This window comes from Ruminococcus sp. AM42-11 (assembly GCF_003480145.1).
In the GTDB taxonomy this organism is placed as follows: Bacteria; Bacillota; Clostridia; order Lachnospirales; family Lachnospiraceae; genus Blautia_A; species Blautia_A faecis.
This window is the reverse complement of record NZ_QUIO01000003.1, coordinates 115,343-173,013: the sequence shown is the minus strand read 5'-3', so window position 1 is coordinate 173,013 and position 57,671 is coordinate 115,343. Positions and strand designations below refer to the sequence as shown.

Genomic DNA, 57,671 nt, shown 5'->3' with positions numbered 1-57,671 from the left:
CAATATGTCTTCCAAATCTTCCAAGTCCAATAAGCAATACATTTTTCATAATTATATTTTCTCCTTCTTATCCAACTGTTATTTTCTCCAGAGGCAGTTTTGCATTTCCCCTGTTTCTTCTTGAAAGCACCGCATAAATCAGAGTCAGACCACCTACACGCCCCAGATACATCAGTATAATCAGCACAATTTGCGAAAACATATGAAGCTCGGTGTAATTCCCAGTGTGAGTCCTACTGTTCCCACAGCTGAAGCAGCTTCATACAGGCAGTCTAAAAGAGGAAGCTCTTCATATACACTGATTGCAAGTCCGCCGCAAAAAAATAACGTAAAATAAAGTATGGCTATTGTCGCCGCATTTTTTATCACATGATATTCCAGCCTCCTGCCAAAAGCCCCTGCATTTTCCTGGCTTCGGAATGTGGCAATTGCATTTAACAAAAGAACTGTAAACGTTGTGGTTTTCATTCCACCAGCTGTAGAACCAGGTGAACCGCCAATCAGCATTAACAATATCATAACAGCTTTTGAGGCTTCACTCATCTTTGAAATGTCAATCGTGTTAAATCCGGCAGTTCTTGTAGTTACCGATTGGAACGCCGCAGCTAATAAGCGATTCCCTGCAGATAGATTTTTCAAATCACAGATGAAGAAAAAAATGATCGGAATTAAAATCAGGCATGCGGTAGTCACAAGGATAATCTTGCTTTGCATGCGATAACGTTTAAACTTCATTTTGTTGGTATAAATATCGTCCCAGGTGAGAAAACCGATTCCCCCTATGATGATCAGAAGCATAATCACTACATTTACAAGAACATTTGCAGAATACCCGGTCAGAGAGGGAAAAGGATTTGCAGATGTCCCCAGAATATCAAATCCTGCATTACAAAAAGCGGAAATAGAATGAAAGAAAGACAGCCAGATTCCCTTTCCTTTGTAATCCCATAAAAAAACCGGTAGCAATAACAATGCCCCTGCAGCTTCAATCAAAAATGTCCCCTTTAAAATAAACCTTGTCAATCTGACGATTCCGCCAACCTTAGGCGCGGAAATCGCATCCTGCATGGTACTTCTCTGCATAAGGGATATTTTTTTACCGGAAAGAAGGGAAACAGATGCAGCCACCGTTACCACTCCCAGACCGCCTATTTGTATGAGTATAAGAATAATCGTCTGTCCTGCCAGAGACCAGTAGCTTCCGGTATCCTTTACTACAAGCCCGGTTACACATACCGCCGAAGTGGCTGTAAAAAGAGCCTCATGAAACGGAGTTGGTATTCTATCTACAGATGAAAATGGAAGCATTAAAAGAATGCTTCCCAAAAGGATCACTCCTGCAAATCCCAGAATTATTAGCTGAAAAGATGTCAGATGTTTTTTCTTATATGATTTTTCCGGCATAAATGATCAAAACTCCTTACGAATGATTACTTTTTTGTTGCACCCATTATATATAATTGCCTTTAAAGATGGTATAAGAGTATCTGATTCTGTATTAAGATTGTATAAAGATGTGTTTCCGCCATATTCAGCCTGAATTCGGTTGCCGTAGCAAAAAAATAAGCCATTCAGTCAGAAACATATCCAACCAAATGGCTTTTATTCTTATCTTCTATCCAGTATTTTATCAAATCGCCTGAAGAAAGTTGAAGTTGTAATGATTGCTGCCAGTATATCGCTGATTGGTTCAGCCAGAAAAACGGCAAATACCTTATTCTGAATGAAAAGCGGCAGAATAAAGATCAGCGGAATCAACAGGATCAGTTTTCTTAAGCATGCAAGCAGCAGACTGACTTTCGCCTGTCCCAGTGCCATAAAGCTCTGCTGACAGGAAACCTGGAATCCCAGTGAAAAAATACCAGCCATATAGATTCTCAGTGCCCATGCGGTATAGGTGATCAGATCCGTATCATTGGAGAAAATACCTGCAAAGAGCCTGGGAAACAGAAGCATGATCAGCCAGAAGCAGCCGGTAAAAACTGTGCAGACTGTAAACTGCGTAAAAAATGCTTTTTTAACACGCTCTTTATTGCCGGCACCGAAATTATAACTCATGATCGGCTGTCCGCCCTGGCATATTCCCTGCAGCGGCAAAGTTGCAAGCTGGCTGACACTTGTGATAATAGTCATGGCTCCAACCGCAAGATCTCCGCCATATCTTGAAAGGCTGGAGGTGAAACTGATGGACAGAATACTTTCTGTAGACAACATGACAAAAGTGGATATTCCAAGCCCCAGGCATGGTAAGATAATATTTTTTTGTAATTTGAAATTCTCTTTCCTAAGATGGAGAATGGTCTTTTTTCCTGACAGAAAACGAAGAATCCAGATGGCACCAACAGCCTGGCTCAAAACAGTAGCAATTGCAGCACCGCTTACGCCCAGGTCAAATACAAAAATAAAAACAGGATCCAGAATAATGTTGATCACCGCACCGATCACAGTGGTCATCATACTGATCTTTGCAAATCCCTGTGTGGTGATAAAGGGATTCATTCCCATTACGATCAGGACAAAAATGCTTCCCAGTATATAGATTCTTGCGTATGACACTCCATAAGGAAGGGTCTTATCACTGGCACCAAATATTGTCAGAAGCTGTGGAGCAAAAGCGAAAAAAATCACCGTAAGAGCCACAGCCATAAGAATAAGAAGCGAGAAACAGTTTCCAAGAATCTTTTCCGCTGTCGCATTGTCCTTTTTCCCCATGGAAATTGCGGCTCGGGGAGCACCTCCTGAACCTGCGAGCATGGCAAAGGCATTGATCAGCATAAGAATTGGCGTAAATAACCCCACACCGGTTAGTGCTGCCGCACCAACACCGGGAATATGTCCAATATAAATACGGTCTACAATGTTGTACAAAAGGTTGATGATCTGTGCCACAACGGCAGGAATTGCAAGCTGCGCCAAAAGACGTGGGATTTTTTCCGTTTCCATTGCCTGTGTATTAGATTTACTACTCATATCTGTTTTCTCCTGACAAATTTTTTGACATAAACCAATAAAATATAAACGAATTATGTCTTCTGATTTTAACTCATATATTTGTCAATATCAAGCTTCTTTTCTGATTTTGCAACGATCAAGGATGCGGCTGGTTACTGTTTACTCCGTTCACAGTAACGCGCTTCGCGATGCACAGAAATCATGCTTTGCATGATTTCGCGCCGCAACTCTCGGGTTTTCTGTGAACTTTGTTCACAAAAAATACCTCGCGGAACGTTACCAGTGAACAGTAACTGCGGCTGTTGCTCATTGCACGCATCCTTCCTCCACTGATCAACAGCCTGTTTACAGCTTATGTTTTCTCCTCCAGATACAATCCTTAAGTACATTTACAAGCCTCGCCGGTTCAAGGGGTTTGGTAAGATGCTCATCCATGCCGGATATCCGGCTGTTTATAATGTCTTCTGCAAATGCATTGGCACTCATGGCAATAACCGGTACACGCTCTGCATCTGATCTTTTCATGGAACGAATTCTCCGGGTAGTATCCCAGCCGTTTAAGTTTGGCATCATGATATCCATTAAAATCACGTCATAATAGCCTGGCTCGGACTTTTCAAATTTTCCAATTGCCTCCAGTCCGTCTTTGGCGCAATCCACAATTATTCCATTATCTTCCAGCATAAAGCTGGCGATTTCCATGTTCAGTTCATTATCCTCAACTACCAGTGCACGCAGACCTTCAAGGGAAATCGTATTCGGATCCTTTACAAAATCCTCCAGCTTCCGGGCTTTTTCTGCTTCTCCGATTTTGAACGGAATTGTCATGACCACAGTTGTGCCGGTTCCCTCTTTACTTTCGATCCGGATTGTGCCGCCCATTCTGTCTGTCAGCTTCTTTGCAATGGAAAGTCCCAGTCCGGTACCTTCATATTTCGACCGGCTGGTCTCCTTCTCCTGGGTAAAAAGATCAAACGCATGTGCCACAAACTCCTGGCTCATACCAGGACCATTATCTGCACAGCCAAATTCATACACTACCTGCTTTTCATCCGCAAATTTCTCCTTACACCATACATGAATCCTTCCGCCTGGTTTCGTAAATTTCACCGCATTATCAGAAATCGCATTCAGAAGCCGTTCCAGATAAACAGGATTTCCGGTTAATAATATATAACTTAGCTTTGATCTTTCCCAATCCACGATGTATTCTATATTTTTCTCAGCTGCCTGAAGCTGCTTTTCTGTGTTGCTCCTGCTCAGGATTTCTGTCAGATCAAAAGTAAGCTCCTGGTCAACAATATCTCCCGACTCCAGTTTATTCATATCCAGTATATCATTTACAAGAGAAACCAGATATCTGGAGGATTCCATGATCTTATCCCTGCATTTCTGCTGCATTTCAGGGTCATTGGGATAACGGTTTGCCAATTCGATCATACCTATGATCCCATTCATGGGAGTTCGGATATCATGGCTCATATTAGACAGAAATCTGGTTTTAACCGCCGCATCCTTCTTCGCTTCTGCAGCCTGGTATATAAGAGTCTGCTCCCTTCTCTTCGCATCACTGATACTTCGGATTGCACAAAGAACATGGGTCAGGCGGCCGTTTTCATCCCTTTTCTTTTCAATAAAGCGCAGACTATGCCAGCTTCCATCCTTCATCCGGTATTCCATAACGACAGATTCTTCGTCTTTCATTCGTTCAGGCAGTGTAGAGATATCTGTAAATCTGTAAAAAGCATCCTGATACTCTTCTGCAACCAGTTCACTGCAAACTTTTCTATTGCTTTCAGACAAAATGCCTGAATGAATATATTTCAAATGCTCCACATCCCTGTTGGAAATTTCCTCAAAATAATCTGCCTGGATATCAATTCTGGAAATATACTGGTATGTTCTGGCAATGGAGGAAATGATCTCATTTCCCAATCTGGCCTCATCCAGAGCTTTTCGCAGTTTCTCCTGGATTTCCTTCTCTTTGTAAAGGATATTGTCTATATTGCGATATCCAAGAAAAGCATCAAAGGTCTCATCATCTGTCTTTCCCTTCACTACATAGGCTTCATAATAGCTATCTTTCCCTTCCTTTGAAACACTGTGGTAATGGTAAGTAAACTTCTCTTCATGTAAAAGCCTTCTTTTCATATTTGCGCAAAGATGCCAGTCTATAAACTCTTCTTTCTCTTCATCCAGAATAAAATTGTCTGCATATCTTCTCACATATTCATCAAAATTTTCAGCCGGATGGGGATCTTTCTCCGCCAGCTGCCTGGCATTGGTATTCGCATCCAGTCTCAGTATTTCATATTTGCCGGAATTAAGATCTATCCGGTATAAAGATACATACTCGGGCAATAATCTGCTTAAAACATATTGTTCTTTCACCGGATAATCATTTACATCCTGCCTTTGATCGTCTGTCTTTGTTTTTTCTCGTGAAAGCATAATACCGTTTTAAATTTATCCTTTCTTTTGCTGTTAACATTTGTTTTTGCATGCCAGGCATAAACCACCACGGACGTTTCTGGTGGAGCCGCATAACTTGCAAATCTCTGTTATTTCCGACTTCCAATCGCTGTCCAGCCTCTTCAGGCCTCCGCTGACCTGATCCAATGCTTCATCATCCAACTCAACAACTGCCTGACTCACAGGCTTCATGCTCTCTTTTTTGTCATTCGCTTCTTTCATAATAGTTTCCTCCTGTATATGATTTTAATATGATTTCACTTTTTACTATAGTCAATTATACAAGTTTTTACCTGTGTCTTCAACTATTTTTTGGCATTTTAGCCAAAACGTTACTAGTCACACGCTTCGAAATAATATCTCTGTTTATTCACGCCTGCTTCGTCTGTACTCCATAGCAGTCATACCGCAAGATTTCCGAAAACTCTGCGCCAGATAGCTCTGAGAAGAAAAGCCTGCAAGATGGGCAATGTCAGAAATATCATGATCTGTATTTTCCAGAAGATTTTTGCAAACCTCAATCCTGCGCCGGTTCAGATAATTAATGGGAGAAATCCCATAATATCGTGTAAACTCGTGGCTTAGATAATATTTGTTCAGATGACTTAATGCCGCCAGCTGATCCAGATTGATATCTTCCCCATAGTTAGAATCCAGATAGCGCTTGACCTGTGCACACTCCTTACTTGGATGAAAAGAAGGCACCAGCTGGAAGCCGGAATCTGTTATCCTGCGAAGCTGGGCAATAAGAATGGAGAGCGTATGTCTGCAAATCTCTTCATAACCCTCTTTTTTCTCATCTAATTCCTGAAAAAGGGAGTGGAAATAAAACAAAAGATCTGTATTAATCTTCCGGCAGTTGAAAATCTGGAATTCCTTCTGATCCCGGAAAGAAAAACTAATTCCATCCACTCCTACAGTATAATAAGAAAGGGGCGCAGCGCTCTGGGAAGTTTCCGTGTGCAGGATATGTGGATTGATAATGACCAGATCGTCCCTTGCAATGGAAAAGCGCTGATTTTCTATAAGAAATTCGCCGTTTCCTCTGGAAACATAAAAAAGCTCCGTAAAAGCATGGGTATGAGGAATGCTGGGCCAGTCCTCTTCGTATCTGGAGGATGAGGCATTCACCAGAACTGCTTCTGTAGAAAGTGGATTATCATTGGAAAAAGAAAAAGAACGTGTACTCATAGATTCTCCTTATGTATCATAAACTATAGTTTGTTGTCTGCGCTGTCGGCTCCCGATATTCCGAATACAGCGTTTTCAAACAACAGGGAATAAACACTCGCACACTTAGAGTACCATAGAACGGAAAATACAGCAATATTTCTAAAAACCTTAGCAACAACTCTGTTGAAAAACATCTGTCAAAAACGTATTCTTATATTACAGAAAAAAACAACTATCAAACAATGTTAACAACCCTTGTAAATAAAAAAAAGAAAAGCGAGGTCGCAAAATGGAACAGAAAAAAGGCAGAGTTACCATTCCTACCAACCTGGATGTGGTAAAGGAAACACTGGATATTATGAATGAGTGGGGCGCAGATGCCATCCGTGACTGTGATGGAACCGAATTTCCACAGGAGCTGAAGGACACCGGTGCGAAAATCTACGCTACCTACTACACCACCCGAAAGGACAATGCCTGGGCAAAGGCTAATCCGGATGAGATCCAGCAAATGTACATTATGAGTTCTTTCCACACCGCAACATCAGACAAACTGGAGATCCACCTTATGGACCACCTGTACCCGGATATGCTGAAGGTGAACACACGCGATGATATCACAAAGTGGTGGGAAGTGATCGACCGTACCACAGGAGAAGTGGTTCCGGCAAGTCAGTGGCATTATGAAGAAGCGAGCGGAAATGTGGTAATTACACCTGTAAAACCGTTCCATGAGTATACCGTCAGCTTCCTGGCTTATATTATGTGGGATCCGGTACATATGTACAATGCAGTGGTAAACGACTGGAAAGATGTAGAGCCGCAGATCACCTTTGATGTGCGCCAGCCAAAAACAAGAGCTCATTCCCTGGAGCGCCTCCGCAGATTCCTTGACACCCACCAGTATGTGGATGTGGTACGCTTCACCACCTTTTTCCATCAGTTCACCCTGATCTTTGATGAGCTGGCAAGGGAGAAATATGTGGACTGGTTCGGTTATTCCGCATCTGTCAGTCCATATGTGCTGGAGCAGTTTGAAAAAGAGGTTGGCTATCCCTTCCGCCCGGAATACATTATCGACCAGGGCTACATGAACAATACCTATCGCATTCCATCTAAGGAATTCAAGGACTTCCAGGCATTCCAGCGCCGCGAGGTCGCGAAGCTTGCAAAGGAAATGGTAGACATTGTCCATGAATATGGCAAAGAAGCCATGATGTTCATGGGTGACCACTGGATCGGCATGGAGCCATTTATGGATGAGTTTGCTTCCATCGGTCTTGATGCTGTGGTTGGAAGTGTAGGAAATGGTGCAACCCTGCGTCTGTTCAGCGATATTAAAAATGTAAAATACACGGAAGGACGATTTCTTCCATACTTTTTCCCGGACACCTTCCACGAAGGTGGAGACCCGGTGAAAGAGGCGAAGGTAAACTGGGTAACTGCAAGGCGTGCCATTCTCAGAAGCCCCATCCAGAGAATTGGTTATGGCGGATATCTGAAGCTGGCTCTTCAGTTCCCGGATTTTGTCCAGTACATTAAAGAGGTCTGCCAGGAATTCCGCACCCTTTATGATAATATCCAGGGTGTGACTCCATACTGCGTGAAACGTGTTGCTGTGTTAAACTGCTGGGGCCGCATGCGCTCCTGGGGCAATCATATGGTACATCACGCAATCTATTACAAACAGAATTACTCTTATTTTGGCATTATTGAGGCATTAAGCGGTGCACCCTTTGATGTATCCTTTATCAGTTTTGATGATATTCTGGCAGATAAGGATCTGCTGAAAAAATTTGATGTTGTGATCAATGTAGGGGATGCGGATACTGCGCAAAGCGGCGGCGAGTACTGGGTAAATGAAACCATTATTACTGCTGTAAAGGAGTTCGTTTACAATGGCGGTGGTTTCATCGGAGTTGGCGAGCCTGCAGCCCATCAGTGGCAGGGAAAATTCTTCCAGCTGGATGATGTACTGGGTGTGGAAGAAGAAAGAGGCTTCAATTTAAATACCGATAAATACAACTGGGAAGAACACAGAGACCACTTTATTCTGGCTGATGCAGAAGGTGATGTGGACTTCGGTGAGGGCAAAAAGAATATTTTTGCACTTCCGGAAACCCGGATCCTGATCCAGAATGACCATGAGGTACAGATGGCAGTAAAAACCTTTGGAAAAGGCCGCGGTGTTTACATCAGCGGACTTCCATACAGCTTCAGAAACAGCCGTGTGCTCTACCGTGCGGTTCTCTGGTCTGCATCTGCCGAGGACGAACTGAACCGATGGTATTCCACCAATTATAATGTAGAGGTCCACGCTTATGTAAAGAATGGCAAGTACTGTGTCGTAAACAATACTTACGAGTCACAGGATACAGTCGTCTATAAAGGAGATGGCAGCAGCTTCCCGCTTCATATGGATGCAAACGAAATTAAATGGTACCAGATTTAATAGTCATAGGTTTATTATAATTAAACCACATCATATTTCAATAATTCTGTCACGAAGTGTTGGAAAATGGCGCGAATGGTATTATAATAAACCTATCACAAAACAAAGGAAACCATTATGAGAATTGCAATTGTTGATGACATTAAAGAAGAGCGTGACAAGCTCGCAGACGTACTGACGAAACAGCTTTCCAGACGTGGGATTCACGTAAATTTATTTGAATTTGAAAATGGAGAAGATTTTCTTATTGCGGCAAAGGAACGTCCTTTCACCGTCGTTTTTCTGGACATCTACATGAGTGGTGCAAATGGGATCGAGACTGCCAGAGAGCTTCGGACATTTGACTCGGATGCACTTTTAATTTTTACTACCACTTCTACGGATCATGCTCTGGATGGGTTCAAGGTCCGTGCCATGCACTACCTTGTGAAGCCATATCCCGAAAATGAAATTTCAGACCTGATCGATGAGGTTCTTTCCAGGATCCCGGATTCCGGAAAATACATAGATATAAAAGTAAACGGAAGCAATGTGCAGGTTCCGTTTCGACATATTATATACGCAGAACATTTTTCCCATATGATCCATATTCACACCACTGGCGGCAAAGAACTGATCACCCGCCAGTCCTTCGAAGCCTTTACTGCATCCCTGAAAATGGATCCAAGATTTTATCTTTGCAGCAGAGGCGTTGTGATCAATCTGGAGCATGCTGTTGATTTTGATGGAGCCCTGTTTATCCTGGACGATGAAACCCGGATTTCCGTCAGCCGGAAGCTGGTCAAAAATGCAAGACAGACTTTTATGGATTTTCTGTTTCAAAGGGGACATTGAATATGAATACTATATTAAGACCTGTTCTGGAGCTTACGGTAATGATTTCTGGTCTGTTCCTTGCTTATCTGCCGGTACAGACATATCTGAAACAACCGCCCGGCAGACTGGCTGCATGGCTTGCACCTCTTCTGGCAGGAATCTGTCTCCTGGAAGGAGGATTTTGTTACTTTCTTAACATCCCTACCAGCTCAGTGCTTTTTCCCACTCTGCTGGTACTGATGCTGATCTATCACAAAAGCCTGACTATCTCTATCTGGAAATCCGGTAGCATTTTTTTGGCAGTATGTGCGGTCTTTGCCTGTGTAAACAGCCTTTCCAGAGCAGTGAATGCCATTGTGGCAGAAAGACTTGGACTTCCGGAAACAGAGATCTGGTTTCACACCAGTGCCGGTATTTTTTACAATGTAATATGTCTGCTGTTCGTTGCTGCCGCCTGGTACCCGGCCTCCCATGCAGCCCGCACTATGATCGATGACGAAAATTTAGCCCAGACCTGGTATGTTTTCTGGATACTGCCACTGATTTTTATAGGTCTGAATCTCTTTATGATTCCCAAATATGAGGGAACTCTGTATACTGGACGTATTTTGCAGGGCTACATTGTGATCAGCCTGATGCTTCTTGTAATTCTCATGCTGTTTTACACAATGTTTCTTATGATGGCCAACAGCCTGAATAAAAATGCAAGGCTTCAGCAGGAAAATCATTTTCTCTCCCTTCAGCAGGCACGATATGAGAACCTTTGCTCTGCCATAGAGGAGGCAAGGCAGGCACGACACGATATCCGCCATCACTTTTTGCAGCTTTCTTCCCTGGCTGAAAAGGGAGATCTGGAAAAAATAAAAGAATATCTTTCCAATGCAAACAGTAAAATCCCAGACTACAACCTGCATTTTTGTGAAAACCAGGCGGCTGACAGCGTGATCAGCCATTATGCCGCTCTGGCAAAACGAGAGAACATTCCTTTCCAGGCAAAGGCAGATCTGCCAGCCACATTTCCATAGACCAGATTGATATGTGCCTGGTTCTCTCCAACCTTCTGGAAAATGCTCTGGAAGCCAGCCTGAAAGCAAAGTCTTCCAACAGGAGAATCCATGCAGAGGTTTACCTTCATCATAAGCACCTTCTCCTGATCCAGGTGGAAAATACCTTTGAAGGGAAAATACAGGAGAAAAATCATATTTTCCAGTCATCCAAGCGTACCGGAAACGGAGTGGGAATCCAGTCTGTCCGCCACATTGCAGAAAAGAATGGAGGAGACAGCAGCTTCACTTATGAGAATGGTGTTTTTACTGCTAAAATTATGCTGCGCATACAGAAAACAGCCGTTTCTCATCCATAGGCAAAGCAGAGAGGTTTCATGCAGACACACTCTGGAGCGTATCTGAAAAATCATTCCCGCAATCTGCACGCCCCACTTTGCGGTATATTTTCCCCGAATCCAACAAAAAAAGAAAGCTGCAGAACAATATCAGAAATGATACTGTCTGAAGCTTTCTTTTTCTGCATCAATAAACTACAAATGCCATGACCACATACACCAGTATGGATACCAGGCAATACAGAGAATTGGTGGTGGAAACATAAGCGCTTCCATCCTCACTCTTCAGGAAGGTCTGCATACTGAATGTGGCTGGAGCGGACATGTAGCTGATCACTGCAAGGTTCAAAAGAAGATGATCCCCTACTATGTAATGTATTGCCAGCAGCACTCCCCCGATCATGACTGCCTGAAGAAGAACACGAAGTACAATGGTCCTGATACATGGGGAAAGAAGTTTCTTATCAAATTCAATGCTGAATCCTACCACCAGCAGAATAACTGAGGTTATGGAAGTGGTGAGAATGTTCTCCACACTTGTATAGGTACCTGCAAACGGTCCGGCAAGAAGCTTCTGCACCACACCGGTAAGTCCGGCAATAATTCCCAGCACACTTGCAATAAACGCCGGTGTGCGTATTGCACTGGAAAACAGTTTTCCCGGATCGATCTTTTCCCCGTTTTCCACCTGTCCGAGCATTCCCATATAGACGCTGAAGCCAAACAAAAGGCCTGCAATATCCAGCACTGCGATCTGGGAAAGGTTCTCCGCTCCGCAAAGGCTGGTATATAAAGGATAGGCCATGGAACCGCCTTCGTATACACTGACCATAAAGGGCAGATATTTCCGGTAACACTCTGCCGGCATAAGCGGACGGAGTAAAAAACCGATGCTAAAGGAAACAACCAGCATTACAAACATGATTCCAACCAGAATTCCGGTTTCTTTATTATATTCTGCCGTAGCAAGGGCATGGAAAATTGCCACAGGAAGCATGATCTGGGTCACCAGAAGCTTCATATTGTTAATTCCATTCTGATCCAGCAGTTTCAGCCGCTTGCAGGCCATGCCCAGAAGGATCATCACCAGTACGGGCAAAATAATTTCCAATACTTTCATTTTATGCACGCTTTCTATGTATTTCTTAATATTGTATTTTGGTATTTCTTAATCCAGACTCTTCCTGATTTCTTACCTTACAGGATATTTCGTATGGCAAACTCTTCTGCCAGAGCGTGTCTGAATAGTTCTTTTATTCATCAAAATCGGTCTCAAATACTCCCTCAGCGTACGCATGGTAAGAACCCCGAGATTAAAATCATCATCCATTACCGTGATATGATACTCAAAGATTACATCATCCTCAAACTTGGACAGAAGAATATAGCTTCCGTTCTCTTTTCCCTCGATCTGGTCGCAGATATCATCATACACATCTGCACCGGAAATCTCACGCGGATAACCGGAAGCTTTGATTTTTTTCTCAATTGCAGCGTATAATTCTTCCATTTTATATTCTGCAGCAGTGCATGCCATCAGGGCTTACCCTCTCAGTTCTTTTTGACTGCCGCATACTCCTTTCCTGAATTTTTTTCGATTAAATATGATTGTATAATATCCGCCCCTGAAATGTCAAACCACATTTTAACCAAATCCTGGTTATCGTAATTTCTTCGTGAGCAAAGAAATCCTGATTTGTATGATTTCGTACCATACTTCTCGTTTTTTGTATAATTTTTTATAAATTATCTGTTATTTTATTCTACTCTCTACATTTTTTCCATGGCTTTTGTGGTTTTTTGTTTTTTCTTTTGTGTATTTCGTTGTGTTTTTCTTTGTTTTTGATATTTTTCATTGTTTTTTTCACCAATTCCTGTTGACATCTGACTATTTTTGTTGTATGCTATTTTCTACAGAGAGGCACTCCATTTGGTACAAGGATGTATCTATGGAATGCCTCAACTCGTATCTAAAGGGAGGTAATACTTATGAAAATGAAACAGGTTTTAGCAACAGGCGCAGCTTTATCAATGGCTCTCTCCATGGCTCCGGTCACCGCATCCGCCGCAGACAAAGTAGACATAAACGTCATTGCTGCACAGTATGGCCAGCAGACTGCTGACTGGTGGGCGAACTTCGTGACAGAATTTAATGAAGCAAACCCGGACATTAACCTGAACGTAGAGGTTGTTTCCTGGAACGATATCTACACCGTAGTAAATACCCGTATCGCCAATGGCGAAGCTCCTGATGTCCTGAATATCGACGTATTCGCAGATTATCAGGCAGATGATCTCCTTCTTCCGATCCAGGACGTTGTTTCTGAAGAGACCTACAGCAAGATGTACGATGCATTCCTTGCACAGTCTGAAGTAGACGGAACTGTATGGGCTATCCCGGATCTTGCATCTGCACGTGCTATGTACTATAACAAAGACATCCTTGATGCAGCAGGCGTAGAAGTTCCTACTACATGGGATGAGCTGAAAGCTGCTTGTGAAGCCCTTAAAGCTTATGATGACAGCATTTATCCATGGGGTATCGATATGACTACTGACGAAGGTCAGGCAGCATTCGCATACTACACCTGGAACAACGGCGGCGGATTTGTTGACGATGAAGGTAACTGGACACTGAACAGTGAGCAGAACGTTGAAGCAATCCAGTACGCAATCGATCTTGTAAATTCCGGTTACACAAACACCGATCCTGCTAACGATACCCGTTACGATCTGCAGGATATGTTCGGCGCAGGTAAGGTTGCTATGCTCATCGCACCGAACAGCTTACCTACCTACATTGCTACAGGCGGAAATGAAGTAAACTACGGCGTTGCTTCCATTCCTTCCAATACAGGCGAGTCTGTATCTGCAGGTGTTATGGACCGCTTCATGTGCTTCGATAACGACTACTCAGATGATGAGAAAGCTGCTATCTCCACATTCTTTGATTATTTCTATGATGATGCCCGTTATACAGAGTGGGTTGACATGGAGGGATTCCTTCCGGCAACCAAGTCCGGCGGCGAGGCTCTCGCAGCAGCTAACGAAGATATGGCAAGCTGGATTGATATCTTAGACAGCTGTAAATTCTATCCAACAGCGAAAGCAGAATGGGCAGATGTAAAACAGGGCGTTATCAACGTAGAGCAGAATGCTCTTCTTGGCGGCGACGTTCAGGAATTACTGGATGACCTTCAGGCAGAAATCGCTGGCTGATCTTAATCCACTGTTTTTCCCATTACGAGGAAGATAATGGGCCGGACTTACGGGTCCGGTCCATTTTTAAGTTTGCGAAGCAAACGCTACTTCTTGTGCCAGGCACAAGAAGGTTCCACCTTTTTGCGAAGCAAACGCTGCTTCTTGTATTTGTCACAAGAAGGTTCTGTTTTTCTGCGTAACAAACGCCGTTTTCTGTGCTTGTCTGCGCAGCGTCAACGCTATTTTTATAAAAAGAGAGGTATCCCTGTGAAGAAAAAATTCAAAAAAGTGGAACCATATGTATGGATCCTGCCAAGTGTCCTTCTCATGGCAATTTTCATCCTGGTTCCTATTATCTTTGTATTCCGTATGGCCTTAAGCGACGTCAGCAAAGCTGGTCTGATCAAAGGCTTCGCCGGATTGGAAAATTTCCGCAAGGTAACAAACAGCCCTGTTTTTGCCATGGTGCTGAAAAACACCCTTGTGTGGACCGTTGCCGTAGTCGGCATCTCCACACTCCTTGGATTTATCCTTGCGATTCTCCTCAACAATGAATTTAAAGGCCGTAAGCTTGCACGTGCCGTTGTTGTTTTCCCATGGGCCACAACCCTGATCGTTCAGGCAAGTATCTGGAAATTCATCATCGACACAGATTACGGTACCTTAAATACACTGTTGATGAAGCTTGGCATTATTGACCACGCTGTGAACTGGACTCCTACTGCCGGTGCTTATTTCGCCTGGGAAATTGCCTGCGGTATTTTTGTTACCATTCCATTTGTAACCTTTACCGTACTTTCCGGTCTGCAGAGTATTGATGCCAGCTACTATGAGGCAGCAGCCGTAGACGGAGCCAGCTACTGGCAGAAAATGTTCCAGATCACCATCCCGCTGGTACGTCCGAATCTTACCATCAGTACCATCCTGAACATTATCTACGTATTTAACTCTTTTCCGATCATATGGACCATCACCAAGGGTGACCCTGCCAACCGTACCGACACCCTGGTTACCTATCTGTACAAACTGGCCTTCTACAACGGCAAACAGGGACAGGCAGCAGCCGTATCTGTTATCGGCTTCCTGATTCTTCTTTTCTGCGCCAGCCTGTACATGGTTTCCGTACTGAAGAAAGGAGACGAATAATATGGCAAACACCAATGCTTCAGTTAAGAAAAAAAATACCAGAAACACAGTTTTGCGTGTATTGCTCTATGTAGTGATCATCGCCATCTGTCTGATAACTTTATACCCATATTTTGTAACTGTATGTACTGCTCTTAAAAGCCGCGCGGAAATCTTTTCCATGAATGGAACTATTTTCCCTGTTGAGGCCATCTGGTCCAACTTCACAGATGTATGGAAGCTGGCTCCCATGAGCAATTACATGATGAACTCCATTGTGATCGCAGGAGGCTCCACTCTTCTGGCTATGGTCTGCGGTATCCCAGCTGCTTATGCCCTGTCCAGAATGAAATTCAAAGGCCAGACTGCTTTTCTGGGATTTGTTATTGTCTCCCAGATGTTCGCACCGGTTGTACTTCTCATCGGTATCTACAAGGTTATGATGGCGTTCCATCTTACCAACAGCATTATCGGCCTGATCTTTATCAACGCAGCATTTAACCAGGCATTTGCTATCTGGCTGCTCCGCGGTACTTTCCTGAGCATCTCCCCTGAGATGGAGCAGGCTGCCACTATTGACGGCTGTAACCGCGTACATGCCCTTTTAAGGATCCTTCTGCCTGTTGCTGCACCTGGTATCGTTACAGCGCTTATTTTCGTATTTATCAACGCCTGGAACGAATATACAGTGGCACTGACACTGATCTCCACTGATACCTTCAAGCCTCTCACCGTTGGTATCAATATTTTCAACGGTTACAATATGATCGAGTGGCAGTATCTGTTTGCTGCTTCCCTCTATGCAATTGTTCCAGTTGTGATTCTGTTCGTCGGAATCGAAAAAAATCTGGTTGGAGGACTCACTTCTGGTGGTGTCAAGGGTTGATTTTTATTTTTTTCCAAGTATAATAGAGGAAGATGCGGACGCGAGAAAGGGTTGCCCAGGGCAGCCCTTTGTTCATGCCCCATAACTATTCAGAAGGCAGTATTCCGCCAGGTGTTTTTGTGAACATTGTTCACAGCTGCGGCGCGAAATCATACAAAGCATGTTACTGGTCATCCAGTAACTGTTTTATTGTGTACGGTAAAATTTCACATACGGAATAACCCCGATGATTCCGCACATTTCAGGAACTCTATACCGGAGATCACCGAATGATTCTTCTGTCCTGCTGACGAAAATTCAGCACATTTCACAGATTTTTAAAATCAATGGTTTTGACCTTGACTTTTCTGTAGAATACTGTAATATTGATAGTGCACAACATCTAGTATGTAATTAAAGATTTAAACACAATATATGGAGGGATTTGAAAGAATGAGTACTGAGGTCAATGCAAACGTCATTAAACGAAATGGCGTGGAAGTTATTTTTGATAAGGCGAAGATCATCAATGCCGTTGAAAAAGCGAATGAGGAGGTTTCCAAGCTTCACAGGCTGAGTCATTACCAGATCACAGCGCTTGCTGATATGATTGCCACCCGTGCCCTTGAATCCTCCCACGCTGTCAATGTGGAAGATATTCAGGATATGGTAGAGACCGGCATTATGGAGATGCGCGGTTATGAGGTTGCACAGAAGTATGTGCGCTATCGCTACAAGAGAGAGCTTACCCGCAAGTCCAATACCACAGACGACAGCATCCTTGCTCTTCTTGACCAGATTAATGAGAATGCCAAGCAGGAGAACTCCAATAAGAACCCTACTATTAACTCTACCCAGCGTGATTACATGGCAGGCGAGGTCAGCAAGGACCTGACCATGCGTGTTCTTCTTCCTGAGGAGATCGTAAAGGCTCACGACGAGGGAATCATTCATTTCCATGATTCCGATTACTACGCACAGCGTGAGCATAACTGTGACCTGATCAATCTGCAGGATATGCTCCAGAACGGCACGGTTATCAGCCAGACACTGATTGAGAAGCCTCACAGCTTCTTTACCGCATGTAACGTTACCACACAGATCGTCGCACAGGTAGCCAGCAATCAGTACGGCGGACAGTCCTTCTCTCTCGCCCATCTGGCTCCTTTTGTAGACATCAGCCGCCAGAAGATCCGTAACAAGGTAATCGAGGAACGTAAGGCTTGCGGTGAGCCTCTTGATGATGAGATCATCCAGAAGGTATCGGAACGCAGACTGAAGGATGAGATCCAGAGTGGTATCCAGACGATCCAGTACCAGCTGATCACTCTTATGACCTGTAACGGACAGGCACCATTTGTAACGATTTTCATGTATCTTGATGAAGTTCCGGAGGGACGCACCCGTGATGACCTTGCACTGATCATCGAGGAAGTTATGAAGCAGCGTATGCAGGGTGTTAAGAACGAGCGCGGTGCGTGGATCACACCTGCATTCCCGAAGCTGATCTATGTGCTGGATGAGGATAACATCCACGAGGATTCCAAATATTGGTACCTCACAGAGCTTGCAGCGAAATGTACTGCCAAGCGTATGGTTCCGGATTACATCTCAGCCAAGATCATGCGCCAGTTAAAAAACGGCAATGTTTACACCTGCATGGGATGCCGTTCCTTCCTTACCGTTGAGGAGAAACAGAAGAACCCGGACGGTTCCTACAAGTTCTACGGTCGTTTTAACCAGGGTGTTGTTACCATTAACCTTGTAGATGTAGCCTGCTCCTCAGACGGCGATTTTGATAAGTTCTGGGAGATTCTGGAGGAGCGCCTGGAGCTTTGCCACAGAGCACTCCGCTGCAGACATGAGCGTCTTCTTGGCACAGTTTCCGATGTTGCCCCGATCCTGTGGCAGTATGGTGCTCTTGCACGGCTTAAGAAGGGTGAGACCATTGACAAGCTTCTTTATGACGGCTATTCTACGATCTCACTTGGATATGCAGGTCTCCATGAGATGTGCATGAGAATGTACGGAAAGCCTCATACAGACCCTGAGGTTCGTCCGTTTGCGCTGAAGGTTATGCAGCGCCTTAATGACAAATGTGCCCAGTGGAAGGCAGCTGAGAACATCAGCTACTCTGTATATGGCACTCCGATGGAATCCACCACATACAAGTTTTCCAAATGTCTCCAGAAGCGTTTTGGCATCATTCCAGGAGTTACGGATAAGAATTATATTACAAACAGCTATCACGTTCACGTTACTGAGGAGATCGACGCATTCTCCAAGCTGAAATTCGAGTCTGAATTCCAGAAGCTTTCTCCAGGAGGAGCCATCAGCTACGTGGAAGTTCCGAATATGAAGCAGAATATTCCGGCAGTTCTCTCTGTTATGAAGTTTATCTATGATAACATCATGTATGCAGAGCTGAATACCAAGAGTGATTTCTGTGATGTCTGCGGATATGACGGAGAGATCCAGATCAAAGAAGACGAGAACGGCAAGCTGATCTGGGAATGCCCGAACTGCGGTAACCGCAATCAGGACAAGATGAGCGTTGCCAGAAGAACCTGCGGATACATCGGTACCCAGTTCTGGAACCAGGGACGTACCCAGGAGATTAAGGATCGTGTATTACATCTATAATAAATCCGGCATTGTATTATAATTTTTTTACATTGCCTTTATAAAAAAATCCGGACAGCTTTCTAATTTTCACAATTTTGATCCCTGTCCGGATTTCTTTTACAGTGTTTCCGGAGTGTGTTTGAAAAAGACCTTCTGCAAGATGTGCGTCACAATTTGTGGGAGATTTTATCTGATTGGAGGAACTCAATTATGAATTATGGAAACATCAAATCATACGATATTGCAGACGGCACAGGCGTGCGTGTAAGCCTGTTCGTATCTGGCTGCAGGCACCACTGTAAGGGCTGTTTTAACGCACCTACGTGGGATTTTAACTACGGTAAGCCATTTACCCGGGAGACTCAGGATAAGCTCCTGGAGCTGCTTGCTCCGTCTTATATAGAGGGCTTCTCCCTACTCGGCGGCGAGCCATTCGAGCCAGAGAATCAGCCTGTTCTGGCAGAGCTTCTGGAAGAGATCAGGCGTACCTTTCCGGATAAATCCATCTGGTGTTACAGTGGATATCTTTTTGACAAAGATATGGTTCCCGGAGGTAAGATCTACACTCCTTTTACAGACCGGATGCTTTCCTGCATCGACGTTCTGGTAGACGGAGAGTTTATTCAGGAATTGAAAAACCTCTCCCTTCAGTTCAGAGGGAGCAGCAATCAGCGAATTCTGCATTTAAAAGATGGTAAGCTTATTAAAGAAGGCCTGTGATACGGGTCTTCTTTTCTTATATCTGCATTCAAATAGTTGCATAAGTTTTTACATCTGGGTAATCGAAAATCCCCCTCCTGTCTAACAGGAGGGGGATTTTATTACACTTTATTTATTTTGCTTTCGCATATTTTGGTGTGCTGTAAGAAGAATAGATTGGAACACCTGCTTCGTTGTTTCCAACGGCGCGTACTTTGTAATAATACTTGGTTCCAGCTTTCTTGGAGCTCTTGTCAACATATTTCACTTTGGAGCCTTTTGTAATAGTTCCTACCAGTTTGTATCCGGAACCTTTCTTAGTGGAACGGTATACCTGATATCCGGTAGCTCCTGTTACTTTCTTCCAGCTGACAGTAATCTTGCCCTTTGTTGCTTTCGCTTTTGGACTGGTTGGCTTCGCGATCTTTGCTGTGGAAACTATAGCACTTGCAGATTTGCTTGCACCACTTGTATATGTTTCATCAGCAGAATCTTTGTACTCATAGGACTTACCATTCTTGTAAGCAATTACATAATAGTAATATTTTACTCCTGCTTTCGGTCCTTTGTACTCTGTGCTTGTTGCACCATTATAGGTGTACTTGATCTCGCGATCTGTAATAGTCGTTTCCTTCAGTTCACTAACGAATTTGTATCCGCTGACTGTTGTGGAATCAGCAACATAATTCGGGACAGTTGCACTGGAACCGTAACTATAGCTGTAAGAATTGCTGTCTTTGTTATATCTGTTCCAGGAAGAGGTGGTTCTGTATACACGATAGTAATCAGCACCTGCTACCGGATTCCATGTTACAGTAATACTTCCATCTGCTTTGTTTGCAACAGCTTTTACATTGCCAGGAGTTGCTAAAACAGGATTAACTGTTGCTCTGATTTCATTGCTGTATTCCTGTCCTCTGTATGCACGTACACGATAGGTTGTTTCCGTATCTGCTGCCGGGAATGTAATGGAAGATGTGGAAGCTTTCAGTGTCTTATAGGTTTCCCATGCACCAGTCTCTTCATTTCTCTTCTCAACCAGATAACCCTTTCCTGCATATACCGGCTGCCAGCTTAACTTCATCTTACCGTTTGCATAAGAAATTCTGTTAACGGTAGTCATCTCGAAGCTAAGATTTGCATATACACCTTCATCAATGTAATACTTGCTGTTTCCTACAGTCTTGTATGCTCTTACAAGATAGTAATAATCCATACCGCTCTGAAGCTTCTTGTCTGTATAACTGGAAGCCTTTGCACTTGTAGTCTTGATCAGTTTATACTTAGCAAAATTGTTGGTCATGCCAGCTGCTACAGTATCTCCAATAGAAGATCCTTCACATCTGTAAATCTCATATCCCTTAGCACCTTTGATCTTGGTCCAGGACAGTTTTACAGAAGTTGTGCTCTTAGGTGTTGCTTTCAGCTTCAGCGCACCGCCCCAGGTAGTAACCTTATTATAAGCCCATGCTCCATAAGTGGTCTTGCCTGTTTCGGAATCATAATAATATGGTCTTACTCTGTAAGTATAGGTAGTATCTGCTTTCAGTTTGGTGTTCTTATAAACGCTGTCTGTAGTTTTGGCAATTGTTTTATATTTCTTGCCATTCTTTCTCTGGATCTGATAGCCGGTAAGCCAGCTTTCTGATCCGCTTTCAGCGCTCATCTTTAAGGTAACGGTCTTAGCTGTGATAACATTTGTTACAGATATATTCGGCATACCAGCGTTAAATGATGCTGTATTTGTGTATGCACTGTATTTCTGTGCAAGTGTAGCTGCCTTATCATTTTTTACACGGGCACGCACATAATAGGTCTTGCCTGGTGTAAGTGATTCAAAGTAAAGTGTTGCCTTATTATTCTCACCAGAAATACAATCTGTAACCTTGTAATCATTTACAAATTCAGGTGATTCGGAATACCAGAATTCTACATCTTCTTCTTTTCTTACAGTTCCGTCATAGGAGAATACATAACCATCCGGTGTTTTCTCAACCAGCTTCAGGTTGCTGATCGCTGAAGTGGCTTTGGAGACATTGACAGCTACTACATTGGAAGGAGTACCGTATTTCTTGTTTCCGCTCTTGTCTTTTACATAAGCGACAACTCTTACATAGGTTGCTCCTTCTTTTAATAAGGATTTTCTCAATGTAAGTGCATCATCATCCTCATAGTACTCATCTTCATCTTCATCATAGTAACCACTGGAAGAAGCTGTTACCCAGTCCTCTTCGGAAGGCTGTGCCTTATCAGTGTACTGGAGCTCATAAGAGTCGCCATCTTCCAGAACAGCATCAAAACGGAATTCGAAGCTGTTTTCAGATTCTTTATACATCTCTAAGCCAGTCACATTCTTAGGTGCCTTTTCTGCATCTGTAGTGAAGGAGACTGCTGCAGGTTTCAGTTTTGCAACCTCTTCCTCTTCCGGTCTGTCTGCACTGCTCACTGCACGAACATAATAGGTTTTTCCTGCTTCCAGATTACTGTTGTTTTTACTGATCTTCAGTTTCGCAGAACCAGCTGAGCCATCATAATAGAAGCTGCTCCAGTCACTTGCCATAGTTGCAGTAGTAAATTCTGTGCCTGTTGCGATCTGATACCATACGCTGTTTAAATCAACCTTTGCACTGTATGTGAAATAATAGTACTCATCGTCAGCTTTTACATACTGAAGATCTGTGATCGGCTGAAGAGCATCTACTGTAAATGCAGCGGACGGTGCTGACCAGTCGCCTTCTACGGTCTTTGTGACTTTCTTTCCGTCTGTATCAACGGTATAAGTGCGTACTGCACGTACCTGGAAGGTATAGGATTCTCCAGGAGCCATTGCCTTGATCGGATCGCCCTTCTCATCTCTTACACGGTCAAATGAAACCTTAGGATCTGTTGTATATGTATACAAATCTTCATCTTTAAGCTCTGACAGGGAAACACTTGGGAAATTACCGCGTCCGACGCTGTAGTAGGTCTTATCAACAGTTCCGTCATCCTTCAGAGAAGCTGAGCTCACGTATTCACGGCCGGCAGAATCTTTTACAAGGATTTCATAGCGGTTTACATTGTCAAGTGCGTTCCAACGCAAGGTTGGCTCACTATCCTCTGTGTTTACATTTACACCGGAAACAGCTGCAGGCTTCTCACTGGTACCTGCATCTGAAGCGGTTACTTTGTATGCAAATGCATTGGACCAGTCTCCGTATACTTCCTTACCATCCTCTCCGATCTTAACGGCACGAACAGAAAGATTATAGGTCTTTCCGTCTTCAAATGCATAAACAGGCTGACCGGTAGCCGGGTAAATAACAGGTTCCAGAACTCCGTCTACGCTTGTATAAGTTCTATAATCAGACTCATCAAAGGAATATCTGGTGCCGCTTACTCTGGTATACCTGCCACTCTTCCGATCGGATGCCAGCGACTCAAAGTACTCACGTCCAGCTTCGTCTGTGATCTTAATCTCATAGCTGTCTGCATTCTTATCCGGATTCCAGCTGAGAACATAAGAAGAAGCTGTTACACCGGAGATTTTCTTCAGGCTTGTATCTACAGCTTTATAAGTTACTGTATAAGCGTCAGACCATTCACCTTCCTGCTTCTTGTTTGCACCATTCTCATATCTGTAATTAATTCCGCGGACACGGATGGTATAGGTTTTACCTCTTTCAAATTTGAACTCTCCGTAGGTTCTTCCTAAATAGAAGTTTGGATAGGAATAATTGGAATCTGTTGTAAAGGCAACTTTTCCATCTACTTCAACTTCGTACTGGGATACATATGTATTCTGGATACGGTTCCAGCTTACATATTCATATTCATCGTTGTATTTGAAATTACCGGTCTTCTCTGGTACAAGACTGCCGCTGTCGTCTGCTTCTACAACCAGCTCATTGGACCAGTCGCCTACCTTCTTCTCGTCGCCGGAGCCTGTATATGCACGGACTTTAACGGTATATTTCTTGCCTTTCTGGAAAGCACCGATATATTTTCCGTCTGCATCAGAAGCGACTTCATAAAGACCTGTGGTGTCGTTCTTTTTAAGCAGATAACCGTAATTCTCATAGAAATTGAGCCAGTTACCTGAAGTAGTTACATAGGAGGGTTCCTTTGCTCCATATGCATAAGAATAATATTCATTTCCAGCTTCATCCTTAATGGAAACCTCGAGGTTCTGGTTCTCGCCGGATACCTGAATCTGATTCTTTCTTTCAGCTGCATAAATTGTCACACTCTTCGGCTCAGCGACCTTCTTTGCGTAGGTATAATCTACAGCGTCAGACCATTCACCATATGCAACAGTTCCATCTGCGCTGTTACGGTTTACGGCGCGAACGGAAACTTTGTATGTCTTGCCATTCTCAAGACCTGCAATATATCCGTCTTTACCATCTGGTTTGTATACAAGGTTTCCTTCTGCGTCAACCTTGAACGGCCGCATGGTAAGACTTGTAAGACTATAGCTCAAGTTGACTGTTGACGGATAACCGGTCTCTGGCTCGCTTGCATCATAATTGTAGCGGTAAGTGTACTCTCCGTCTGTTACACGGATCTGGTATTCATCTGCCTTCTGGTCTGCATACCAGGTAAGAACATTCTTATCCTCCTCATCAAATGCAACATGTCCGATCTTGCCAGGTGCCTCTGCATCAAAAGCAGCAACCTCATCGGTGCTTCCGCTCTCTTCTGCGTCTGCAACTGCCTCACTGTCACCGAAGCCATCCTCTGTAACAGCTGACACTGCGGCTTCATCTCCGAAGCCATCTGCCTCTACAGCAGCTTCCTCTGTGGTGTCCGCTTCCGCTGCCGGAGACTCAGATACGAAATCTCCTCCATCTGTAAAATCTGACGCCAGAAGCGGTGTCGGTGCGGAAGTTGCGGTCATTGCCGCTGCAATTGCAATGGCAACAGACTTATTGAGTGTTTTCAAATCTTTCTTCATACATTTTCCTCCATGAATTAAATTTATTGAAATTGATCAATAAGTAGTATGGGGAAATTATAGCGTATTACTCCGTTTTAGGCAAGTGTTTTGTGAAAAAATTATGTATTTTTTGTGTAAATAAACACACATTACCACCCCCCGTTTGTATTTTTCTGATATTTTCTCTTTTTTCTGACAATTAATTGTTTTCTTTATATTTCGACTATTTTTGTATTTTTTCATATTCTGTCAAAATACTGTTCATTTCGTAGCGCTTCAGCTGTCTGATCAGTTCTTCTGCATTAATATGAAGCCGCATATCTTCCAGGCTTTCTTTTATCTCAATGTCACGTTTCATAGTTGCCAGCTGTTCGCTTAAGTATACCATCTCTTTATTTGTTTTCAGTGCTTTCAGAGGGCTTCTTCCTATTCCAAGGTTTTCTTTCCAGAAAGTATTCAATTCCTTTTCTTTCTTTGCCACGCCTTGGCAGTCCTCAATTGCTTCATAGATCGCATCCAGGGTTTTATATTCTGCTACAAGCGGCGCTGCTGCCGAGGAAACTCCTTTACAGCCTGGAATTCCATCGCCTGGATCTCCGGTGATCGCCAGAAGCACAGGAATCTGTTCCGGATATACCCCTTCCTCAGAACAGACAATTTCCGGTGTATATTCAAATACATTAGAAGGGAGTTCCTCGTAAACCTCTTTTCCAAACAGGCCATATGCATCCTTCAAGTTCTCCAGCTTATCCTTCGTAACAACACGCCACATGCGGGTATATTCGCTTACCAGCTGAAAATAATCGTGATCCTTGGTAAGCACATAAGTCTGCAGATCCGGGCCCTGGAATTTCTCCACAAGAGATGCCGCATAATCGTCAGCCTCATAGTCCTGACTCATAAATACCGGACAGCCGATTGCCTTCAGAAGCTCTTCCATCTGGATAAACTGTTCTTTTAATGGCTGGGCAGTCTCCTTGCGATTGGCTTTGTAAAAATCAGCGCCAAGCTGGGTGCGGCGGAAAGTATCTCTTGTCATATCAAAGGTAAATGCCACGTATTCCGGCTTTACTTTCTTATAGACAGCCAGAAGGGTGCGAAGCATGGTGAACATGGCATTTGTGTATTTTCCATCGGAGGTGTGCAGGATTTCCGGATAGTGTCTCTCTTTTTCCTCGTCTGTCTTTGCGAAAAGGATAGATTTTGGAAGATTTCCGTAATAGGATGTGGACAGCATGGAGGAGCCGTCGATGATCAGAAATTTTGGCATGATTGTTCTCCTTCTATGATTATTTGACAGTTTCCTAACGAAGCGTTGATTTTTACACACTGTCAGGAAGTGTCTTTTCAATATCTGATATGATATCAGACCTGTAATTTTTCTCAATCTCTCTGTAAGTATACCATAAATTTATCTTATCTGAAAAATTTCCAAAAATTTTTTCAGATTTCGTGTTATTTCTTTCTCTGGTTTTCGTATATATAGTGAAGGGAGCAGAAAACAAAATTATTTCTGAATTCCCGCTTCTACGTAGAATGAGGAGGTACTCAATGAAAAAAATAATTTTAACCTTATCCGGCGTTCTTTTTGTGATCGTCACCGGATGCTCGCTGCTGATCTGCATGATGAACGGAATTCCGAATTTAGATCAGCCGGCTGCTGCCTTTTACCTGGCGAAAGCAATTCTGTTATCCTTTAGCCTTCCTCTGGTAACCTTAGGTCTCTTCGTACACTGTTTGCAGCTTAGACGAAAGCTTGATAAGAAGAACCAGTTGTTCCGGAATGCGATGAAGGAGCTGATAAAAAATCGCCAGACCAGCTGCAGGGATTCTGGAGATTCTGATTTCCAGAGCTTTAAAAATTCACTTACCTGTCTGTTCTGTGCCTTTGCAGAAGATTCCGGTCTCAGCGAAGAGGATCAGAAGGACTTGCTGGATTTTATTGACAAATTTTAAGTGAGGGACTTGCATGCTTTTAATCTGTATGAGCATAGCAGGAACAGTGCCACTGATCATCTGTCTCCTGCTATTGCTTCTCCAAAGGAAAAAATTTTCATACCGGCTTGGCCGGAACCTGGTGTTTCTGAGTCTGGCGGGGTATTTGATACCGTTTCAGGTGGTTAAATATCTGATGCCAACAGATGTTTTGATAAGAACAGACGCTCTTGCAAACATCTCTTATTACATCAATTTTGACGACAAAGGAGCAATTTCTTATCACGGAATTTCATTATGGATGTCCGACTGGATTCTTATGATTGGATTATGCTGGCTATTTTTAATCTCAGGCTTCAGTGTTTACGAAATCATAAAGTATCACCGGCTCACGCGAAAGCTGAAAAAGATTACTGAGAAAAGAACTTGTTTCTTACCTGGAATCGGGGATGTAGAATACCGTATTTCTCCCCTTATTGGTTCTCCCTATACTATAGGTTTCCTGAAGCCTTTCATTGTCGCGCCGGAGAGCCTTGAGGATTCCAGATTGTCAGAAATGATTATGCGGCATGAATATTCACACCTGCGCCGTCATGACTCAGCTGTAAAGCTGCTCTGCCTGTTAGCCATTTGCCTTCATTTTTATAACCCGTTAACATTGCTTACGCTTCTGCTTTACACCAGCTTTTCCGAAAACATTGCAGATCAAGCCGCCACCGAAGGTTTCACCACGGAAGAGAAAAAAGCCTACGCAGTCGCTCTCGTGAATCTTTCCGCAAGGAACAGACAGGTTCCTGTAGTCTGGAAAAACAACTTATTGGGGGCCAAACATACAATGAAAAGGAGAGTGGAATTTATTATGATGAAGAATAGAAAAGCCAGTAAAATTGGTACTGCTGCGGCAATATTGGCATCTGTATTTTTGAGCGGGACTACGGTGTTTGGGTATGCGCCGATGCAGACGACGGAAGCACCAGTATTTTCTCCAATTACTGAATCCTCTATTTCTTTTGAAGAAGTGAACACTTTAGATTCTCAGTTTTCAAACTCAGATATATATTTTGAAACAGAAGATCATTTTTCAGTTCCAGTTACTTCTTCCGATTTAGAAACACGTGCCCTTATATGCACACATGATTTTAAAGAGGGATACGCGGATAGACATTATCCCAAAAGTAATGGTGGTTGTGAAGTAAAACGCTATACTGCAAAAATTTGTCAAAAATGCAATCATCTTGTCATCATGGACTACGTAAGCACAACAACTTACGCCAAATGCCCACACAAATAATCGCCTGCACTAACTTTAATGGGAGGAAGTTAGCCCAGCCGAATTATTAAATCATTCACACTTACCCAATTATGTCATTTTCCATTATTATCTTTCGTGAAGCTCAGAGGGAACGGAAGCTAAAAACGAGCCAGGGAAGCGTTTCGCTTTCCCTGGCTCTTACCCGTTTCAGAAACATATTATAACATTTCTCTTCTTTCTTTCCATCACGCCGCTTTCCCGGTACCTTTCAGCTGTCCATGCACCGTCTGTCTCACAAACACAAAGCAGATCACCTGCAGCACAATGGTAATGAACCAGGATGCCGGATAGGAAATAAACAAGGTGTACAGGCTTCTGTGCTGTGGGAATATCCAGAAGATCCACACAATTCTAGTACCAACCGTACCGATAATAGAAAGGATCATAGGCACACCGGAATGTCCCATTCCCCGGAGAGCGCCAGGAAAAAGATCCATGATTCCACATAAGAAATAAGGCACTGTGGTGATGGAAAGAATCTCCACACCGCATCGGATAACCTCCGGGTCCTCTGTGTAAACCTTCAGGATCTCACCGCCACACATGTAAGAGCCGCATCCCAGCACAAGGGCGATCACAAAAGACAGGATTCCGCAGTCCAGCAGCACTCTGTCCATACGTTTATATTTCCCAACGCCATAATTCTGGCTGGTAAAGCTCATACAGGCCTGAGTGACCGCATTTACAGACGCATACAAAAATCCCAGAATATTATTCGCCGCCGTATAACCAGCCATGGCAGTGGAACCAAAGGAATTTACAGAAGACTGCAAAAGCGCATTGGAAATGTTAATAACCGTACTCTGCACTCCCGCCGGTATTCCCACCTGGAAAATCTGTACCAGATAAAATTTCTTCATGCACAATCTGGAAAACCGAAGCTGATAACTGCTGTCCGTCATATACAGACATCTAAGAACCAGAATACAGGAAATCAGCTGGGAAATAATGGTCGCAATGGCAACACCTGCAACACCCAGATGAAACACGATCACCAGAATCATATTCAGCACCGCGTTGGTCACACCAGCCACGACCAGGAACATCAGCGGACGCCTGGTATCCCCTACCGCACGCAGAATAGCTGCACCATAGTTATAAAGCATAAAAAACGGCATTCCCAGGAAATAAATCCTCATATACAAAGTGGACTGGTCAATCACATCCGCAGGCGTTCCCATAACCTCCAGTGCCCATCTTGAAAAAACAAGTCCTACAGCAGCCATCGCCACACCACTGACCAAGGCCAGTGTCACAGACGTATGTACCGTTTCCGACATCTCTTTTGCCTTACCTGCCGCATAGAATCTGGCAGCCAAAACATTAGCTCCCAGTGAAACACCAATAAAAAGATTGGTAAACACATTGATCAAAGCGGTAGTAGAACCAACTGCTGCTAGGGCCTGGCTGCCGGAAAACCGTCCCACCACAATAATATCCACAGCATTGAACATCAACTGCAGAATTCCGGAAACCATCAGCGGAATGGCAAAAGAAACCAGCTTGTCCATAATGGTTCCGTTACACATATCAATTTCGTACTTATTCTTACTCAACTCTATCGCTCCCTCATTCATATGCCAGCACCACCGGAAGCCCCTTCCGGTCTGCTGCCAGAGTATATAAAAAGCTCTGGCAGGTACTGGCGCACATCATCCTTTCTGTCCCCGAAGCCATTTTTCAAGGACAGAATAAATCACATTCATGTCAATAGGCTTAGTTACATAATCACTCATTCCACACTCTGCAGCCCGGCTCTCATCCTCCTGGAACACATTTGCGGTCATGGCGATCACCGGAATATTTTTCCAGTAATCGCTCTTTCCTGCACGGATATTTGCCGTGGCCTCATAACCATTCATCACCGGCATCTGAATATCCATGAAGATCAGTTCATAATAATTCTCCGGCCGGGTTCCAAGAAGCTTAATCGCATCCTGTCCATTCTCTGCCACATCCACGATCAGACCGGATTCGGACAAAAGCTCGTACGCAATCTCCCGGTTCAGCTCATTGTCCTCCACCAGCATGATTCTGCGTCCCTTCAAAAAGCCCGGATCCTTTTCCTTCTCTTCACCTGCCTCTGCTGCCAGTAAGGCCTGATCAGCCTCCTGCTCTTCTTCCACAAGCTTCAGATCCAGCCGCACAAGAAACGTCGTACCTTTTCCCTGAATGCTCTTTACCTCAATACTTCCACCCATCTGTGCAATGATAGACTTAGCAATAGAAAGTCCCAGTCCTGTTCCCTGGGTAGCATTTGTCATGCTGTTATCTTCACGGGAAAAAGGCTCAAACAGCTTCTTCTGAAATTCTTCCGACATGCCGATTCCATTATCCTTCACCACAAAAGAATAGCTTGCTTTGTCCTCTGCAAAACTATTGCCCTGGGTTACCTTTACCTGCACACATCCATGCTCAGGCGTGTACTTCACTCCATTGGAAATCAGATTGATCAAAACCTGCCTGAGTCTTACCGAATCTGCCAGCACATGATCGTCCCGGATTTCTTCTATATCCAGATCAAAAATCTGGTGTTTGTCAACAGCTGCCTGACGGCATACTCCATCCACAATTTTCATGGTTTTGCTCAGGTACAGTGGTTCCTCATGAAGCGTCGTATCCCCACTCTCAATTTTCGACATATCCAGAACCTCATTGATCAGCTCCAGAAGGTGTCTGGAAGAATCGTCGATCTTCTGAAGACAATCCAGAATACGTGCCGGATCGTTCAGATGGTTCATGGCGATCTGGGTCATACCAAGGATTCCATTCATAGGAGTGCGGATGTCATGGGACATACTGCTGAGGAAAATGCTTTTTGCCTTGTTTGCCTCTTCTGCAGACTGATATGCCTCCTTCAGACTGTTCATCAGCTGTTCATTTCTGCTGTGGCTTTCCTGGACATCTGTTGCGATCACAGTCATCATGCCAGGCATGACATTTTCCTCGTCCAAGCAGATAAACTGGAACCGCACCCAGCGGTAAGCATCTTTTACCCTGATCCGGGCTTCACACTCATAGCTGCCCTCCTGCTCCAGAAATATATGGGAAAGCTCTGACAGTCTGATTTTCAGCCGTACTTTTTCCCAATCACCCGGTTCGCAGTTTGGCGCCAGATATTCTTTCAGGAAGTCTCCGTAATAACCGTCCGGAATCTTTTTATCCAGAAGTCTCTGGTTTCCGCGGTAGTATACCTTGTATTCGCCAGACATCATATCCACATACAAAATGATCAGAGAATTCCTTGCCAGTGCTCCAAGAAGCTGACGGCTCTCGTTTCCGCTTTTGTGAAGGAAATCGAGAATCGTATCTCCCTCTTCATCACTTTGCTTCCGGCTGCTGGCTTCCCAGTTTTCAATATCTGTGAACAACCTGCTTTCTTCTATTTCAGTTTGATCTACTGCCTTGCCATATACCGAATAACAGGTACGGATGCGTCCCGCTCCCAGCAGATATCTGAGATCTGCCTGCAGTTCTTTGTCCTCTTCCAGAAGCTCCACCAGCTCTGGACAATAAACAGAACCCTTTCCCCAGGAAAACTCCTCCGCTACCTGTTCCAGCTTCTTGGCATTCTTGTAGCTTCGTCCCACAAAGTCAGTGGCTGCATCCAGACAATCGCTGATATGCAGTATTTCAATAAGAATACGCTCATTTGACCTGGTATTGTCAAAATCTGCCGGATATCCTATTTTTCCATCCCAGGATTTGTGATGTCCCAGAACAGCATCCCGATATTTGCGAAGAGCCGGAATCTCCTCGACGAATTTAGCCCCTTCACAGGGATGGCTGAGAATACCATTCTTTTCCCTTTGTGTCAGCTGCCGTGACTGCTTGTTCACAATAGATGCAAGTCTGATCATTCCAATATCCAGAAGCTGTGCAGACTGGGAAACATAGTCCAGAATGGTCTCCTGATTTTCCAGCACTTCCACCACGTTCTCATAACCAAAGGTTCCAATCAGAAGCTCCGGCCGCTTTTTCATCACTACATTCAGAATTCGCCTGGCAATCTGCTCCACCATTGCACTGTGCATGGCAGTGCCCTCATCCCGGCTTACCATGATCTGCATAAGAACCAGGGTGTTTATTTCATCTCCGGTAATATATTTCAACACATCCCTGAGAGAACGCCATACTACATCATTTACAAAGGTATCGTTTTCTGTCCTGGACAGCCTGCGAATAGCATGCACATAATTGGATACACAAAAATCACGGAGATCTGGTGCTCCGTGATATTCATCCGCATATTTCTCCAACAATTCCAAAATCGTCGGCAGATGGTTGATCGCAACCTGAAAATAGCGGCTGTCAGAAAAAGGCACTCCCTCCTGGCTGTCCAGATCGTCATGCTCCATACTGTGTTCACAGAATTTCCGGTAATCCTCCAGAAGCTCTGTGCAGGTTATCTTACCCTGATAGAACAGACAGGACTTATAATTACAGTATATTTCATCCAGCATTTCGTAGGGCTCCGGATTCTTCTCAAGCTCACGCTGATAATATTCTTCCAGAACCCGGGATGCTCTGGAAAGAAGCTCCGGATCAATCTCCCTCACTGTAAATCTCAGGACTGAATTTCCAAGAAGATCATAATTCAGTTCTTCGATCAGTTCATCAAAATCAAACCTCTCTCCGTCTAATTCCCGGACTTTCTCATCATTATAAAATTCCAGTGCCTCATCAATGTACTGCAAAAGCTCCTTGGACGTATCCAGGTTAAAGTTCATCAACACTACCGGAAAATTATAATAGGAAAAAAGGATTCTCTTCCTTACGTCAAAATCCTCAATCTCAAAATATCTGGAAGAAAGTGCCCGCAGTCTGTCAAAATACATGGCTCCTTTCTTTCCATCTTCATTACTGAAGGGACGGTTATAAAAATTTCCCAGAAGGTTCAGGGTCCAGATATAAGAGTCCAAATCATCACTTTTCTGAAAATATCCATCCAGAAGCTCCAGAATTTCCAGCATGGCAAGGTTATCCTCATAGCCCTCATCATCGGCCATGCGGATCTGATGCAGAAATTCTCTCGCCAGTTCCTCGTTCAGGCTCGCCTCCCCGTCAAGGAAGGGGCGGATATACAAATTCAGAAGTACCTCATTCTCAATGTAAAGCCTGCGCATCATTCTGGATTTGTTCTTCAGATTTTCGATCCACGCCTCCTGGTCTTCTGCCTTCAGCAGATTCTCCTGAATCTGATCTTCCTTCTTCAGATTTTCTTTGTATTTGGTGTAAAAATGAATAATATTTTCCCGCGTGATCATTCCGCCGCACCTCTTTTGGAAATACGCTCATGATTTCGGCTCTTGCACTGATACATTCTTTGATCCGCTTCCTTCACCAGATCTGCGATTTTTCCCTTTTTTTCCTCAAATGCCACAATGCCATAGGAAAAGCTGATGTTGCGGCTTTCTCCGTTAATATCAAAATGGATCGGGCTCTTTTCCAGAATTTCGTTTAACCGTTCCTGGATCTGCTCCGGCTCCAGTGCAGACAAAATAAGGAACTCATCTCCTGCATACCGGTACAGAAGATCCTGCCTGTCCATAGCACACTTCATATTCTCTGCAAAACACACCAGGTAACGGTCTCCGTTTCATGGCCATAGCAGTCATTGATCAGCTTCAGATAATCCAGGTCAATAAATACAAGGCTGCCCTTCTTATGATTCTTCATAAAGCGCTTGCTGTTGTGGTCAAAAGCCGCACGGTTCAGACAGCCGGTAAGGGCATCCTTCTCCATGGACGCTTTCAGGCGTTCAATCCGAAGCTCCTCCCTGGTAAGGAGACGTACCATCTGGTCATAATTCTCCTTCTCCTGCTCCAGAGCCTTCAGATACATTCTCTCGAATTCCGGTATCCGTCTCCGAAGCTCTTCCCGGTCACTTCTGCATGCAGCAGTGCGCATAAGCTTGTAAACCGGGCAGAAGCTTCCGCTGAAATTCCTGGCATTCTTAATGTAGCTGCCAATGCGTATAATATCGTCCCAGCGTTCTTCCTCCGCCATTACCTGAAGGAACTCTCCAAAATAGCAGACACAGAAGCTTAAGGTATCCCTGGCACCCTCCCCGGCTTCCATTTTCTTCATATAGCTGTTAAATTCTTCCGCAATGACCGCCTTGTCTTTTTGCTGGTAAAGGCGAAGATACAAGTCCGTAAATTCCTTCTGAAGCAGAAAAAAGGCTCTGCCATCTTCAGGAATCTCCCGTTCTGTAAGAATCGCCTGCATATCCACTGCCGCCTGCTCCGCGCCTGCAACATCTCCCATGCCCAGCTTCACGTAAACCTTGCTGTCATAATAGACTAGCTCATTTAAAGTATCCGAATTCCAGAAATCCACACTGCTGTCACAGGGATCCAGTCTGGAAATATCCATCATTTTCTCCAGATAAAAATCCGCCTCAAAAAACAGTCCACAGTCTGAAAAAGCGGCTACGATAGTGTTATAAACGGATTTCAGAGGGGATCTTAAGGTAAATCCGGAATTGGCATATTTCAGGCCATATTCCACAATCTCGGGGGAAAACCAAGGCAGAAATAAAGTCTTACCAGGGCAAGATAAAGTCTGGATTTCTCCTTGGAACGCTCCATGTGAACTCCGGCCTCCCGGCAGATTTCGATCAGAGGATAAGCATATTCCCGAAAATTATAGGCAAAAATCCCATAACTTATATAATAGATTTCTTCTGTATAAACAGTAAAATCCGATATCTGCTTCAGCTCCTCCACACAGCGTGCCACATCCTCTTTTGTCCAGGTTCCTGTTTTTACTTTATTTTTTATTTCTTCAACTGTATACATACAAGTTTTATTCTCCTGCTTATTACTGTTGTTAATTCGACAAAAGACCCGGTGAGTTTAATAGATCACCCGGTCTCTTCCCTGTTCTTTGCCCATATAAAGTTTCGCATCCACATTTTTCAGCAAGGTGTCTATATTGGACTTGAAATCATTCTCCTCCACGCCAAACGTCATAGTAACCGGAATCCATTCTCCCCTCCAGTCAAACAGATCGTTGCCCAGCTTCATGCGAAGAGAGTTGAGCATAAGGCATACTTCGTCTCCGTTCATATCCGGGAAAAAGAAGATGAATTCTTCGCCTCCCCAGCGGCACAATTTGGCATGCTCACCCAATTCCCGGCTCATGTGCTGTGTGATCCATACCAGTACCGCATCTCCGCAGTCATGTCCCCAGTGGTCATTAATTCTCTTAAAGAAATCAATATCACCCATACCAATGGTAAACGCCATAACAGGCTCTTTCCTGCGCTTCTCCGTAATGTACTGTATCATCTGACGGCGGTTCCACAAACCTGTCAGCGGATCGGTCCCTGCCTGTTTCTTCAACTGCTCATTATACAGCACCAGCTTCTTCTCCGCAGATTCCACATTGGAGCTGAACATACTGCACGCTACAGCCATAAGCACAAACGTCACAATGGTATTTATGATCTGTAATACAACTGTAGCCGTTTCTGTCAGGGCAAAAACAGAAATATTTACCCTGCAGTACAAAAACAGGCTGAATCGTACTGCAAACAGAACTACTGTATAGCTGACCTTATACACAAGAGAATTGTAGACAGCAAAATATACCAGTACCAGCATCTCAAACATCAGATGCTGAATACCGCAGTCCCATCCATAGAGAACAACAAACACAATTATCCATGCCAGCTGCAGACCGCTGCAGACAAGCACACTGGTGTGTACCTTCAGCCGGTATGTTGCATAAAAAGCAGCAACCGCCATTGCTGCGAAAATATATCCTGTCCAGACCTCTGTCTTCGGTCCCACAATGCAGAATACGAACGGAATGATCAGAAAATAAAGTCCCAGAATCAACAATATAATTCTGAGAAGGAACAATATACGCTGAGGCTCATTCTCATGAACTGCTTCTTTCCTCAACAATGCATAAAATTTCCTGCACAGCCCTTTAAACATTACAGGTGCCGCCTTTCCCACGAGTGTTCAATATAATAATATTGCACTATTTATCACAAAAATGCAACCTTTTTTGTAATTATTTATATTATTTGCGCTTTTTACTTTACGGTTCAATGGTAACGTTCTGCAAGGTGTTTTTTGTGAACAAAGTTCACAGGAAGTCCGGGAATCTCAGCACGAAATCATGCGAATGCATGATTTCTGCGCATCGCAAAGCGTGTTACTGGTCACGAAGTGACAGTAGCCTTTTTGCCAAATATTACTTTTTATTCATAGTCAGGATTACAGAATCAAAAAATCTGATATATAAATCTTTTGTAACGATTCGGCAGGTGCTTTAATCCTCCACTCTTGTTCCCATGTAATAGAAGCCTTTACAGGTATCCAGACGCACATTCACATACTTGCCAAGAAGATCCGGGGTTCCTGGAAAATGAACCAGCAGATTATACTGGGTTCTTCCTGTGAAAATACCCTTTTCCTTGCTCTCCGTCTCAACAAGAACTTCCTGAACCTCGCCCTGGAATCTGGAAGAGACTTCTCTTCCTTTCTCCTGAACCAGCTTTAGAAGGCGGTCAAAACGATCCTTCACCACATCCTCTGGAACCTGATCCTCCATCTTCGCCGCAGGAGTGCCGCTTCTCTTGGAATAGATAAAGGTAAATGCAGTATCAAAATCAGATTTCTCCACTACATCCAGAGTTTCCTGAAAATCCTCCTCAGTTTCACCCGGGAAACCTACAATAATATCTGTAGTCAGGGAAATATCCGGCACCGCTGTACGGATTTTCTCCACCAGTCCCAGATACTTCTCCTTATCATAATGCCGGTTCATGATCTTCAGGATACGGCTGCTGCCAGACTGCATAGGCAGATGCAGATGATGGCACACCTTCCTGCTCTTACTCATATATTCGATCAGCTCATCAGATAGATCCTTCGGATGAGAAGTCATAAACCGGATTCTCTTCAGCCCCTCGATCTGCTCCACCTTCTCAAGAAGCTGTGCAAAAGTCACCGGATCCTTCAAAGTCTTTCCATAAGAGTTTACATTCTGTCCCAGAAGCATAACCTCTGTAACGCCATCCGCCACCAGAGCCTCTATCTCTTTCACAATCGCCTCCGGCTCACGGCTTCTTTCACGCCCTCTTACATAAGGCACAATGCAATAACTGCAGAAATTATTACATCCAAACATAATATTCACACCGGACTTAAAAGAATAATTACGCTCTGTAGGCAGCTCCTCCACGATCTTATCCGTACCCTCCCAGATATCGATCAGCTGGCTGTCACGATTCTCCATCTCATAAAACAGCTCTGCAAACTTAAAAATATTATGGGTTCCAAACACCAGATTGACAAATGGATAATCCTTCTGGATCTTATCCACAACCTGCTTCTCCTGCATCATACACCCAAACAAAGCAATCTTCATATCCGGATTAGACTTCTTCAGACTATGCAGCTTACCAAGGCGGCCATACACCTTAAGATTGGCATTCTCACGAACCGTACAGGTATTATAAATCACAACATCCGCATCCTCTGTTTCCTGTCTCTTAAAACCAATCTCATCCATAATCCCTGCGACAACCTCAGATTGCTTCTCATTCATCTGACACCCAAACGTCTGCAGACAATAAGTAATCCGCCGTCCCAGCTCCCGCTCCCTCAAAGCCACCATCTCAGCCAGCTTCGCCATATAATAATACTGACGCTCTGTATCATCCTGAGGCGGTGTAATACTCGTATCTATCTTACTGAAATCAATTTCATTAAACATACTTTATTCCTTTCATAAAAAGACCCCTTGTCAAATCAAGGGGCTACTCCTGTCTATATCTAAATATTTTATCCTATTTACCCCCTTTTGTCCAGCAATTTATTTCCCCACACTAAGCACTGCCCTGCACACAAGCTCTCCATTTCCCGATCCCATCTTGCACCTTCCCACCTATACAATTATCCTATCCCCAGGCGCTGCCTGCAGCCGCCGTCCCTTCCCAGTAACCAGTGAGAGGAAGTGGGTGCCGTCTGGGGGCATTGCCGAAATGGGGCGTCTGGCGAGCATAGCGATCTATAAAATTGCACTGTCTGAGCCCTGCAAGGGCGAGTTTGCAATTTTATAGATCACTAGGCGGCGGAGCCAGACACCCCATTTCGACACCGCCCCCAGACGGCACTCACTTCCTCTCACGTCCCTCGAAATCAAAAAAGGCTTCAGGGAACGCACTCACACACTCCCTGAAGCCATTCATATAGGGGAAATTACAGCTCTACGTAATGTCCCTCTGCTTCACCGTTTACTACATAATATGCCTTATTCTCTTCAGTCTTAACGTAAACTTTAATATCCTGGATATCTTCTTCTTTCTTTCCGGTCATCTCTGTCCAGGCCTTTTTCACATTTGCTACTACATCCTTAGTAGTGAATTCCTTGCCTGCATACTGAATAAAAATCTCCTCAGCTGCAACAGCAGCCTTCTTAGCAGTTCTTCTAACAGCAGGCTTCTTAGCCTCTGCCTTCCCAGCTGTCTTAGCCGGAGCCTTTGCAGTCTCCTTAACAGCCTCTTTCGCAGTCTCTTTAACGCTCTCAGTAGCAGCCTTAACAGTCTCTGTAGCTGCTTTCACAGTCTCAACAACAGCTGTCTTAACAGCCTCTGCCTTACTTGGCTCAGCCTTTACCTCTGCTGCAGCTGTAGCTTTAACCTCAGCCACAGTCTTAGCAGCCTTCTTGGCCGCCATTGTTTCTGCCTTTTTTGTAGTTCTCTTCGTAGCCATTATAATAGCCTCCTTGACGGTGAATATAATCTTCGTTTTCGCTTCTATGATAGATACTACGAATCAATTTTTTTTGCAAGTTCTGCTAAAATCCCCCTTGACAAACCATTTCTCTGAATTCATAGGTAAAAGTACACAAACAAAACCTGTTAATTTCAGGAAATCTTCGGGTACAAATCTTAAAATCCTGATAATTTTTGTTTTCTTGCACAGTTATTGCCAAAAAATGGATGGATTTTCTTGTTTTTTTCGTCATCTATTTCCCTGTATAACCTTACAGGCCAAGGTTCTCAAGGTCATATTTCATATAAGCATTCAATCTTTCCTTCAGTTTTTCGTGCTGGGGCAGATCCAGCTCCCTGTCAAGCTCCAGAATTCCTCCTGCGGCGTCACTGGCAGCTTTCAGTACATCTGAATCCTGATAAATATCTCCGATTCGGAACTCCAGCTGTCCGCTCTGACGGATTCCAAACAGATCTCCCGGTCCCCGAAGCTTCAGATCCTCCCCTGCTATAAAAAATCCATCATTCGATTTATTCAAAATCTCCAGTCTCCTGGAGGTCTCTTCCTCTTCATTTCCCTGCATAAAAATACAGTAAGACTGATATGCCCCACGTCCAACACGCCCTCTCAGCTGATGAAGCTGCGCAAGTCCGAACCGCTCCGCATTTTCTACCATCATTACCGTAGCGTTGGCACATTTACCCCTACTTCCACTACTGTAGTAGACACCAGCACCTGGATTTCTCCCCTTGCAAACTGTTCCATGATCCCATTCTTTTCCTTGGGCTTCATTTTTCCATGGAGCATTCCAATGGTGATGTCTGATGGGAAAATCTCTCTCAGCCGTGCTGTATAGTCCGTCACGTTTTCCCCGTCTGCCCCCTCGCTTTCTTCTACCATAGGGCAAATCACATACGCCTGGCGCCCTTCCCGCACCTGCCTTTCTATAAAGGAGTAGGCTTTCGGGCGATAAGACGTGCCAACTACACAGTTCTTAATCGGGAGACGCATGGCAGGAAGCTCATCTATAATGGAAATATCCAGATCCCCGTATACAATGATCGCAAGAGTTCTGGGGATGGGAGTGGCACTCATAACCAGCACATGCGGCGCATTTCCCCTGGTAGTCAGTGCCTCTCTTTGCTTCACGCCAAAGCGATGCTGCTCATCGGTGATCACAAGGCCAAGATTCTCGTACACCACTTTTTCCTGGATCAGGGCGTGAGTTCCAATGATCACATTTGCCTCCCCGGATGCGATTTCTCCATAGATTCTTCTTTTTTCTTTCTGGGTGGTTGAGCCAGTAAGAAGAACCGGATGGCAGGATGAAATCTCCTGTTCCTCTATCAGTTTTGTAAATGCTTCAAAATGCTGATTTGCAAGTACCTCTGTGGGCACCATCAATGCTGCCTGATAGCCATTTTCCACAGTAAGGATCATTGCCAGAAAAGCCAGAATCGTTTTTCCGCTTCCAACGTCGCCCTGAACCAGCCGGGACATAAGGGTATGCCCGCAAAGGTCTCTTTCGATTTCATGCCAGGCGTTTAGCTGCGCCTTTGTCAGATGATAAGGAAGACCTTCCATAACCTGTTCTGTGATCCATACCGGCTTCATGGGAAAAGCGTTAGGAGCTTCTTCTGTTTTTCCCTTCAGGATCTGTACTGCCAGAATAAACAAAAGAAATTCGTCAAACACAAGGCGTTTTCGTGCCACCAGAAGTTCCTGCATATTGCCTGGAAAATGGACAGTGGAAATAGCATAATTATCATCTGCCAAGTGATAAAATTCCTTAATCTCATCTGGGAGAAATTCTGTCTGCAGGCTCTGTTCATCCAGGATCTGATGCATCAGCTTGATTATCAGTTTGTTTGTAAGCCCTGCAGTAAGTCCGTATATGGGCTGCATGCTGTGAAGGATTTCTTCATAAGCTGCGGGTGTGAAAATCTCCGGATGCTCCATCTCCAGATGACCTTTTTTTCTGGAGATTTTGCCGCGGAAAATAAAGCAGCTGCCTTTTTTCAGAGTGTTTTTTAAGTAGGGGGCATTAAACCATACCACAGGAAGTTTTCCGGTGGTATCTGCCACAGTGATGGAGATCACCTGAAGATTACGGATCCTGTTTACATAGACTCCGGCAGTGACAGTTCCACGAACAGACACCACGGAGTTCTCCTTCAAAGAACCAATTTCCTCCGGTGCCTCATATGAGTCGTAATTTCTTGGATAATAATGGAGCAGATCATCTGTTGTGGTGATACCGATCTTCTGAAATAGTTTTTCCGTCTTTTCTCCTACTCCTTTTAGTTCCCGAAGAAGCTTTGCCACTGTTTTTCCTCTCTTTCTGATCATTCATCTCTGTTTCCGGGTCTTTCTTCATTTGCCCGAAAAGTGTTCTCATTATTTTACAACAAAGACTGCCGATTTTCCATACTTATTTCACTTTGCACATGCTAACCACTTCGAACTCAATAACAGCTTCACGGTGCGCAAAAAACTTAATATTACCAATGAGCCTATGTTTATTGTTAAAGAAGACAGGGCGGAAATCTTCCACCCTGTCTTCCATCTCTTTATCACTCGCAGCCCTGCAGCTATTCATTAGTTACTGTTCACTCCGTGACCAGTAACGCGCTTCGCGATGCACAGAAAGACGAACCTTCTTGTGACAAGCACAAGAAGTAGCGTTTGCTGCGCAAACTTAATTCTCGGGTTTTCTGTGAACTTTGTTCACAAAAAACACCTCGCGGAACGTTATCAGTGAACAGTAACATTCATTACTCAACAGAAATAATGTAATAATAAATCGGCTGTCCGCCCATATTTACCTCTACTTCGCAGTCCGGATATGCTTCTTCCAGCTCTGCGGCAAGGCTCTCGGCATCCTCTTCTGTGGTCTCAGCACCGTAGTAAATGCTGATCACCTCAGAATCCTCGTCTACCATAGCTGCCACCATCTCTTTGGCAACATTCTCACGTCCCTTGCCTACTGCAAGAATTCCGTGATCACCGATTCCCATAATATCGCCCTCGTGGATTTCTTTCTCATCCAGTCTGGTGTCTCGGACTGCGTATGTTACCTGTCCGGTCTTCACCATGGATACAGCCTCCATCATGGCTTCCAGATTCTCTTCTCCATTCATTTCCGGCTGGAAGCTGATCAGAGCTGTGATTCCCTGCGGAATCGTCTTGGTAGGAACTACCACGATCTCTTTGTCCTCGGTAAGGTCTCTCGCCTGGTTTGCAGCAAGAACAATATTCTTATTATTCGGGAAAATATAAATAGTATCTGCATTTACTTCAGCGATGGCATTGAGCATGTCCTCTGTACTTGGGTTCATGGTCTGACCGCCCTCGATGATATAATCTACATTCAGCTCTTTAAACAGGGTGGAGAGTCCTTCTCCGACGGAAACACTGATAAATCCGTATTTCTTATGCTCTTTGGCAGCTTTCGCAGCAGCTTCCTTCTTCTCCTGTTCTTCCTGCTCCCGGGCAAGCTTCTCGGCATCCTTGATCAGCTTCTCCTGATGTTCCTCACGCATGTTATCAATCTTCATGCGGGAAAGTGCACCGTAGGTAAGCGCTTTCTCGAATGCCTGGCCAGGATGATTGGTGTGTACATGTACTTTCACGATTTCATCATCTGCTACCAGTACAATGGAATCACCAATTGATGTAAGGAACTCCTTGAAGCTGTGAAGCTCCTCATCTGGAAGAGGCTTATTCAAAAGAATGATGAACTCCGTGCAATATCCAAATTTGATATCCGCTTCTGCCTGCTGGGAGATCCTGGTCACTGCCGGACCGGAAGATACCTTCTCAAATGCAGAATAGTCGATTTCTTTTCCAAGATAACCATCAAATGCACCACGGAAAACTTCTAGAAGTCCCTGTCCGCCTGAGTCTACTACACCTGCTTCTTTCAGGACAGGAAGCATTTCCGGTGTGCGGGCAAGTGTCTTCTCAGCATGCTCGAAAATGGCACGGAAGAAAAGCTCCAGATTTGCAGATTCCTCTGCAATCTCAGCAGCCTTTACTGCGGCCTCACGTGCTACTGTAAGAATGGTACCTTCCTTCGGCTTCATAACTGCTTTGTATGCAGTCTCTACAGCCTTCTCCATAGCAGCTGCGATCACAACTGCATCCATTTCTTTATGTCCCTTGGTTCCCTTGGTAAAGCCTCTGAGAAGCTGGGAAAGAATAACGCCTGAGTTACCTCTGGCTCCACGCAGGGAACCGGACGAAATAGCCTTGGCGAGTGTCTCCATATCAGGATCTGTAAGACTGCTTACCTCTGATGCAGCTGACATAATAGTCATTGTCATATTCGTACCGGTATCTCCATCCGGAACCGGGAATACATTCAACTCGTTGATCCATTCTTTCTTCGCTTCCAGGTTCTTGGCTCCTGCCAGAAACATTCTGGAAAGTATCTTGGCATCTATGGTCTGTCTATCCACCACAAGTTTCCTCCTCTAATCCTAATCTATTGCACGAACACCTTCTACGTAAATGTTGATTTTCTCAATCTCCATTCCTGTAAAAGCCTCGACTTTATATTTCACATTGTTTACAAGATTATCTGCAATAGTGCTGATATTCACACCGTACGCCACGATTACATGAAAATCAAGGCGAATCTTATTATCTTCTGTGATCTTAACATTTATACCATGCTGTAAGGAATCTCTCCTGAGCAGCTTTACAAGGCCGTCCTTCATGCTGACAGCGGCCATACCGATAATACCAAAACATTCTACTGCAACGCTTCCTGCATAAGTCGCGATTACATCCGTATCAATAATGATCTGGCCAAGGCCGGAATCTATACGTCCCTTCATATGGTTTACCTCCATTAATTTGATTTTCAAAATGTATATACCATATTATACCCTTTTTTCATTCATAACACAATGTCCAATTTTAGCACGCATCCACGCAAATAGCAAATTTATTTTAAATTGTTTTAAAATTTTCCTTTTTTTGCTTGCAAAATGTTTTTCCATCTGTTAGAATATGAACTGTTGAAAAAAAGCGTCAAGGAGGTGCTATCATGGCTAAATGCGCAATTTGTGAAAAAGGTGCTCATTTCGGAAATAATGTGAGTCATTCCCATAGAAGATCCAATAAGATGTGGAAATCAAACGTGAAATCCGTTAAGGTTAAAACTGAAGGCGGAGCTAAGAAAATGTACGTATGTACTTCCTGCTTAAGATCCGGAAACGTTGAAAGAGCCTAAGAAACACCTGCCCTCACAGTTTTGTGGGGGCTATTTTTTTGTTTCCCGAATAAGTATTTTCTAAGTGTGGTTGAAAATCATTCCCGCAAAGTATGGCGCACATTTTGCAGAAGGCCTTTTTCAACAAACTCCAGAGCAGCTTCTCCCAGACAGAAATTATTTTAATAAAAAGGATAGTTACATAAAATGTAAATGGGTATGAAAGGATTCGCTGATAATCTTTTCATACCCATTTTATTTACAAAATAAATGATAGCCACACAGCATACACAAAGCTGCTGCAATCAGAAGTGCGGTGGTCTCGGAGACAAGCAAGCCGATCACCATTCCAAGTCCGATGAAAAACAGCATAAAACCAAGAGCTTTTCCCATAATTCATACAGCCTTGCCTCTTTGGTTTAGTATATTTTATGCTGAAATGCCACATCTGAACACATTAACTTCTAAAATAACCGCCTGCAGCTTTTATAATCAGTTACTCGATCAGACACGATCTAGTTCTCTTCAGAATCTACAGTTTCATCCGCGCTGTTATCTCCGCCAGGTGCGAAGCGGTTTACAAAGTCAGGAACCATATCCAGAACTTTAGTAAGACCATCCTGGTTCTTTACGTTTACAAGCTTGGTGGTACCATTCTGGATTACCAGAACTGCGCATGGGGTCATCTTTCCGGCGAGACCTCCGCCGCCATTGTTCTTTTTATCACCTGCAAATGCACCAGCGCCTACACCAAAGGATACATCCACCAGGGGAAGTATAATGGTGTCTCCTACATGGATCGCATCTCCTACCACTGTCTTCGCAGATACAAATCCATCCATTCCCTTAAACAGGGAGCTTACGGTTTCTTTAAAGTTGTTTTCGTTTTCCATTTCTAGTCCTCCTTATGCTTCCATCGGTTGATAACGTATTTTATATTTTTATTGAAGTAAATCTCTATTGCTGCCTTGATAAGCACAATGCCATAAATACGACCTTTCAGAAATACATTTCCAGTCAGCTGGTTCTCTCCATCAAAAAGCGGATTCACATGAATCCTGTTCTTGTGAAATGGAAAGGTCATACCAAGCACTGCCAGAACTGTCCCGGTAATGGCCGGATCATCGCATCCAAAAGTAACATCACCTTCCAATTTCGTTGGAAGTACATGATGGAGCAGACCTTTTACATCTTTCCATATAAGAGAAATTGCAGCCTTGGTCCGTTCATTGGTAAGAAATTCTTTCCACCAGCCAAGCTTATCTGTGATTCCTGAAATTGTTTTCTTTATATTTTTAATTTTCTCAATTATACCTTTAATTATTGAAATAACCTTATTCCACAGATTACCCGGGAATCGGATTATTTTGCTTAGTATTTCCCAAATACGCGTAATTAAGCCGGACTTTGAAGCAGATTTGATATTTTTTTCCTGCTTCTCTGCTGATGGCTTCCCTGTCTGCGGTTCTGCTGTATTATTTTCCAACAGCACCGCCTCAGTTTTTGGCGCATGATCTTGAAATTTCTCTGCTGCATGTGCTTCAGGCTGAGATGCTTTCTTCTCAGTTTCTATGCGAGACTCTGCCATCTGCTTAGTTTTCTCTTCAGCAACAGCATTACTCACATTCGACTCTTCACCAGAAGCTTCTTTTACATCTGGCTTTTTTGTTCTGTTCTCCTGAGATATTCCCTTCGTTTGCGCAGATTTCTTTTTCCTCTTCTTTGCCTTACTCCTGGAGGTTTGGCTGACGGAGTTCTTTCTTCTGCCGCCTTTTAGCTTCTTAAGCCAGCCTTTTATAGTTTCTAATGAAACTCCAAAAAACAGGATCACCAGCTTTCCTTCTCCATTATGAAAGCAAAACCTGACGCCTATGACGTGGAACAGCCAGGTAATTCTGGCTTCCAGTTCTGTCTCCTTGAAGCTGCCGGTCTCCTTCACAGCCCTCGCCTGGTAGCGTACCGGGCAGAACAACAGAAGAAGCACTGCCAGAAGCGCAAGTCCCAGCAGGATTCCCAGTATGATCAATATAAACTTTATGAGGATCCACAGTATATGTAACATGCGCTCACCTGTTCTTAAAATATTCTTTTACCTGAAATGCACCTGTCTCCCCGTAAATATTCTTCACAATATCTACTGCCAGATCAATGGCTTCGTCTTTTCCTTTCGCCATACCAACAATCTCAGGACATCTGGCATAATAGCTCTTCTGGATCAGCATGTAGGACGGTACAATTTCAAGAAGATTTCCCGGATTCTCAGACAATGTGACCAGATAAACACCAAAAGCCACCCTGCCTGCGTCAATCCTCTTCCGTGCTTTTGCCGCGTCTTTGATTCCTTCTCCCACATAATAGTCTTCTCGCCATTTCAGCATATTCGGCACAACTCTCCTTTGTTATTACTGCTTGACATACACCTTTTGTTATATTAATGATTCCCTTCTCTGGAAATTTTAAACATTTTGCAACTATTCCGCAAAGCATTTCTTGTGAACCTCGTTCACAGAACGAACCTGTCAGATGCTAGAGCGTGTTTGAAAAATCATTCCCTAAAGCGTGTTTGAAAAAGGCTTTCTGCAAGATGTGCGTCACAATTTGTGGGAGATTTTGTCCGGAGGAGGGCGCCGTAGCGGGCTACGGCAACCGAATTCGGGCAAAATATACCGCAAAGTGGGGCGTGCAGATTGCGGGAATGCTTTTTCAAACAGGCTCTAGCAACATTATCATATAATAAAGGCTGCGTAAATCAGCTACGCAGCCTTTATTCTCCCCATGAATCAGAAATATTTCTGCTGCCTGTCCCATAATCCGGCACTTCGCAGTTCCAGATATTCCTGGTACGCCTTCTCAACGATCTGCTTCTCGTTTGCAAAACGAAGCAGATGGTAAATCTCGTGAAACTTGTAATACCCGGAGTCCACGAAAAATTCCTCTCTTTGAGGCTTGCTATGATAATTATCCGCCGTCATAAGATACCAGTGTACCTCTTTATTGACCATGTCTTCCGGCACTGTGAAATTGTACTGGCTCTTGCCTACATACTTCACAATGGAAGCTCTGACATCAGCTTCCTCCTTCACTTCCCGCAATGCGGTCTGCTCATGAGTCTCTCCTGGCTCTACGGTTCCTTTCGGTAAAACCCAGCCTTCGTAACGGTTTTTGTAAGATTTATATAGTGCAAGAATCTTACCTCGATGAATTACCACACCGCCACAGCTCGTTGCTTCTATCATGCTGCAATCCTCCTGTAATGCGTGTGTTTTCTAAACTGTATATAGTATACCTCTTTTTCAGAAAACTGGCAACAGGGAATATCATATAGATTGCTGTTAGCTGGCGTGATAAGCATCAAAAATCTGTCCCGCAATCGGAACTGCTGCCTCACTGCCGGAACCGCCATTCTCCACGATCACGGCAACCACCAGATCCGGATCATCCACATTGGAATAGCCGATAAACCAGGAATGGCTGTGTCCTTCCTCGTCAAACTCTGCGGAACCAGTCTTACCTGCTACTGTATAGCTTCTGCCGGAAAGTGCGGAAGCTGTACCGGAATCAACCACCTGTTTCATTAATTTGCCAAGAAGATTGGCCTCATTGGAACTCATCAGCCGTTTATAAGCTACCGGTTCTGTCTTTTTTACTGAATCGCCATTGTCATTTACCACCTCGTCAATAAGATAAGGTTTCATCAGAACACCGTCATTTGCAATGGCACAGGTGATCAATGCCATATGCATAGGAGACACAAGAGTATTGCCTTGTCCAATGGCAGTCTGCATGATCAGAGGCGTTACGGAATCTGCATCAAGGGAAAAGCTGCTGGTTCTGTAGGAGTTCAGAGGCAGACTCTTGTTAAACAGAAGATTCTCCGCAGTCTCGCGAAGAGACGCACCCCCAAGACCAACTCCAATATCTGCAAATGCACAGTTACAGGAATTTGCAAATGCAGAATAGAAATTCTCCTGCCCGTGAACTGTATTGTGATAACAGTGGATCGTGTGATCCTGCAAGGTGATACTTCCCTCACAGATATAATTGTATCCCTCAAAAGTTCCTTTTTTGCGGAAATAGTCAAGTGCAGTCACAACCTTGAAGGTGGAACCTGGCGGATATGCACCATTTGTGGCTCTGTTCAGAAGACTGCTGTCATTCTCGTCGTTTACCAGATAGTCCCAATTATCCCCAATGGTATTGGGATCAAAATCAGGCTTGCTCACTTCTACAAGCCTTTTTCCGGTAGATGGTTCCATTACCACAACAGCCCCTCTTCTGTCACCCAATGCATTGTATGCAATGCTCTGAAGATTGGCATTCAGGGTAGATACAACCGTATCTCCTGTATTCTTCTCATTAAGGAACTGATTCTTCATCTGCGTCAGAAAAAAAGAATGGGAAGTCAGAAGGGTAAAGTTCGCCTCTGATTCCAGACCGCTTTTTCCATTGGTATCATAACCCACAACATGGGAGAACATATTGGAATATGGATAATTACGTGTCTCAGTTCCATCCTCACTTACATTGGTCTGCGCCAAAATCTGTCCGTCAGAAGACAGGATCTTACCTCGTACTACACGGTCGGAAAAGGAATCCTGTCTGGTATTGTAAGGGCTGTTAATAAAATCATCGCTTTTAAAGCCATCGAAATAAATCAGATACCCGATCATACTGATAAAAATAATCCCAAAGAAGATGGAAACAAAGGTATATTCTTTATTTCTGGCTTTGCGCTTTTTAGTAATCTCTTTCTTCCGCTGCCTCAACAGCTCTCTGTCTCGCTCTCTTTGCTGCCTCTCGTCGATGTCTCTCAATTTCTTCGTCCTCGTCCTCTCTATAAATATACAAGCCCTGGATAATAGCGATCATCAAAATCATACACATAATGGAACTTCCTCCATAGCTGACCAGAGGAAGAGTCACACCTGTCATAGGTATGAATTTGGTAGCACCTCCAATGGTAAGGAACACCTGAAACGCATATTCCGCACCAAGACCAATGGCGATCAGTTTATAAAATGGATTCTTGATCTGCAGGGCAATCTCCACGATAGTAAGGAAAAAGCTCATACACACAAAGATCAGGCAGATGGCAAAAATCCCGCCAAGCTCCTCGCAGATCGCACTGAAAATAAAGTCGTTTTTTACAACCGGAATTTTCTCCGGAGAGCCCTGGCAAAGTCCCATTCCAAACCATCCGCCTGTACCAATGGCAAACAGGGACTGTACAATCTGGTATCCTTCATTCTGATAAACTGCCATAGGATCTTTCCACGCACTGACACGCTGCCTTACATGACCAAACAGGTGATATGCCACTACAGCGCCTGCTGTACCGCCTGCAATTCCAATGCAAAGGTATGCCGGCTTCCTGGTTGATACATAGATCAGCACCAGATAAGCTGCAAAAAAGATTACAGCGCTTCCAAGATCTCTTGAAAGCACCAGGATTCCCACATGGAGACCTGCCACAACAGTAGCCAGCACAACTTTCTTAAAAGTTACCTCTCTTGCCAGAAGGGATGCCATAAAGAACACAAAGGTGAGCTTGATCACCTCGGAAGGCTGGATTCCCATCAGAGAAAGCTTGGCGCCGTAGCTTGTCTGTGCCAGAACAAGAACTGCTCCAAGAAGAACAATCCCAAGCCCTGCATACACCCAGGTAAGATCCTTGAGAAATTTCATCTTGCGGATCATAACCGGGATCACCAGCGCCACTGCACTTCCGCACGCAACGATCAAAAGCTGCTTATTGGCAGAGGCAATATCCAGCCTGCACAGCATTATAAATCCAACGCTTAAAAGCATGCACATATTATTTAAAAGCAGCATAGACGCATTTTTATAAATTCTGCGGTATAAAATAAGGATCGCAGCAAAATATATCATCATTTCTGCATAAAAGATGACAACCTTAAAATCAAAGGTTTTCAGAAAAATCACAACAAATGCGGTAAAATCCAGAAAAAAGGTTAAAGTGATCTGACTTCTTAAAAGTCCTTTCCTGTCTGAAGCGTGTTTCCCCACAACAAGGTAGTAGCACAAAACTGTGTACACGATCATCAGTGTCAGGATCACATATTTGGATAATTCAACAACAATATTAATCATACGCCTTTACTCGGCTCCTCTTTTAAAATGACCTTTTGTAAACTCATATTCGTGAGATACCTGGCTGCCATGATATGCAGCCACAAAGTCTTCCACGATCCGTTCTGTTTCTTCCCTGCTTTCTATGGTAAAAGCCAGTCTTACAGATGAAACACCAAGCGCTTTCACCCTGTCAGCTTCCTTCAAAAGACCGTATGGCAGACTGTTATAGATGATATTATAACACGACTCTGCCGCCTTTGTATTTCCCATTTTCCATGGACGACAATAACAGACTACAGGAAATTCCTTGTCATAACGGTCTTTCAGAACAAGCCTCTCCTCCTGTCCATTGCAGCCGAAAGTATTCTTTCGTACACACTGGGCGCTGTGCATAAGAGGCAGACGGCCGTAGACAATCATCTCGCTGCCTGCATTTTCTCTGTGGCGAAGTTCCTTCTCATTCAGCTCCAGGGGAACTGTATTTCGAAGGATTCCCTGATCTTTCCAGAAACGGATGGCTTCATCATTCCAGGTATACAGGGAGTGATCCAGCACACACTTGTCTGCCAGTCCCATCTGTGCCAGTGCACTGTAGGACTCCAGATTCCGCACAAGAAATCCGCTCAGCCCTGCTTCCAGCCACTTTTTCACCTGCTCCATATAGCCTTCCGGTGGATTTTCTCTTGTAATGTGAGGAAGAGAAAGATACATTTCTTTTCCATTGTCAAGACCTGTCTGCAAATGTTTCTCTATTAATGCGTAAGGAAGATAAATACCCTGGATTCCGTCTTTTTGGCAGAGGACTTCAGAAGCCTCCTCGCTTTCACAGGACACGTAAACCGGAATGTATTCCTCTTTTTTGCGGGGAACATTATCACAGGCCGCAATCGCACTGATTTTTGCCGGCGTCTCCTCCGCAATTCTCTTAACCCGCTCGTCTCCCACGTTTCGCCTGTATTTTTGTAAAAGCTTCTCCTTCAGATCCTCTAATGCCTGATGCCGCGCTTCATTTAAAATCTTCATGGGAACAAAAACGGAATCTTCCATATAAATTTCCAGTTTTTCCCATATAAATGAGGTGTTTCCCAGCTTGTCCATCTGCTGACGCACCCGCTCTTCCGTTACCGGCTGGCTCTTTGCGTATTGTACTTCTCCAACACATTCATATGCATCTTCCCCCTGACAGGAAACATGAAGAAGAACCGGAGAACCGGGGACAAGGTGAAGTTCGCCTGTAATTTTCTCTTTCAGCTGCTTCGTTTCCAGAAAAACTTCCCCCGTTTTTTTCTCATTTGTAAATGCCATCATCTGAGGACCATTTCCCATCTGATAGTAGCCTGTACAGGAACCGCCTCTATTAAACAGATCCAGAAGATATTTTTTATCTTTTTCTGTCACGTGATAATTCGCAGGTCCTTTTTCAAAAAGAAAATCCAGATATTTCCGATACATACCGGTAACGCCAGCAGTGTAAGCCGGCTGCTTCATTCTGCCCTCTATTTTCAGAGAGGTAACTCCCGCTTCTATAATTTCAGGTAAAATTTCAATGGTACAGATATCTTTCAGGCTTAACGGGCAGAATTCTCCTTTTCCATACTCTTTTGCCCTGAAATTCTTCACCTGGTATGGCAGACGGCAAGGCTGGGCACAACGACCTCTGTTTCCGCTTCTGCCTCCCAAAAGACTGCTCATCAGACATTGTCCTGAATAGCTGTAGCAAAGTGCTCCATGGACAAAAGCCTCTATCTCAATTGGGCAGGCTTCATGCATACGGGAAAGTTCCTGAAGGGAAAGTTCTCTTGCAGCTACCACCCGGGTCGCCCCCTGATCTGCCAGGAATTTCATTCCTTCCGGACCAGTTACAGTCATCTGCGTGCTGGCATGAAGGTGAAGTTTCGGAAATTCTTTTTTCAAAAGGGAAAATACTCCCATATCCTGGACGATCACTGCATCCAGGCCTGCATTGTAGTATGGTTCCAGATAGGAAACCAGTTCTTCTTTTAATTCTCTATTTTTTAACAGGGTATTGACCGTAAGATACAGCTTCTTACCATGAATATGCGCCACATCAATGGCGCGAAGAAGCTCTTCTTCGTTAAAATTCTGGGCATATGCTCTGGCTCCGAACATTGCACCGCCTACGTACACAGCGTCCGCACCTGCTCCAAGTGCAGCTTCAAAGCCTTCGTAGGAACCGGCAGGAGCCAGCAATTCTATGTTATTAGGATTCAAAGTTTGTCCTCCAATTTTTATGAGAATTTAAGGTTTCTTCAATGAAAACAGCCTCCACAATTCACAGCTTTTTCCTTTATGTATAGCAGGCCTAAATCTGCAAATTGCGAAAACGTTTTTTACACACTTTGATAAAGGAAAAGAGGAATCACCTAAGCAATCCCTCCTGCTATTATTTCAGCATTTCATCCAGTTCTTTTTCCAGTTCTTTTACTTTACCCTCCAGAAGATTCTTCTCGTCAAGGGCTTCCTGTTCATTCTTCTGTGCCTCTTCAATCTGCATACGAAGAGAAATAAGCTCATGCTTCAGATCATACATCTCCTGATCCTTCTGCTGCAGATCAAGTTCATAAGTCTCCACCTGCTTCTTCGCCTTGAAGTAATCGTCGGTAATGTTCAGGCTGAGAAGCATATGCTTGGTCTCCATAGGCTGTCTGCCGTATCCTGGCACAGTCTCCAGCTCTCCTATCTTCTTATTCATATATGATGCAACCTGCTGGAAATATTCCTCTGATTCATATCCTCCAAGGGTAATGATCTTACCCCCGATGATCACCTGTGCTGTATTCTTGACCGCCATTCGTTCAAGCCTCCTGTATCTTTATACTACCAGCTTCTCCTTACACTGTTACCCACAAATAATCCGCTGCTTTTCTTCTATAGACAGTAACCGTATCGCGGAATATTAGCAGAAAACAGCAACTTCATATTGTTACTGTTCACTCTGTGACCAGCAACACAATATGCCCGGAAAAACCAGTCTGTTTATTATCTTTTCGTATTACAATTTATGTAAGCACTCCTATTATAATCGAAAAATGTTGAAAAGTATAGGATTTTTTACAAAAGTTTATCTTTTATATTTCCGGAACAGGAAAACCAAGGTGTTCGTAAGCAAGTGCGGAGGCCATCCGCCTCTCGGGGTGCGGTTCAGAAAGCCATTTTTCAGAAGGTACGGCTCATACACATCTTCTAAAGTACCGGAATCTTCACCGATGGCTGCTGCCAGAGTGTCAAGTCCAACAGGGCCGCCTTTGAAATTTACAATAAGAGTAGTCAGAATCTGGCGGTCCAGTTTGTCCAGACCATATTGATCTACCTCCAAAAGGTTCAAAGCAAAACATGCTACATCGTAAGTGATCCTTCCATCATATTTCACCTGGGCAAAATCACGGACACGCTTTAACAGACGGTTTGCAAGACGGGGCGTTCCCCGGGAGCGCATGGCGATCTCTCCGGCACCTTTCACGTCAATTTCTACTCCAAGTACCTGGGCAGAGCGCATGATGATTGTGGTTAGTTCCTTCTTACTGTAAAATTCCAGATGATGAATCACACCAAAACGGTCGCGGAGCGGCGCAGAAAGAAGCCCGGCTCTGGTGGTAGCACCTACAAGGGTAAATTTCGGCAAATCCAGTCGGATCGACCTGGCGGAAGCGCCCTTCCCGATCATAATATCGATGGCGAAATCCTCCATGGCAGGATAAAGCACCTCTTCCACCTGTCTATTCAGGCGATGGATCTCGTCCACAAAAAGAATATCCCCTTCCTGAAGATTATTCAGAATCGCCGCCATTTCTCCAGGCTTCTCAATTGCAGGGCCGGAAGTCACTTTCATATGCACACCCATTTCATTGGCAATAATACCGGAAAGGGTAGTTTTTCCAAGTCCCGGAGGGCCATAGAAAAGGACATGGTCCAGGGAATCGTGACGCTGTTTGGCAGCTTCAATATATACTTTTAAGGTATTTTTGGTTTTTTCCTGGCCAATATACTCGTCCAGGGTCTGTGGGCGAAGATTCCCTTCCAGAGAAAAATCCTCTTCCATAACATCAGTGGTTATGATACGATTGTCCATTTTTTACCTCTTGAAATTAGTGTTTGCATTTATATACCGGGATGCATTTCATTCACGATAGCACCCTTTGCGAAAAAATTTATGGAATCTAAAAATTCTTCAATGCAGCTTTCAGGATTCCTTCTACATCCGTCGGCTCCACATCTGTCACCTTGCGCACTGCGCGGAGGGCATCTGTACTGCTGTAGCCAAGTGCCACCAGTGCTTCTACTGCTTCCTGTCTGGCATCTGTCATTCCTGCTCCAGCTGCAGCTGTAGTAGCCTGAGCCTGTTCATTGGCAAGCTTCTGCTCAAAGGCTTCTTCCAGACTGAGCTTATCCTTCAGCTCCAGGATCAGCTTCTGGGCTGTTTTTTTACCGATTCCAGGGGCTTTTGACAAAGTTTTCACATCATCGGAAAGAACAGCAAAGCGAAGCTCATCTGCAGTGATTCCTGCCAGAACGCCCAGAGCAGCTTTCGGTCCAACTCCGTTTACACCAAGAAGAAGTTTAAACACCTGTAAATCATCTTTATTGAAAAATCCATAGAGAACCATTGCATCTTCTCTTACCTGAAAATAAGTATGAAGCTTCACTTCCTGTCCAATGTGCAGCTGTGCCAGAGCGTTTCCGGTCATATTTATTTCAAATCCGATGCAATTTGATTCTATGATTGCAGAATTCTCGGTAAGGTCTGCTACTGTTCCTCGGATGAATGAGATCATGGGGAGGACCTCCTGTTTTATCTATTGTAAAGAGTTATATTCGAAATTCTTTGTCATCATACCATATTCCACCGAAAAAAGCAAACATTCATTCGATTTTTTCAAAAAGGACGCGCCGGCAAGCGATATATTTTCTTTTCATAATAATAAAATACTCCTTTCAGTTGCAGGAAGGAAACTTGCGGGCCCTTATTTCCTTGTCCGAAAGGAGTATAGCACTTTAATTTTCAGAAAATAATAGTAAAAGTGTAGTATTATTTTTTCTTTGTAAGAAGCCAGGCACTTGTCAGGGCTGTAAAAGGGGCAACTGTCACAAGCCCGAAGCTTCCAACTACAGTATCCAGTAATTCAGCCGCAACATATTTGTAATTCATAATATTATCAATTGGTGTTCCCTGTGCCATAAACGTCATCAAAAGAGCAATATAACCGCCAGAATAAGCAAGAAGCAATGTGGTAGTCATAGTTCCCATTGCTGCTCTGCCAACATTCATTCCTGATCTGGCTGCTTCTTTCCATCCAATATTCGGCTTTTTACAAATTACTTCATTTACTGCCGAAGTAATATCAACGGACAGATCCATCATAGCACCTGATGCTCCGATAAAAATACCGCTCATATAAATCTGAGAAAGATTCAGATTCTGATAACCAGCGTACAAAAGACTTTCCGAATATGCCATAACTGCTCCGTGAATTTTAAAAGCGTCTGTAAAAATACACCCCATAACACAAGTCACAAACACCCCCAGCAAAGCACCTGAAGATGCAGCCAGTGTTTTTCTGTCAAATCCGTACACCAAAAATATAATAAGAAGAGTAAGAAAGGCAGTCAACGCAATTCCCCACCATATTGGATTCGCACCTTTTAAATAAGCTGGTGTCAAAATTTTCCAGATTGCCAAAATTGTAATGAGAAACGAATATACTGCTCTTAAACCTGTTTTTCCTGCAAACCCGATTAAAAGCAAAATAAATAATCCAGCCAGAATAGCTTCTTTATCCAGACGATAATGGTCACTCATCATAATTGAAAGAATCTTATCTTTGCTATAACTGATTACTACATGGGCAACATCTCCTTGCTGAAATATTTTGTCCGCTTCCAAAGAGCCACTCAGCATATTTACTGCATCTGCAGTCTCATTTTTAAACTTTCCATCAAGTATTTTCACCTTACAATACTGCTCGCCTGACTGAATCAAGCCATTATTAATCACAGAGCTTTCATCTGTGGAAATCACCTTTGCTCTTACTCTGTCTGTTCCCTTATAAATAGCAGCATCCTCATAGCCCGTTGGAAGAACTATGAGGATGAGGATTAACAATATTGCTATTATAGAAACAGAACTTTTTTTAAGTCTGTCTCTTACCATTTATTTTACTCCTGTAATTGCAGCCATTTTATTGAAAATATCGGTATTGTCATAATAGCCTTCAAACTGCTCCTGTCCGGCTCCCATGGCAAATACTTCCACCGGAAGTCCTGTATGTGCATAAGATGCAAAATTAATACCAGACTTGTTGTTCAGAATATGAGTAATTGTTACAGTAAGTGGTTCATAGCTTCCATACATCAGATATTCTTCCTGACCAAACTCTTCCTCTTCTCCTGTTCTGCTCATTGTTTCCTCATAAGCATTCTGAAGCTTCTGATACTCATAATCTGTCATTACAAGACTTCCCTTATCTTCTTCGCCTTCTGGGTGCACATCCTTGCTGTCAGCCTGATTTGAGGACTCTGTTGTACCAGTAGGTGCCTGCAGACCAAAGAGTTCTGTGATATCAGCCATTACTGTATCAAAATCAGTTTTGTTTTCTTTATATGCCGCTACATAATCAGAATCAAATTTTGCGTAAGAGATTTTCTGATTACTGATATTTGCAAGAAATGTATCATAGTCGGTGCCTGCAAATCCTATGGTAAGACCACCTGTCTCGTGATCACCTGTTACCAAAATCAAAGTTTCGTCTGGATGCTCGTTATAAAAATCAACAGCTTTTCCCACTGCCTCATCCATTGCAACAGTATCTGTAATAGTTGCAGCTGCATCATTTGCATGACAGGCCCAGTCAATTTTTCCTCCCTCAACCATCATGAAAAATCCAGTATCATTATCCAGAACTTCAATACCTTTTTTCACATAGTCAGAAAGACCCCATTCGCCATCTTCCAGATCCATATCATAGCTCATCGCATCGTCATCAGCAAGTGTCTCATCAATTACAATTGCTTTTCCATCTTCTGCAGTAAGATTTTCTGCCTCTGCTTTTGTCTTAATCACTTTATATCCAGCTTCCTGAGCAAGCTCATATAAATCTGTCTGGTCTCCCTCTGAACCAGTTGTTTTCTTAAGACCACCACCTGCAAAATAATCAAAATTACTTGCAATCAGTTCCTGACCAATTTCATAATAGTTATTTCGGGAAGCCTGATGAGCATAAAATGCAGCCGGTGTTGCATGATTTAAGTTTACGGAAGAAAGAATTCCAACCTTATAGCCAAGCTGTTTTTTTAATTTTTCAGCAATTGTCTCATAAGAAGTTTCCATCTTCTCATCCATATTGATGGTTCCACTATAAGTCTTATGACCTGTGGAAATGGAAGTAGCTGTAGAAGCGGAATCAGGACAGAATGAAGTGCTGTCATAGGTCTGCGCAGAGCCTGCTACCGGAAATTTCATCATATTCAGCTTGCTTTCACTTGTAAGAATATCATCTCCATCATCTTCAATTGCATTCAGATAATAGTTTGTTGTCTGAACCTGAGGATAACTCATTCCATCACCAATAAACAAGAAAATATATTTCGGAACTTTTGGTTCATCTGCTGCTGCACCCTGTGCCGGAACCGCACAAGCGGTCATTGCTGCTGCTAATAATAATGCGCTGATCTTTTTTGCTTTCATGTACATTTTCTCCTTCTTTTTCATAAAGCGAT

General features: G+C 43.8%; 43 protein-coding genes and 6 pseudogenes (1 of these 49 cut by a window edge). 13 read left to right on the top strand and 36 right to left on the bottom strand.

Annotated features, from left to right (window positions below):
• The 6 genes and pseudogenes from DW904_RS03480 to DW904_RS03455 form a co-directional block, all read right to left on the bottom strand.
• Nucleotides 1-49: pseudogene (locus tag DW904_RS03480) on the bottom strand (TrkA family potassium uptake protein) (its annotated part extends 593 nt beyond the left edge of the window); the annotation flags it as partial.
• An 18-nt stretch (nt 50-67) separates the two neighbouring features.
• Nucleotides 68-1,404: pseudogene (locus DW904_RS03475) on the bottom strand (potassium transporter TrkG).
• A 204-nt stretch (nt 1,405-1,608) separates the two neighbouring features.
• The gene (locus tag DW904_RS03470) at nt 1,609-2,970 is read right to left on the bottom strand and encodes an MATE family efflux transporter (RefSeq protein WP_118578079.1); all 1,362 of its coding nucleotides are present in this window, start codon (nt 2,968-2,970) and stop codon (nt 1,609-1,611) included.
• Nucleotides 2,971-3,297: 327 nt separating this feature from the next.
• Nucleotides 3,298-5,403, bottom strand: coding sequence for an ATP-binding protein (locus tag DW904_RS03465; RefSeq protein WP_118578078.1), 2,106 nt, complete (start codon nt 5,401-5,403; stop codon nt 3,298-3,300).
• Nucleotides 5,404-5,436: 33 nt separating this feature from the next.
• Nucleotides 5,437-5,646 (bottom strand): hypothetical protein, encoded by a 210-nt coding sequence (locus DW904_RS03460; protein ID WP_118578077.1) that lies wholly within the window; start codon nt 5,644-5,646, stop codon nt 5,437-5,439.
• 144 nt (nt 5,647-5,790) lie between these two features.
• Nucleotides 5,791-6,615 carry a helix-turn-helix domain-containing protein gene (locus tag DW904_RS03455; protein ID WP_118578076.1) on the bottom strand — a complete coding sequence of 275 codons (825 nt, stop codon included), beginning with the start codon at nt 6,613-6,615 and terminating at the stop codon, nt 5,791-5,793.
• Nucleotides 6,616-6,886: 271 nt separating this feature from the next.
• Here DW904_RS03455 and gnpA point away from each other — a divergent pair, with 271 nt between their 5' ends.
• From gnpA to DW904_RS23510, 4 genes are all read left to right on the top strand, one after another.
• Entirely contained in the window at nt 6,887-9,049 is a 2,163-nt protein-coding gene (gene gnpA / locus DW904_RS03450; protein ID WP_118578075.1) for a 1,3-beta-galactosyl-N-acetylhexosamine phosphorylase, read from the top strand.
• A gap of 117 nt (nt 9,050-9,166) precedes the next feature.
• A complete protein-coding gene (locus DW904_RS03445; protein WP_118578074.1) occupies nt 9,167-9,883 on the top strand; it encodes a LytTR family DNA-binding domain-containing protein in 717 nt (238 codons plus the stop codon).
• A gap of 2 nt (nt 9,884-9,885) precedes the next feature.
• Nucleotides 9,886-10,890, top strand: coding sequence for an ATP-binding protein (locus DW904_RS03440; protein ID WP_243110281.1), 1,005 nt, complete (start codon nt 9,886-9,888; stop codon nt 10,888-10,890).
• A gap of 11 nt (nt 10,891-10,901) precedes the next feature.
• The gene (locus tag DW904_RS23510; RefSeq protein WP_243110280.1) at nt 10,902-11,228 is read left to right on the top strand and encodes an ATP-binding protein; all 327 of its coding nucleotides are present in this window, start codon (nt 10,902-10,904) and stop codon (nt 11,226-11,228) included.
• A 24-nt stretch (nt 11,229-11,252) separates the two neighbouring features.
• Here DW904_RS23510 and DW904_RS24905 read toward each other — a convergent pair.
• From DW904_RS24905 to DW904_RS03430, 3 genes and pseudogenes are all read right to left on the bottom strand, one after another.
• Nucleotides 11,253-11,327 (bottom strand): annotated as a pseudogene (locus tag DW904_RS24905) (DUF6783 domain-containing protein); the annotation flags it as partial.
• 67 nt (nt 11,328-11,394) lie between these two features.
• Nucleotides 11,395-12,327: an AEC family transporter gene (locus DW904_RS03435; protein ID WP_118578073.1), complete on the bottom strand. Its 933-nt coding sequence runs from the start codon at nt 12,325-12,327 to the stop codon at nt 11,395-11,397.
• Between the two features lie 72 nt (nt 12,328-12,399).
• A complete protein-coding gene (locus tag DW904_RS03430; protein ID WP_347562010.1) occupies nt 12,400-12,717 on the bottom strand; it encodes a hypothetical protein in 318 nt (105 codons plus the stop codon).
• 479 nt (nt 12,718-13,196) lie between these two features.
• Between DW904_RS03430 and DW904_RS03425 the strand changes: the two genes are divergently transcribed.
• The 5 genes from DW904_RS03425 (at nt 13,197) to nrdG (ending at nt 19,743) form a co-directional block, all read left to right on the top strand.
• Nucleotides 13,197-14,426: an extracellular solute-binding protein gene (locus DW904_RS03425; protein ID WP_226815019.1), complete on the top strand. Its 1,230-nt coding sequence runs from the start codon at nt 13,197-13,199 to the stop codon at nt 14,424-14,426.
• Nucleotides 14,427-14,675: 249 nt separating this feature from the next.
• Nucleotides 14,676-15,554 carry a sugar ABC transporter permease gene (locus DW904_RS03420; RefSeq protein WP_226837207.1) on the top strand — a complete coding sequence of 293 codons (879 nt, stop codon included), beginning with the start codon at nt 14,676-14,678 and terminating at the stop codon, nt 15,552-15,554.
• A 1-nt stretch (nt 15,555) separates the two neighbouring features.
• Nucleotides 15,556-16,419, top strand: a complete 864-nt coding sequence (locus tag DW904_RS03415; RefSeq protein ID WP_118578072.1) for a carbohydrate ABC transporter permease — start codon at nt 15,556-15,558, stop codon at nt 16,417-16,419.
• A 432-nt stretch (nt 16,420-16,851) separates the two neighbouring features.
• Nucleotides 16,852-19,041 carry an anaerobic ribonucleoside-triphosphate reductase gene (nrdD, locus tag DW904_RS03410; protein ID WP_118578071.1) on the top strand — a complete coding sequence of 730 codons (2,190 nt, stop codon included), beginning with the start codon at nt 16,852-16,854 and terminating at the stop codon, nt 19,039-19,041.
• Between the two features lie 192 nt (nt 19,042-19,233).
• Nucleotides 19,234-19,743 carry an anaerobic ribonucleoside-triphosphate reductase activating protein gene (gene nrdG / locus DW904_RS03405; RefSeq protein ID WP_118578070.1) on the top strand — a complete coding sequence of 170 codons (510 nt, stop codon included), beginning with the start codon at nt 19,234-19,236 and terminating at the stop codon, nt 19,741-19,743.
• A gap of 112 nt (nt 19,744-19,855) precedes the next feature.
• Here nrdG and DW904_RS03400 read toward each other — a convergent pair whose 3' ends face one another.
• Nucleotides 19,856-24,658 carry a fibronectin type III domain-containing protein gene (locus DW904_RS03400; RefSeq protein ID WP_118578069.1) on the bottom strand — a complete coding sequence of 1,601 codons (4,803 nt, stop codon included), beginning with the start codon at nt 24,656-24,658 and terminating at the stop codon, nt 19,856-19,858.
• 205 nt (nt 24,659-24,863) lie between these two features.
• Nucleotides 24,864-25,910 (bottom strand): 5'-3' exonuclease H3TH domain-containing protein, encoded by a 1,047-nt coding sequence (locus DW904_RS03395; RefSeq protein WP_118578068.1) that lies wholly within the window; start codon nt 25,908-25,910, stop codon nt 24,864-24,866.
• 281 nt (nt 25,911-26,191) lie between these two features.
• Between DW904_RS03395 and DW904_RS03385 the strand changes: the two genes are divergently transcribed.
• Both DW904_RS03385 and DW904_RS03380 read left to right on the top strand, forming a co-directional pair.
• Nucleotides 26,192-26,596 carry a hypothetical protein gene (locus DW904_RS03385; RefSeq protein WP_118578066.1) on the top strand — a complete coding sequence of 135 codons (405 nt, stop codon included), beginning with the start codon at nt 26,192-26,194 and terminating at the stop codon, nt 26,594-26,596.
• A 13-nt stretch (nt 26,597-26,609) separates the two neighbouring features.
• Complete coding sequence (locus DW904_RS03380) at nt 26,610-27,866, top strand: M56 family metallopeptidase (protein ID WP_118578065.1); 1,257 nt, start codon at nt 26,610-26,612, stop codon at nt 27,864-27,866.
• Between the two features lie 206 nt (nt 27,867-28,072).
• Here the strand turns inward: DW904_RS03380 and DW904_RS03375 are convergent, their stop codons facing one another.
• The 11 genes and pseudogenes from DW904_RS03375 to DW904_RS03325 form a co-directional block, all read right to left on the bottom strand.
• Nucleotides 28,073-29,443, bottom strand: coding sequence for an MATE family efflux transporter (locus DW904_RS03375; RefSeq protein WP_330608403.1), 1,371 nt, complete (start codon nt 29,441-29,443; stop codon nt 28,073-28,075).
• Between the two features lie 96 nt (nt 29,444-29,539).
• The gene (locus tag DW904_RS03370) at nt 29,540-33,154 is read right to left on the bottom strand and encodes an ATP-binding protein (protein WP_118578063.1); all 3,615 of its coding nucleotides are present in this window, start codon (nt 33,152-33,154) and stop codon (nt 29,540-29,542) included.
• Nucleotides 33,151-33,438, bottom strand: coding sequence for a diguanylate cyclase (locus DW904_RS03365; protein ID WP_347562009.1), 288 nt, complete (start codon nt 33,436-33,438; stop codon nt 33,151-33,153). The genes DW904_RS03370 and DW904_RS03365 overlap by 4 nt, the downstream gene beginning before the upstream one ends.
• Before the next feature lie 8 nt (nt 33,439-33,446).
• Nucleotides 33,447-34,400: a GGDEF domain-containing protein gene (locus DW904_RS24900; protein ID WP_118578061.1), complete on the bottom strand. Its 954-nt coding sequence runs from the start codon at nt 34,398-34,400 to the stop codon at nt 33,447-33,449.
• On the bottom strand, nt 34,385-34,690 hold the full coding sequence (locus DW904_RS03355; RefSeq protein WP_118578060.1) for a hypothetical protein: 306 nt from the start codon (nt 34,688-34,690) through the stop codon (nt 34,385-34,387). The genes DW904_RS24900 and DW904_RS03355 overlap by 16 nt, the downstream gene beginning before the upstream one ends.
• A gap of 57 nt (nt 34,691-34,747) precedes the next feature.
• Nucleotides 34,748-35,836 carry a GGDEF domain-containing protein gene (locus DW904_RS03350; RefSeq protein WP_118578059.1) on the bottom strand — a complete coding sequence of 363 codons (1,089 nt, stop codon included), beginning with the start codon at nt 35,834-35,836 and terminating at the stop codon, nt 34,748-34,750.
• A 340-nt stretch (nt 35,837-36,176) separates the two neighbouring features.
• Entirely contained in the window at nt 36,177-37,625 is a 1,449-nt protein-coding gene (miaB, locus tag DW904_RS03345; protein WP_118578058.1) for a tRNA (N6-isopentenyl adenosine(37)-C2)-methylthiotransferase MiaB, read from the bottom strand.
• Between the two features lie 485 nt (nt 37,626-38,110).
• Nucleotides 38,111-38,623, bottom strand: a complete 513-nt coding sequence (locus DW904_RS03340; protein ID WP_118578057.1) for a DUF6465 family protein — start codon at nt 38,621-38,623, stop codon at nt 38,111-38,113.
• Nucleotides 38,624-38,897: 274 nt separating this feature from the next.
• Nucleotides 38,898-40,975 (bottom strand): annotated as a pseudogene (gene recG, locus DW904_RS03335) (ATP-dependent DNA helicase RecG).
• A 425-nt stretch (nt 40,976-41,400) separates the two neighbouring features.
• Nucleotides 41,401-43,086, bottom strand: coding sequence for a DAK2 domain-containing protein (locus DW904_RS03330; protein WP_118578114.1), 1,686 nt, complete (start codon nt 43,084-43,086; stop codon nt 41,401-41,403).
• Between the two features lie 21 nt (nt 43,087-43,107).
• The gene (locus tag DW904_RS03325; protein ID WP_117851829.1) at nt 43,108-43,467 is read right to left on the bottom strand and encodes an Asp23/Gls24 family envelope stress response protein; all 360 of its coding nucleotides are present in this window, start codon (nt 43,465-43,467) and stop codon (nt 43,108-43,110) included.
• Between the two features lie 212 nt (nt 43,468-43,679).
• On the opposite strand from DW904_RS03325, the gene rpmB reads away from it, so the two are divergent.
• Nucleotides 43,680-43,865 (top strand): 50S ribosomal protein L28, encoded by a 186-nt coding sequence (rpmB, locus tag DW904_RS03320; protein ID WP_118578056.1) that lies wholly within the window; start codon nt 43,680-43,682, stop codon nt 43,863-43,865.
• A 234-nt stretch (nt 43,866-44,099) separates the two neighbouring features.
• On the opposite strand, the gene DW904_RS22705 is transcribed toward rpmB, so the two are convergent.
• From DW904_RS22705 to DW904_RS24895, 5 genes are all read right to left on the bottom strand, one after another.
• The gene (locus tag DW904_RS22705) at nt 44,100-44,237 is read right to left on the bottom strand and encodes a hypothetical protein (protein ID WP_173715983.1); all 138 of its coding nucleotides are present in this window, start codon (nt 44,235-44,237) and stop codon (nt 44,100-44,102) included.
• Nucleotides 44,238-44,359: 122 nt separating this feature from the next.
• The gene (locus DW904_RS03315; RefSeq protein WP_118578055.1) at nt 44,360-44,737 is read right to left on the bottom strand and encodes a GerW family sporulation protein; all 378 of its coding nucleotides are present in this window, start codon (nt 44,735-44,737) and stop codon (nt 44,360-44,362) included.
• 2 nt (nt 44,738-44,739) lie between these two features.
• Nucleotides 44,740-45,906 carry a DUF2953 domain-containing protein gene (locus DW904_RS03310; RefSeq protein ID WP_118578054.1) on the bottom strand — a complete coding sequence of 389 codons (1,167 nt, stop codon included), beginning with the start codon at nt 45,904-45,906 and terminating at the stop codon, nt 44,740-44,742.
• 4 nt (nt 45,907-45,910) lie between these two features.
• Nucleotides 45,911-46,222 carry a hypothetical protein gene (locus tag DW904_RS03305; protein WP_118578053.1) on the bottom strand — a complete coding sequence of 104 codons (312 nt, stop codon included), beginning with the start codon at nt 46,220-46,222 and terminating at the stop codon, nt 45,911-45,913.
• 167 nt (nt 46,223-46,389) lie between these two features.
• Complete coding sequence (locus DW904_RS24895; RefSeq protein WP_334292296.1) at nt 46,390-46,509, bottom strand: DUF6783 domain-containing protein; 120 nt, start codon at nt 46,507-46,509, stop codon at nt 46,390-46,392.
• On the opposite strand from DW904_RS24895, the pseudogene DW904_RS24890 reads away from it, so the two are divergent.
• A pseudogene (locus tag DW904_RS24890) lies at nt 46,468-46,578 on the top strand (DUF6783 domain-containing protein); the annotation flags it as partial. The gene DW904_RS24895 and the pseudogene DW904_RS24890 overlap by 42 nt on opposite strands.
• 46 nt (nt 46,579-46,624) lie before the next feature.
• On the opposite strand, the gene DW904_RS03300 reads toward DW904_RS24890, so the two are convergent.
• The 9 genes and pseudogenes from DW904_RS03300 to DW904_RS03260 all read right to left on the bottom strand — a co-directional run bounded on the left by DW904_RS03300 (nt 46,625) and on the right by DW904_RS03260 (nt 57,645).
• A complete protein-coding gene (locus DW904_RS03300) occupies nt 46,625-47,080 on the bottom strand; it encodes an NUDIX domain-containing protein (protein WP_021925514.1) in 456 nt (151 codons plus the stop codon).
• 96 nt (nt 47,081-47,176) lie between these two features.
• The gene (locus DW904_RS03295; protein ID WP_187564807.1) at nt 47,177-48,658 is read right to left on the bottom strand and encodes a penicillin-binding transpeptidase domain-containing protein; all 1,482 of its coding nucleotides are present in this window, start codon (nt 48,656-48,658) and stop codon (nt 47,177-47,179) included.
• Nucleotides 48,582-49,955, bottom strand: coding sequence for an FtsW/RodA/SpoVE family cell cycle protein (locus tag DW904_RS03290; RefSeq protein WP_118578052.1), 1,374 nt, complete (start codon nt 49,953-49,955; stop codon nt 48,582-48,584). The genes DW904_RS03295 and DW904_RS03290 overlap by 77 nt, the downstream gene beginning before the upstream one ends.
• 6 nt (nt 49,956-49,961) lie before the next feature.
• Nucleotides 49,962-52,169 (bottom strand): U32 family peptidase, encoded by a 2,208-nt coding sequence (locus tag DW904_RS03285; RefSeq protein ID WP_243110279.1) that lies wholly within the window; start codon nt 52,167-52,169, stop codon nt 49,962-49,964.
• A 172-nt stretch (nt 52,170-52,341) separates the two neighbouring features.
• Complete coding sequence (locus DW904_RS03280; protein WP_021925518.1) at nt 52,342-52,749, bottom strand: cell division protein ZapA; 408 nt, start codon at nt 52,747-52,749, stop codon at nt 52,342-52,344.
• 277 nt (nt 52,750-53,026) lie between these two features.
• Nucleotides 53,027-54,027: pseudogene (gene ruvB, locus DW904_RS03275) on the bottom strand (Holliday junction branch migration DNA helicase RuvB).
• A gap of 88 nt (nt 54,028-54,115) precedes the next feature.
• Nucleotides 54,116-54,730 (bottom strand): Holliday junction branch migration protein RuvA, encoded by a 615-nt coding sequence (gene ruvA, locus DW904_RS03270; RefSeq protein WP_118578051.1) that lies wholly within the window; start codon nt 54,728-54,730, stop codon nt 54,116-54,118.
• 254 nt (nt 54,731-54,984) lie between these two features.
• Nucleotides 54,985-56,106: a YibE/F family protein gene (locus DW904_RS03265; protein WP_118578050.1), complete on the bottom strand. Its 1,122-nt coding sequence runs from the start codon at nt 56,104-56,106 to the stop codon at nt 54,985-54,987.
• Entirely contained in the window at nt 56,107-57,645 is a 1,539-nt protein-coding gene (locus DW904_RS03260; RefSeq protein WP_118578111.1) for an alkaline phosphatase, read from the bottom strand.
• Between the last annotated feature and the right edge of the window lie 26 nt (nt 57,646-57,671).

Coding starts and splice junctions, on each gene's coding strand:
- DW904_RS03470 (WP_118578079.1), bottom strand. CDS start 2,970: ATGAGTAGTAAATCTAATACACAGGCAATGGAAACGGAAAAAATCCCA.
- DW904_RS03465 (WP_118578078.1), bottom strand. CDS start 5,403: ATGCTTTCACGAGAAAAAACAAAGACAGACGATCAAAGGCAGGATGTA.
- DW904_RS03460 (WP_118578077.1), bottom strand. CDS start 5,646: ATGAAAGAAGCGAATGACAAAAAAGAGAGCATGAAGCCTGTGAGTCAG.
- DW904_RS03455 (WP_118578076.1), bottom strand. CDS start 6,615: ATGAGTACACGTTCTTTTTCTTTTTCCAATGATAATCCACTTTCTACA.
- gnpA (WP_118578075.1), top strand. CDS start 6,887: ATGGAACAGAAAAAAGGCAGAGTTACCATTCCTACCAACCTGGATGTG.
- DW904_RS03445 (WP_118578074.1), top strand. CDS start 9,167: ATGAGAATTGCAATTGTTGATGACATTAAAGAAGAGCGTGACAAGCTC.
- DW904_RS03440 (WP_243110281.1), top strand. CDS start 9,886: ATGAATACTATATTAAGACCTGTTCTGGAGCTTACGGTAATGATTTCT.
- DW904_RS23510 (WP_243110280.1), top strand. CDS start 10,902: ATGTGCCTGGTTCTCTCCAACCTTCTGGAAAATGCTCTGGAAGCCAGC.
- DW904_RS03435 (WP_118578073.1), bottom strand. CDS start 12,327: ATGAAAGTATTGGAAATTATTTTGCCCGTACTGGTGATGATCCTTCTG.
- DW904_RS03430 (WP_347562010.1), bottom strand. CDS start 12,717: ATGGAAGAATTATACGCTGCAATTGAGAAAAAAATCAAAGCTTCCGGT.
- DW904_RS03425 (WP_226815019.1), top strand. CDS start 13,197: ATGAAAATGAAACAGGTTTTAGCAACAGGCGCAGCTTTATCAATGGCT.
- DW904_RS03415 (WP_118578072.1), top strand. CDS start 15,556: ATGGCAAACACCAATGCTTCAGTTAAGAAAAAAAATACCAGAAACACA.
- nrdD (WP_118578071.1), top strand. CDS start 16,852: ATGAGTACTGAGGTCAATGCAAACGTCATTAAACGAAATGGCGTGGAA.
- nrdG (WP_118578070.1), top strand. CDS start 19,234: ATGAATTATGGAAACATCAAATCATACGATATTGCAGACGGCACAGGC.
- DW904_RS03400 (WP_118578069.1), bottom strand. CDS start 24,658: ATGAAGAAAGATTTGAAAACACTCAATAAGTCTGTTGCCATTGCAATT.
- DW904_RS03395 (WP_118578068.1), bottom strand. CDS start 25,910: ATGCCAAAATTTCTGATCATCGACGGCTCCTCCATGCTGTCCACATCC.
- DW904_RS03385 (WP_118578066.1), top strand. CDS start 26,192: ATGAAAAAAATAATTTTAACCTTATCCGGCGTTCTTTTTGTGATCGTC.
- DW904_RS03380 (WP_118578065.1), top strand. CDS start 26,610: ATGCTTTTAATCTGTATGAGCATAGCAGGAACAGTGCCACTGATCATC.
- DW904_RS03370 (WP_118578063.1), bottom strand. CDS start 33,154: ATGATCACGCGGGAAAATATTATTCATTTTTACACCAAATACAAAGAA.
- DW904_RS03365 (WP_347562009.1), bottom strand. CDS start 33,438: ATGGACAGGCAGGATCTTCTGTACCGGTATGCAGGAGATGAGTTCCTT.
- DW904_RS03355 (WP_118578060.1), bottom strand. CDS start 34,690: ATGTATACAGTTGAAGAAATAAAAAATAAAGTAAAAACAGGAACCTGG.
- DW904_RS03350 (WP_118578059.1), bottom strand. CDS start 35,836: ATGTTTAAAGGGCTGTGCAGGAAATTTTATGCATTGTTGAGGAAAGAA.
- miaB (WP_118578058.1), bottom strand. CDS start 37,625: ATGTTTAATGAAATTGATTTCAGTAAGATAGATACGAGTATTACACCG.
- DW904_RS03340 (WP_118578057.1), bottom strand. CDS start 38,623: ATGGCTACGAAGAGAACTACAAAAAAGGCAGAAACAATGGCGGCCAAG.
- DW904_RS03325 (WP_117851829.1), bottom strand. CDS start 43,467: ATGAAGGGACGTATAGATTCCGGCCTTGGCCAGATCATTATTGATACG.
- rpmB (WP_118578056.1), top strand. CDS start 43,680: ATGGCTAAATGCGCAATTTGTGAAAAAGGTGCTCATTTCGGAAATAAT.
- DW904_RS22705 (WP_173715983.1), bottom strand. CDS start 44,237: ATGGGAAAAGCTCTTGGTTTTATGCTGTTTTTCATCGGACTTGGAATG.
- DW904_RS03315 (WP_118578055.1), bottom strand. CDS start 44,737: ATGGAAAACGAAAACAACTTTAAAGAAACCGTAAGCTCCCTGTTTAAG.
- DW904_RS03310 (WP_118578054.1), bottom strand. CDS start 45,906: ATGTTACATATACTGTGGATCCTCATAAAGTTTATATTGATCATACTG.
- DW904_RS03305 (WP_118578053.1), bottom strand. CDS start 46,222: ATGCTGAAATGGCGAGAAGACTATTATGTGGGAGAAGGAATCAAAGAC.
- DW904_RS03300 (WP_021925514.1), bottom strand. CDS start 47,080: ATGATAGAAGCAACGAGCTGTGGCGGTGTGGTAATTCATCGAGGTAAG.
- DW904_RS03290 (WP_118578052.1), bottom strand. CDS start 49,955: ATGATTAATATTGTTGTTGAATTATCCAAATATGTGATCCTGACACTG.
- DW904_RS03280 (WP_021925518.1), bottom strand. CDS start 52,749: ATGGCGGTCAAGAATACAGCACAGGTGATCATCGGGGGTAAGATCATT.
- ruvA (WP_118578051.1), bottom strand. CDS start 54,730: ATGATCTCATTCATCCGAGGAACAGTAGCAGACCTTACCGAGAATTCT.
- DW904_RS03265 (WP_118578050.1), bottom strand. CDS start 56,106: ATGGTAAGAGACAGACTTAAAAAAAGTTCTGTTTCTATAATAGCAATA.
- DW904_RS03260 (WP_118578111.1), bottom strand. CDS start 57,645: ATGTACATGAAAGCAAAAAAGATCAGCGCATTATTATTAGCAGCAGCA.